This window comes from Clostridioides sp. LIBA-7678 (assembly GCF_056716065.1).
Genome location: NZ_CP196987.1, coordinates 57,672 through 115,342, shown reverse-complemented (window position 1 = coordinate 115,342; position 57,671 = coordinate 57,672). Strand labels below are relative to the sequence as shown.

Sequence of the window (57,671 nt, the reverse complement as noted above, 5' to 3'; positions counted from 1 at the left end):
AACCATATTATCTAATAAAGTTCTAGTTAATCCGTGTAAAGATCTATGTTTTTTATTATCAGTTGGTCTTTCAACCATTATTGTATTTTCTTCTTTTTTTATGTTTAACTCAGCACTTAATTGTTTAGTTAAAGTTCCTTTTGGACCTTTTACTGTAACTAAATTTCCTTCAGCTATAGTAACTTCAACACCTGCTGGTATTATTATTGGCTTAACACCTATTCTTGACATGGTCGCACCTCCTTACATTGTTCATATTAATTACCAAACGTAGCAGATTACTTCTCCACCAACATTTTCTTTTCTAGCTTGCTTGTCAGTTAATATTCCTTTTGAAGTAGATATAACTGATATTCCTAATCCGTTTAATACTTTTGGTATCTCGTGATTAGCAGCGTAAACTCTCATACCAGGCTTAGATATTTTCTTAAGACCTGTTATAACTCTTTCGCCTTCTTGTCCGTACTTTAATTGTATTCTTATGATACCTTGTTTTCCGTCTTCTATAACATCATAACCTCTTATGAAACCTTCTTCTAATAAGATTCTAGCTAACTCTTTCTTAATATTAGAAGCTGGAACATCTACAGTTTCATGCTTAACAACATTAGCATTTCTTATACGAGTAAGCATATCTGCAATTGGATCTGTCATTGTCATTTTGTTGCCCTCCTTCCATTCTAATCAAGCTTCTACCAGCTTGCTTTTCTAACACCAGGTATTTGACCTTTATAAGCTAATTCTCTAAAGCATATACGGCATATACCAAATTTTTTCAAAACTGAATGCGGTCTTCCGCATATAGTACATCTAGTGTATTCTCTAGTAGCGTACTTTTGCTTTCTTTGTTGTTTAACAACCATCGCTTTTCTAGCCACGGGAATCCCTCCTTTGCTTACTTAGAAAATGGCATTCCTAATAATTTTAATAATTCACGAGCTTCTTCGTCAGTTTTCGCTGTAGTAACAAATATTATATCCATTCCTCTTACTTTATCTATTTTATCATATTCTATTTCAGGGAATATTAATTGTTCTTTAACTCCTAAAGCATAGTTTCCTCTACCATCAAAAGCGTTAGGGTTAACTCCTCTAAAGTCTCTAACTCTTGGTAAAGAAACAGAAACTAGTTTGTCCATAAAGTAGAACATTTTGTCAGCTCTTAATGTAACTTTTGTTCCTATTGGCATTCCTTCTCTTAATTTGAAGTTAGCAACAGATTTTCTAGCTTTAGTTATAACAGGCTTTTGTCCTGATATTATTTCTAATTCTTCAACGCCTTTTTCTAATCCTTTTGGATTTTCTCTAGCGTCACCTATACCCATGTTAATAACTATTTTATCTAACTTAGGTATCTCCATTACGTTTTTGTATCCAAATTTCTCCATTAAAGCAGGAGCAACTTCTTTCATGTATTTTTCTTGTAATCTAGAAGCCATTTAAGGTCCCTCCTTTCAAGCAATATTTATTATAATTCTTTTCCGCTCTTTGCTGATACTCTTACTTTGTTCCCATCTTTTACTTCATATCTTACTCTAACGCCTTTTCCTGTTTCAGGATCAAATGGCATTACATTAGATATGTGTATTGGGGCTTCTTTATTTATTATTCCACCTTGTTGGTTCATAGCACTTGGTTTTTGATGTTTAGTTATTACATTTACACCTTCAACTAACACTTTGCTAGCTTTAGGATATACCTTTAAAACTGAACCTTTTTTACCTTTATCTTTACCTGCTATAACTACAACAGTGTCACCTTTTTTAACACGCATCATGTCCTATTGCACCTCCTTAATTATAGTACTTCTGGAGCAAGAGAAACTATTTTCATGAATTCATTGTCTCTTAACTCTCTAGCAACAGGCCCGAATATACGAGTCCCTACTGGAGTTTTATCGTCTTTTATTATAACAGCTGCATTCTCATCAAAAGAAATATAACTTCCATCATTACGTCTCATGCCTTGTTTAGTTCTCACTATAACAGCTTTAACAACTTTACCTTTTTTTACAACTCCACCAGGTGTTGCACTTTTAACAGTAGCAACTATAACGTCACCTATGTTACCATATCTTCTTTTACTTCCGCCTAGAACACGTATACATAAAATTTCTTTAGCTCCTGAGTTATCAGCAACTCTTAGACGTGATTCTTGTTGTATCATATCGTAATCCCTCCTTCTTCAAAAACTATTTCACTTTCTCAACAACTTCAACTAGTCTAAATCTCTTGTCTTTTGATAAAGGTCTAGTTTCCATTATTTTAACTCTATCTCCGATGTTACATATATTCTTTTCATCATGAGCCTTGAATTTTTTAGTTCTCTTAACACGTTTATTATATAGTGGATGACGTACAAACTCTTCAACAGCTACTACTATTGTTTTATCCATCTTATCACTAACAACACGGCCTATTCTAACTTTTCTTCTTCCTCTTTCCATGTTTAAAAAGCCTCCTTTCCAAATTAAGCTCTAGTTTCGTATAACTTTCTTTCAGCAAGAACAGTTTTAACTTTTGCTATATCCTTCTTAACAAACTTTATTCTAGCTGTATTTTCTAATTGACCAGTAGCTAATTGGAATCTTAAGCTAAATAATTCACTTTTGAAGTCGTTTAATTTGTTCATTAGCTCTTCGCTTGTTAAATCTCTTAATTCTTTAGCTTTCATCCTATTCACCACCCTTTACTTCTAAATCTTCTTTTTTCACAAATTTACATTTGATTGGTAATTTATGTGCAGCAAGTCTCATAGCTTCTCTTGCCTTATCTTCAGAAACACCCGCTAATTCAAACATAACTCTTCCTGGCTTAACTACAGCTACCCAATATTCTGGAGAACCTTTCCCTGCACCCATACGAGTTTCTGCTGGTTTTCTTGTTACTGGTTTATGAGGGAATATTTTTATCCAAACCTTTCCCCCTCTTTTTATATATCTAGTCATCGCGATTCTGGCAGCTTCTATTTGATTAGAAGTTATCCAAGAAGCTTCTAAGGCTACTAATCCAAACTCACCATAAGTAACTTTGTTACCTTTATGAGCTTGCCCAGCCATACTTCCTCTATGAACTCTACGACGCTTTACTCTTTTTGGCATTAACATGAGTATTTTTCCTCCTTCCTTGAACCTAACTATTATTAATTTCCTTTGTTTTCAGTTCTTTGAGGTCTTGATCCACCTTGAGGTCTTTGTCCTCTGTAGTTTCCTCTGTTATCATTTCCTCTATTATCATTTCCTCTATAGTTTCTATTGTCATTTCCTCTTCTATCGTTTCTTCTGTTATCTCTCTTATTGTCTCTTCTATCGCTCTTTCTGCTTTCTTCTCTTGGATTTACACCGTCTCTAGTTGGTAAAACTTCACCATTACATATCCAAACTTTTATACCGATTTTTCCATAAGTAGTATCAGCTTCAGCGAAACCATAATCTATATCTGCTCTTAAAGTTTGTAGTGGCACATTTCCTTCACTATAACCTTCAGTTCTAGCCATCTCAGCTCCACCTAATCTTCCAGAAGCAGAAACTTTTATTCCTTTAGCACCAGATTTCATTGCTCTTTGTATAGCTTGTTTCATTGCTCTTCTGAAAGCAACTCTTCTCTCTATAGCTAAAGCTATATTTTCAGCTACTAATTGAGCATTTTTATCTGTACTTCTTACTTCTACTATATTAACTATTATAGTTTTCTTTGTCATTTTTTCTAATTCAACTTTTAATGCTTCGATTCCTGCACCAGCTCTTCCTATAACTACTCCTGGCTTAGCAACGTGTAAGTCCATTTTTATTTTATTAGCTGATCTTTCTATTTCTATCTTAGCAACTCCAGCTGAGTATAATCTTTTCTTTAAGAATTTACGTATATTATGGTCTTCTAATAATAAGTTTCCGAACTCTTTTTTATCAGTAGCGAACCATCTTGAGTCCCAATCTTTTATAACACCGACTCTTAAGCCGTGTGGATTAACCTTTTGACCCATTACTTTCCCTCCTATCTATTAATTATTTTTTCTCTTTAACAACAACCTCTATATGAGAAGTTCTTTTTCTTATTGTAGTTGCACGACCCATAGCTCTAGGCATGAATCTCTTCATTGTTGGCCCTTGATTAGCAACTATTGATGCTATATATAATTTTTCAGTATCCATTTCGTGATTGTTTTCTGCGTTAGCTTTAGCTGATTTTACAACCTTAGCTATTATTGAAGCTGCTCCTCTTGGAGTAAACTTTAATATTGCTAATGCTTCATCAACATTCTTTCCTCTAACAAGGTCACATATTTGGCCTGCTTTTCTTGGTGATACACGTACGTATTTAGCAGTAGCTTTTGCTTCCATTGTTATTCCTCCTTTCTTAGTCATAATTTAATTATTTTCTCTTATTAGATTTTTCGTCATCCTTATGTCCTTTGAAAGTTCTAGTAGGAACGAACTCACCTAATTTATGTCCAACCATATCTTCTGTTATATATACTGGAACATGTTTTCTTCCATCATGAACAGCTATAGTGTTTTCTACCATTTGTGGAAATACAGTTGAAGATCTTGACCAAGTTTTTATAACTTCTTTACTTCCACTAGCATTCATAGCTTCTATCTTCTTTAAAAGTCTTGCATGGACAAAAGGCCCTTTTTTAGTTGATCTTGACATTTATATTCCTCCTTTCCGAGCAAAAATAAATTTACTACTTAGTTCTTCTTGATACTATTAATTTATTTGAAGCTTTATTTTTCTTTCTAGTTTTATATCCAAGAGCTGGTTTACCCCATGGAGTAACAGGAGATGGTCTACCTATTGGAGATCTACCTTCCCCTCCACCGTGTGGATGGTCATTAGGGTTCATTACAGAACCTCTTACAGTAGGTCTTATTCCCATATGTCTTTTTCTTCCTGCTTTACCGATAACTACGTTACCGTGCTCTATATTCCCAACTTGTCCTATAGTAGCTTTACAGTTTATACTTACTAATCTCATCTCACCTGATGGTAATCTTAATAAAGCATTTTTTCCTTCTTTAGCCATTAATTGTGCAGAAACTCCAGCAGATCTAACTAATTGAGCTCCTTTTCCTGGCTTTAATTCTATATTATGAATGATAGTACCAACTGGCATATCTTTTAATGCTAAACAGTTTCCTGGCTTTATATCAGCACCTAATCCTGATAATATAGTATCTCCAACATTAATTCCAACTGGAGCTAATATATATCTTTTTTCACCATCAGCATAGTTTAATAATGCGATATTTGCAGTTCTGTTTGGATCATATTCTATAGTAGCAACCTTAGCAGGTATACCATCTTTATCTCTTTTAAAATCTATTATTCTATATTTTCTTTTTTGTCCTCCACCTCTATGACGAACAGTTATTCTACCATGTACGTTTCTACCAGCATTTTTCTTTAAGTTAACTAAAAGAGATTTCTCTGGTTGATTACATGTTATTTCATCAGAAACTAAAACTGTCATTTGTCTTAAGGCAGGAGAAGTTGGTCTAAACTTTTTTATAGCCATCTGTTTTCCCTCCTTCGTTTGTTATAATACTACATTCCTTGGAAGAATTCTATTTCTTTACTATCAGCAGTTAATTTAACTACTGCTTTCTTAAAGCTTGATGTTCTTCCTTGAGTTCTACCCATTCTTTTAACTTTTCCATCGTAGTTTAAAGTATTTACTTTATCAACACTAACTCCGAATACTTTTTCTACTGCTTTTTTTATTTCAGTTTTGTTCGCATCTTTAGCCACAACAAAAGTGTATTTTTTTTCACCCATTTCAGCCATACTGTGCTCAGTTACAACTGGTCTTATTATTACATCATGTGGATTAGTCATTATGCGTACACCTCCTCCACTTTTTTAACAGCATCTGTAGTTATTATAAATGAATCATATTTTAATATATCATATACGTTCATAGTATTAACTAATGCAGTTTGAACACCTTCTATATTTCTAGCTGATTTTATTACGTTATCGTTTTTGTCAGCTATAACTACTAAAGCTTTTTTAGCAGCATTTATATTATTTAATATTTGAGCGAATTCTTTAGTTTTAGGAACATCCATGTTTAATGCATCTAATACTATAACTTCACTATTTTGTACTTTTGAAGATAAAGCACTCTTCATAGCTAATCTTCTTACCTTCTTAGGTAATGTATATCTGTAGCTTCTTGGCTTAGGTGCAAAAGCAACTCCTCCACCTACCCATTGTACAGATCTTGTAGAACCTTGTCTTGCTCTACCTGTTCCTTTTTGTTTCCAAGGTTTTCTTCCGCCACCTCTAACTTCTGCTCTAGTTTTAGCAGATTGAGTTCCTTGTCTCTTATTTGCTAATTGATTTTTTACAACTTCGTATAAAACATGTCCATTAACTTCTACGCCAAATATAGAATCTGATAATTCTATTTCTCCAACGTTTTGTCCACTAACATTTAGTACATTTAATTTTGGCATTGTTATTCCTCCTTTCTCTAGGTTAGTCATTATTTAGAAACCTTTACAGCTTCTTTTATAGTTACTACTGAACCTTTAGCTCCTGGTATAGCTCCCTTAACTAATATAAGGTTCTTATCAGCATCTACTTTAACAACCTCTAAGTTTTGAACTGTTACCTTTACGCTTCCCATGTGTCCAGCTAATTTTTTGTTTTTAAATACTCTACCAGGGTAAGAACAAGCTCCCATTGAACCTGGTCTTCTGTGGTATCTAGAACCGTGAGTTTCAGGGCCTCTACTTTGTCCATGTCTTTTTATCGGACCTTGGAATCCCTTACCTTTACTTATTCCAGTAACATCTATTTTTGCACCTGCTTCAAATACATCAGCTTTTATTTCTTGTCCTACTGTGTATCCTTCTACAGAATCTACTCTAAATTCTTTTAAATGTTTCTTTAAAACATTAGCAGCAGCTAAATGTCCTTTTTTAGGTTTGTTTAAAGCTTTTTCTTTAGCATCTTCAAAACCTATTTGTATAGCATTGTATCCATCTTTATCAACTGTTTTTATTTGAGTAACGACCATAGGTCCTGCTTCAACAGCTGTTACAGGTATAACTACACCTTTATCAGTGAATATTTGAGTCATACCAACTTTTTTGCCTAATATTCCTTTCATATTAGCACCTCCTATAATTCTTACAGCGGATTACATCTTTTAGAGTAATCATTCTAAGATAATCATCTATAGGATAATATCTTAGGGGTTCTTATAATTTTATTTCTATATCTACACCTGCTGGTAAGTCTAATCTCATTAATGAGTCAACTGTTTTAGGTGTTGGATTAGCTATGTCGATTAGTCTTTTATGAGTTCTTATTTCAAATTGTTCTCTAGAGTCTTTGTACTTATGTACAGCTCTTAATATAGTTACAATTTGTTTTTCTGTTGGTAGAGGCACAGGTCCTGAAACTTGTGATCCAGCCTTTTTAGCAGTTTCAACTATTTTCCCTGCTGAAAAATCTAATAATTTGTGATCATATGATTTTAATCTTATTCTTATTTTTTCATTCTTAGCCATTTTGTTTTCCCTCCTTTATCACGTGTTTAATTTTCAAGTTGCGTACAACCAATACCGATACACTGCTCCGGGTGTGTTGTAACTTTCAAATCGATATTAGTTCATATTTCACTAGGATTTAATTCTTATTTTCTTAATCTCTCAAGCACACTATTATATTTTATATCATATGTTACATTTTTTCAAGTTTTTTTTATATTTTTTTCAATTTTATTTTCTATTACAACAGCATAACCTCAAACTTGATTGTTAATCTATCTCAAGGCACTAGTTTAGTATATATGCTTTAGTGCTACTTGTCAACAAAAAACAAAAAAGAGAGGTGTTATCCCCTCTTTTTCTATATTAAATCCATTAGTTTAGTAAAAGATTACTCTACTATAGTAGCAACAACTCCTGAAGCTACTGTTCTTCCACCTTCTCTTATTGAGAATCTTAATCCCTCTTCTACAACTATTGAGTTTATTAAGTCTACTTCCATTGTTACATTATCTCCAGGCATTACCATTTCTATTCCATCTGGTAACTTACAAGCTCCTGTTACGTCTGTTGTTCTGAAATAGAATTGTGGTCTATATCCATCAAAGAATGGTGTATGTCTTCCACCCTCTTCTTTTTTAAGTACATATACTTCTGCTGTAAACTTTGTGTGTGCCTTTACTGATCCAGTTTTTGCTAGTACTTGTCCTCTTTCTATCTCACTTCTTTGTACTCCTCTTAATAATGCTCCTATATTATCCCCTGCTTGTGCTTGGTCTAATAATTTTCTGAACATCTCTACTCCTGTTACTACTACTTTTCTTGGTGCTTCTGTTAATCCTACTAATTCTACTTCGTCTTGTACTTTTAGTACTCCTCTTTCTACTCTTCCTGTTGCAACTGTTCCTCTTCCTGTGATTGAGAATACGTCCTCTACTGGCATTAAGAATGGCTTATCTGTATCTCTCTCTGGAGCTGGTATATACTCATCTATTTGCTCGAATAATTCTACTATCTTATTTCCCCACTCGCTCTTTGGATCTTCTAATGCCATTAATGCTGACCCTCTTATTATTGGAGTATCATCTCCTGGGAAATCATATTCTGTTAATAAATCTCTTACTTCCATTTCTACTAGTTCTAATAACTCTTCATCATCTACCATGTCACATTTGTTTAAGAATACTACTATATATGGTACACCAACTTGTCTTGATAATAGTATATGCTCTCTTGTTTGTGGCATTGGTCCATCTGTTGCTGAACAAACTAATATTGCTCCGTCCATTTGTGCTGCTCCTGTTATCATGTTCTTAACGTAGTCAGCATGTCCTGGGCAGTCAACGTGTGCGTAGTGTCTGTTTGGAGTTTCATACTCAACGTGTGCTGTTGATATTGTGATTCCTCTTTCTCTTTCTTCTGGAGCTTTATCTATGTTTGCGAAATCTACTGCTTCTCCTAATTGGTATCTGTCATATAATGTTTTTGTTATTGCTGCTGTTAATGTAGTTTTACCGTGGTCAACGTGTCCTATTGTACCTATATTAACATGAGGTTTTGTTCTTTCGTATTTAGCTTTAGCCATTTTGAATTTCCTCCCTTTATCTTGTGCGATATGAGATATATCTCATATCGCTGATTATTTTTTATATTTATATTATTAATTATTTTTAAATTATTTTCCTTCAGCTATTTTCTTAGCAACTGAAGCTGGAACTTGCTCATAGTGATCGAATATCATTGTATAAGTTGCACGACCTTGAGTTGAAGATCTTAGGTCTGTTGAGTATCCAAACATTTCTGAAAGTGGAACGAATGCATTTATAACTTGTGCACCACTTCTAGCTTCCATACCTTGGATTAATCCTCTTCTTGAGTTTAAGTCACCCATAACATCTCCCATGTAATCTTCTGGAGTAACAACTTCTACTTTGAAGTAAGGCTCTAAAAGAACTGCATTACCTTTCTTCATAGCATCTTTGAATGCCATTGAACCAGCCATTTTAAACGCCATCTCAGAAGAGTCAACCTCATGGTAAGAACCATCATATAACTCAACAGCAACGTCTACAACTGGATAACCAGCAACTATACCAGATTGCATAGCTCCTTGTATACCCATGTCAACTGGACCAACATATTCTTTTGGTACAGATCCACCAACAGTTTTGTTTGTGAACTTGTATCCTTCACCTGGCTCTTGAGGAGCAACTCTAATCTTAACGTGACCGTATTGTCCTCTACCACCTGATTGCTTAGAGTACTTGTATTCAACATCAACTGGTTGAGTTATAGTTTCTCTATATGCAACTTGTGGTGCACCAACTTTAGCTTCTACTTTAAATTCTCTTAATAATCTATCTACTATTATCTCTAAGTGTAACTCACCCATACCAGATATTATAGTTTGTCCTGTTTCTTGGTCAGTCTTAACTGTGAAAGTTGGGTCTTCTTCAGCTAATTTTTGAAGAGCTATACCCATTTTTTCTTGAGCTGCTTTAGAGCTTGGCTCTATAGCAACAGATATAACTGGCTCAGGGAATTCCATAGATTCAAGTATTATTGGATTAGCAGGGTCACATAATGTGTCTCCAGTAGTAGTATCTTTTAATCCTACTGCTGCTGCTATATCTCCAGCATAAACTTTAGTTATTTCTTCTCTTGTATTGGCATGCATTTGTAATATACGACCAATTCTTTCTCTCTTATTCTTAGTTGCATTTAAAACATAAGAACCAGATTCTAATGTTCCAGAGTAAACTCTGAAGAACGCTAGTTTTCCAACGAATGGGTCAGTCATTATTTTGAATGCTAGTGCAGAGAATGGCTCTTCATCAGAAGAATGTCTTTCAGCTTCTTCTCCATCTTCTAATATACCTTTTATAGCTGCTATATCTGTTGGTGCTGGTAAGTAATCTAAAACTGCATCTATTACTAACTGAACACCTTTATTTCTATAAGCTGTACCACAGAAAACTGGGTTCATTTCACAAGCTATAGTAGCTTTTCTTATAGCAACTTTTAATTCTTCTATAGTAGGCTCTTCACCTTCAAGATATTTCATCATTAGTTCTTCATCAGTTTCAGCTACTGATTCAACTAATTTCTCTCTCCACTCAGTGGCTAATTCTTTCATGTCTTCTGGTATATCTGTTTCTTCCATTTCAACCCCTAGGTCGTCTTTGTATATAACAGCATCCATTTTTAATAAGTCTATTATACCTATGAATGAATCTTCTTTACCTATTGGTAATTGCATAGGAACTGCATTAGAATTTAATCTAGATTTCATCATGCTTACAACATTGTAGAAATCTGCACCTAATATATCCATTTTATTTACAAAAGCTATTCTAGGTACTCCATAAGTTTCAGCTTGTCTCCATACATTTTCTGATTGAGGCTCAACTCCACCTTTTGCACAGAATACAGCAACTGAACCATCAAGAACTCTTAGAGATCTTTCAACTTCAACTGTGAAGTCCACGTGTCCAGGAGTATCTATTATATTTATTCTATGGTCTTTCCATGAAGCAGTAGTAGCGGCAGAAGTTATTGTTATACCTCTTTCCTTTTCTTGCTCCATCCAGTCCATTTGAGAAGCTCCTTCATGAGTTTCTCCTATTTTATGAGTTTGCCCAGTATAAAACAGAATTCTTTCTGTAGTAGTAGTTTTTCCTGCATCTATATGAGCCATGATTCCTATATTCCTAGTTCTTTCCAAAGGAAACTTTCTAGCCATGGTTATCCTCCTTATGATATCCTCAATTTTATAAGATATCTATATATCCTACCATCTGTAATGAGCAAATGCTTTATTAGCCTCTGCCATTTTATGAGTATCTTCTTTTTTCTTAACTGAAGCTCCAGTGTTGTTAGCTGCATCCATTATTTCTTTAGCAAGCTTATCAACCATTCCTTTTTCTCCACGAGCTCTAGTGTATTTTACTAGCCATCTTAAACCTAATGTTTGTCTTCTTTCAGGTCTAACTTCGATTGGTACTTGGTAGTTTGCTCCACCAACTCTTCTTGCTTTTACTTCTAAAACAGGCATTATATTGTCCATTGCTTTATTAAATACTTCTAAAGCTTCTTCTCCTGTCTTTTCAGCAATAACTGCGAAAGCATCATAAACTATACTTTGAGACTTTCCTTTTTTTCCGTCTACCATTAGATTATTTATTAATTTAGTAACTACCTTACTCCCATACATAGGATCTGGTAAAACTTCTCTTTTTGGAACATTACCTTTTCTTGGCATTTCGCTTCCCTCCTTAATTATTTAACTTAAATCATAGGTACTCGACATAATTCACTTAATGCCGTGATGCCATAAATATATATATTTAAAGCACCGAACTATAATCAATCATTAATTGTTTTTACTTTTTAGCTTCTTTAGGTCTCTTCGCACCGTACTTAGATCTTGATTGTCTTCTCTTATCAACACCTGCTGTATCTAAAGTACCTCTTAGTATATGGTATCTAACCCCTGGAAGGTCTTTTACTCTTCCTCCTCTTATAAGAACAACACTATGCTCTTGTAAGTTGTGTCCTTCTCCTGGTATATAAGCAGAAACTTCTATACCATTAGTTAATCTAACTCTGGCAACTTTTCTTAAAGCTGAGTTAGGTTTCTTAGGAGTAACTGTTTTTACTGAAGTACAAACCCCTCTTTTTTGTGGGGCACTAGCGTCAGTTACTTTCTTGTTTAAAGAGTTGTAACCTTTTTGTAATGCTGGAGCAGTAGATTTCTTCTCTACCGCTTTTCTACTTTTACGAACTAATTGGTTAATTGTTGGCATCATCTGCACCTCCTTCCAAATTTTCGATCTTATCAGTGACCGCCAACTACATCAATATGAATATTCATACTGACTGATTGTAACATACGTTACTTACAATTTAATGTCTATAACACATAAATATGTGATATTAGCATTTTTCTAGCTTGATGCTTTTTAGTTTTTATTTATTGCCATCTAAAAGTCACTAAGAGCTTATTCAAGCCCTTAGTGCACTTTTAAACAACACACTTTACTATTTTAACACCACAAATAATGGTTGTCAAGATTTCTTTACTCTATCTGCCATTAATCTTCAATTTTTTCAACAGCTATATTTCTATATTTCTTCATTCCTGTTCCAGCTGGTATTAATTTACCTAATATAACATTTTCTTTAAGTCCTATTAAGTGGTCTTCTTTACCTTTTATTGCTGCCTCTGTTAATACTCTTGTTGTCTCCTGGAATGAAGCTGCTGATAAGAATGAATCAGTTGCAAGAGACGCTTTAGTTATACCAAGTAAAACTCTTTTAGCAACTGCTGGTCTTAGACCTTTAGCTACAGCATCTTTATTACATTCATTGAATGTTAATACATCTTCATATCCACCTGGTAATAAATCTGTATCTCCTGGGTCTTCAACTTTAACTTTAGATAGCATTTGTCTTACTATAACTTCTATATGCTTATCGTTAACGTCAACCCCTTGAAGTCTATACACTCTTTGAACTTCTTTAACTATATATTCTTGAACTCCCTTAACACCATTTACTCTTACTATATCATGAGGATTTATAAACCCTTGTGTTAATGGGTCTCCAGCTTCTAACATTTGACCTTGTTTAACCTTTAATCTAGAACCATATGGTATCACATATGTTTGAGTTTCGCCTTCTGCTGGTATTACATTTACTTCTTTTCTCTTTCCAGTTTCGTCTATTTCAACTCTACCAGATACTTCAGTTATTACGGCTAATCCTTTTGGCTTTCTAGCCTCAAATAATTCTTCAACCCTTGGAAGACCTTGAGTTATATCAGCTCCTGCAACTCCTCCAGTATGGAATGTACGCATTGTAAGCTGAGTACCCGGCTCACCGATAGATTGAGCTGCTATTATACCAACTGCTTCACCTATATTAACTTCTTTTCCTGTAGCTAAGTTTCTACCATAGCACTTAGAACAAACTCCATGATTAGTTTTACAGTTAAGAACTGTTCTTATCCTAATTTTTTCAATCCCTAAATCTACTATAGTTTCTGCTTCATCTTCTTGTATCATAGCATCAGCTTCAACTATAACCTCACCAGTTTCAGGATTTAATATAGGGTCTATAGTATATCTTCCTACAATTCTATCATATATCTCTTCTATAACTTCATTTCCTTCTTTTATAGCATAAATTTCTGTAGTATCCTCTGTTCCACAATCTATTTCTCTTACGATAACATCTTGACTTACATCAACAAGTCTTCTTGTTAAGTATCCAGATTCAGCTGTACGTATAGCGGTATCAGCAAGACCTTTTCTGGCACCATGTGAAGATGTAAAGTATTCTAGTACTGATAGACCTTCACGGAAATTAGATTTAACTGGTATCTCAACTGTTTTACCAGACGCATTGGCCATAAGACCACGCATTCCTGCCAGCTGTCTAATTTGGTTTTTAGAACCTCTGGCTCCTGAATGTGCCATTATATATATATTATTTAATCTGTCTAGTCCACCCATAAGAGCATCAGTAACTTTATCAGTTGTTTCTGTCCATGTCTCTATGACTTTCTCATATCTCTCTTCATCAGATATTAGACCTCTTCTGTACGCTTTTTCATATTTATCAACTTTTGCTTCTGCTTCAGATATAAATACTTTCTTTTCTTCTGGTACACTCATATCATCAACAGCAACTGTTATTCCACCTAGTGTAGAATATTTAAATCCTAGAGCTTTTATATAATCTAATAATTCAGCTGTTTCTGTATTTCCATGTTTTCTAAAACATTTATCTATTATTTTACCAAGAGATTTTTTATCTGCTAAGAAATCAACTTCAAGTGCAAATGGGTTTTCTTTTCTATCTACAAAACCTAAATCTTGAGGTATATTTTCATTAAATATAAATCTACCAACAGTACTTTCAACTAATGAGCTGCTTCCATCTTCAAGTGTTACCTTTAATTTTACTAAAGCATGTAGATGAACTGATTTATTATAATAAGCAAGTAATAGCTCATTAAAGTCTTTAAATACCATTCCTGTTCCTTTAGCTCCATCTTGTGCTTCTATTGTTAGATAATAGCAACCTAAAACCATATCCTGAGATGGAGTAGTTATAGGTGAACCATCTTTAGGAGCAAGGATATTATTTACAGAAAGCATTAAGAATCTTGCTTCTGCTTGTGCTTCTACTGATAAAGGTACATGGACTGCCATTTGGTCACCATCGAAGTCTGCATTATAAGCTGTACATACAAGAGGATGTAGTTTTATAGCCTTACCTTCAACTAAGATTGGTTCAAATGCTTGTATACCTAATCTATGTAGAGTCGGTGCACGGTTAAGAAGAACTGGATGACTTTTTATAACATCTTCTAAAACATCCCAAACTTCTGGCTTAACTTTTTCTACTATAGATTTCGCACTCTTTATATTATGTGCATAACCTTCTTTAACTAATTTATCCATAACAAACGGCTTGAATAATTCCAACGCCATTTTCTTTGGAAGTCCACATTGATAGAATTTAAGTTCTGGTCCAACAACTATAACAGAACGTCCTGAGTAGTCAACACGCTTACCAAGTAAGTTTTGACGGAAACGACCTTGCTTACCTTTTAGCATATCTGATAAAGATTTAAGTGGTCTATTTCCAGGACCTGTTACAGGTCTACCTCTTCTACCATTATCTATTAATGCATCAACTGCTTCTTGAAGCATTCTTTTTTCATTTCTTACAATTATATCTGGAGCTCCAAGCTCTAATAGTCTTTTAAGTCTATTATTTCTATTTATAACTCTTCTATATAAATCATTTAGGTCTGAAGTCGCAAATCTTCCACCATCAAGTTGTACCATTGGTCTTAAATCTGGTGGGATTACTGGTATTGCATCTAAAATCATCCATTCTGGTTTATTTCCAGACTTTTTAAATGCCTCTACAACTTCTAATCTTCTGATTGTTCTAACTTTCTTTTGTCCTGTACTATCTTTTAATTCCGCTCTTAAGTCTTTACTTTGTTGCTCCAAATTTATATTTTGTAGTAATATCTTTACAGCTTCAGCACCCATTCCTACAGTAAAAGTATATCCATACTTTTCAAGAGCAGTTCTGTACTCTTTTTCTGTAAGTAACTGTTTTTCATTCAATCCAGTTTCTCCAGGGTCTACTACTACATATGAAGCAAAGTATAATATTTTTTCTAATGATCTTGGTGACATATCAAGTAAAAGTCCCATTCTACTTGGTATACCTTTGAAGTACCAGATGTGAGACATAGGAGCTGCTAGCTCTATATGTCCCATTCTCTCTCTTCTTACCTTTGATTTAGTTACTTCTACTCCACATCTATCACAAACTACACCTTTATATCTAACTCTTCTATATTTACCACAATGGCACTCCCAGTCTTTTTGTGGTCCAAATATTCTTTCACAGAAAAGACCATCTTTCTCTGGCTTTAAAGTACGGTAATTTATAGTTTCTGGCTTTTTAACTTCTCCTCTAGACCATTGTCTTATTTTTTCTGGAGAAGCCAATGCTATTTTTATCGACTCGAAATTGTTTAATTCAAACAAGGAGTTCTCTCCCTTCTATTTGAGATTTACATTAATTAAATTTACATATCAAAGTCATCACTTTCAAAATCTATTTCTTCTTCAAATAAATCATCTTCAGTGAATTCTTCTAAATTCTCTATATCCTCATCTTCTGCGTTTTCAGCAAAATCATCTTCAATTTCTTCTATTATGTTACTTTCTTCAACTTCTCCCATATGATTTACAACGTCTAGCTCAAATTCACCTATTGTATCATCTTCATCTACAGATTCTCTCACTTCTATTTCTTGGTCTTCATCTGTCAACACTTTTACATCTAAGCATAAACTTTGAAGTTCCTTTATAAGAACCTTAAATGATTCTGGGATTCCTGGCTCAGGTATGTTTTCACCTTTAACTATAGCTTCATAAGTTCTAACACGTCCTACAACATCATCAGACTTAACAGTAAGTATTTCTTGAAGTATGTGAGCAGCTCCATATGCTTCTAGAGCCCAAACCTCCATCTCTCCAAATCTTTGTCCACCAAATTGTGCTTTACCACCTAGTGGCTGTTGAGTAACTAATGAGTATGGTCCAGTACTTCTTGCATGCAGCTTTTCATCTACTAAGTGATGTAGTTTTAAGTAATACATATATCCAACAGTTATTCTGTTGTCAAAAGTCTCACCTGTTCTACCATCGTATAAAGTTAATTTACCATCTCTAGGATAACCAGCATCTTCAAGAGCATCCATTATATCGTACTCATTAGCACCATCGAATACTGATGTTGCTACATACCATCCTAATGTCTTAGCAGCTAGTCCTAAATGTACTTCTAGAACCTGACCGATGTTCATACGTGATGGTATACCTTGTGGGTTAAGTATTATATCTAGAGGAGTTCCATTTTCCATAAATGGCATATCTTCTTCTGGTAATATTCTTGAGATAACCCCCTTATTACCATGACGACCAGCCATTTTATCTCCAACTTTTATCTTTCTCTTTTTAGCTATATAACATCTTACTAATTCATTTACTCCTGGAGATAAATCATCTCCATTTTCTCTAGTAAATACTTTTACATCAACTATTATACCAGATTCACCATGAGGTACTTTAAGTGAAGTATCTCTAACTTCTCTAGCTTTTTCTCCAAATATTGCACGAAGTAATCTTTCCTCAGCAGTAAGTTCAGTTTCTCCTTTTGGAGTTACCTTACCAACTAGTATATCACCTGAATCTACCTCTGCACCTATTCTTATTATACCTCTATCATCTAAGTTTTTGATTGCACTATCTCCAACATTAGGTATATCTCTAGTTATTTCCTCTGGTCCTAGTTTTGTATCTCTAGCTTCACATTCATATTCTTCTATATGAATTGTTGATAATCTATCTTCTTTAACTAATCTTTCATTTATTAATATGGCATCCTCGTAGTTATAACCTTCCCAAGTCATGAATGCTATAAGACAGTTTCTTCCAAGTGCAACTTCACCTAAATCAGTTGCTGGACCATCTGCTATAACATCGCCTCTCTCTATCTTTTCACCTTTACTTATTATAGGTGTTTGATTTATACAAGTACCTGAGTTTGAACGTTTAAACTTAAGTAGATTATATCTATCTCTGTTTCCATCTTCTCTTTTTATAATTATTTCATCTGCTGTTACTCTTTCTGCCATACCAGAATTTCTAGCAACAACAACTGCTCCAGAGTCTTTTGCAGCTCTATATTCTATACCAGTTCCTATAATTGGCGCTTCTCTTCTAACTAGAGGCACTGCCTGACGCTGCATGTTCGCTCCCATAAGGGCACGGTTGGCATCATCATTTTCTAGGAAAGGTATCATAGCAGTTGCAACAGATACAACTTGCTTAGGAGATATATCCATGTAATCTACTCTACTTTCAGGAACCATTTCAACAGCACCATTTACAGTTCTACAAACAACTCTATGGTTTACGAACTTTCCATCATCTGTTAATGGCTCATTTGCCTGAGCTCTTACGAATAAGTCTTCCTCATCAGCAGTTAAATAATGTATTTCATCAGTAACTGTTGCTGTTTCTTTATCAAATTTTCTATATGGTGATTCTATAAATCCAAATTCATTTATCTTTGCATAAGTTCCTAGAGAGTTTATAAGACCGATATTTGGTCCCTCTGGCGTCTCTATTGGACACATTCTACCATAGTGTGAATGGTGAACGTCACGCACTTCGAATCCAGCTCTTTCTCTTGAAAGACCTCCAGGTCCAAGAGCTGATAATCTTCTCTTATGTGTTAACTCAGATAGAGGATTTGTTTGGTCCATGAACTGAGATAACTGAGAACTACCAAAGAATTCTTTTATTGCAGCAGAAACTGGTCTTATGTTAACTAACGCTTGAGGCGTTATAGCTTCCATATCTTGAACTGTCATTCTCTCTTTTATGACTCTTTCCATTCTTGAAAGACCAATTCTAACTTGATTTTGTAATAATTCACCTACAGATCTTATTCTTCTGTTTCCTAGGTGGTCTATATCATCAATATTTCCTATATTATAGAATATATTGAACTCATAACTTATTGAAGCTATTATGTCATCTAATAATATATGTTTTGGTATAAGTTCTTTAATTCTTGATTTTATAGCTTCTTTTATTTCTTCTTCATCGCTATATCCATCTAAAATTTCTTTTAAAGTTGGATAATGTACTTTTTCTTTTATGTTTAAATCATCTATGTCAAAATTAATGTGAGACTTAATATCTACGAAATTATTTCCTATAACTCTAACTTTCTTATCATCATCCATTAGTAGATTTACTACATTTATACCTGCATTTTGTATATCTTTAGCTAACTCATAACTTATTTTTTCTCCAGCTTTTACAAATACTTCCCCAGTTTCTGGATTTATTATGTCTTGTGCTGAAATTTTATTCATTATTCTATAACATAAAGCAAGTTTCTTATTAAATTTATATCTACCAACTTTTGCTAAGTCATATCTTTTTGGATCAAAGAATAAAGCATTTAATAAAGATGATGCACTTTCTACAGTAGGAGGCTCACCTGGTCTTAATTTTTTGTATATCTCTACAAGACCTTCCTCTACTGATTTAGTATTATCCTTTTCTAATGTAGCAGACAATCTTTCGTCTTCTCCTAAAAGGTCAATTATCTCTGCATCTGTTCCTATCCCTAAAGCTCTAAGTAAAACTGTAACTGGTTGTTTTCTTGTTCTATCAACTCTTACAGAAATTACATCATTAGAATCTGTCTCATATTCTAACCATGCTCCTCTATTAGGAATTACAGTAGATGAAATCAATCTCTTACCTGTTTTATCTCTTTCTTCCGCATAGTAAACACCAGGAGATCTAACTAATTGACTTACTATAACTCTTTCTGCTCCATTTATAACGAAAGTTCCTCTTTCTGTCATTAAAGGGAAGTCACCCATAAATACTTCTTGTTCTTTTATCTCGCCTGTTTCTTTATTTATAAGTCTTACCTTAACTTTTAGAGGTGCACAATATGTAGCATCTCTCTCTTTACACTCTTCTATATCGTACTTTGGTTTATCGTCTAAAGAATAGTCAACAAATTCCAATATAAGATTACCAGTATAATCTTCTATTGGTGAAATATCATCAAACACTTCTTTTAAACCTTCTTTTAAAAACCACTCATAGGAATCTACTTGAATTTCTATAAGATTTGGCACATCAGCTATTTCCTTAATTTTAGAAAAGCTCATTCTAGTTCTTTTACCTATCGTGACAGGATGTGGCATTCACTTTTCACCTCTCAATAATTAAAAATAAAACAATAGTTCATTCTAACGCATCTAATAATTTTAGCATATTGTCAAGTATTTTTCAATATATTTTTTATCTTATATGTAAACTATGCATTATTTTTGATTTTTTATAAATTATTTTTAGCATATATTATGTATTATGTACAATTTCTTAATATAAAATCCATATTTTTCATTTATAGGTCTAATTTTCTATATAAACTTATATACAAATACCCTTCCCCTATTTAATTATAATTCCATAATGAAATAGTTGTAAATAATTAGATTTATACAAATATATACAATTTATTAAATATACAAAATAAAGACCATAGATAAATTTAACTTGGAATTTTTAGTCTTAAACTTTTTCCAATGTAAATTATATCTATGGTCTTTATAAAAATAGAATTTCTAACATAACTAATATATAAATTTTCTTTATATATTAGTGTATTGATTATCCTAATATGTTATCTGCAAATTGTGGAGTAGGTAAACCAAATCCTCCTGCAACTTCAAGTAAATCTCCTGTTATGAATGATGAGTCATCACTAGCATAGAATAGAACGGCTTTTGCTATATCATCTGGTTCTCCTATACGATTTAAAGGAACATGCTTTAAAAACTCTTTTATGAACTCTGGGGACATATTATCTAATGCTGCCTTAGTTGCAATAAGTCCTGGAAGTACAGCATTACATCTAACATGATTCTTTGCATATTGTGTTGCTATATTTTGAGTTAATGAATTGATTGCTGCTTTTGATACACAGTAAGCTATTCTAGATAAATCAGGTAATACTGAACCTATACTTGATATATTTACTATACTGCCTTTTCCATTCTTTATCATATGAGGAATTGCTGCTTTACATGGTAAATACACACTTTTTAAATTAGTATTTACTGTGTCAAAGAAATTATCTGTATCCCCAGTTACAAGGTCTTTGTCAAGAGAAGGGTTTGTTGAACCAAAATTGTTTACAAGTATATCTATCTTACCTTCTTTTTTAACTACGTCTTCTATCATTGAAGTAAAAGTTTCTTCTTCACGAGCATTAAAGTAAACAAACTTAGCACAACCACCTTCTGCACTTATTTTATTTATAACTTCATTAGCTAATTCTTCTGAACGAGCTGCTAAATATACAATTGCTCCATTCTTTGCTAATATCTCTGCTGAAGCTAATCCAATACCTTTTGTCGCAGCAGTAACTACTGCAATTTTTCCTTGTAATTTTTCCATTATTAATTCCTCCTTAAATACATCCTTCAAAGTCTACAAATTTCGATTTTTTTAATACTTAGTTCATTTTAAAATTTATATTTGTTAATTAATTATTTATTACATTTTATTTCTAAATTATTCATGTATTTTTTTAAAATAATATGTAATTTTTTACAGTTCCATTTAATTATATACCCTATATATATACATTACAATAATTGTTTATATATTAATTTAATAATAGTATTAAATTAATATATCATTACATACTATATGATACCCTTAATTTAATACTATTATATATATTTTTTATATTTTATAAAAATATTTTCTTTATAATTCTAGATAAATTCTATAATTTTTTGCAAATAAAAAAGATACCCTATGGGTATCTTTTTAAAGAAACTACTTAACTTCTACTTTAGCTCCAGCAGCTTCTAATTTTTCTTTTATTTGGTCAGCTTCTTCTTTAGAAGCTCCTTCTTTAACTGTCTTAGGAGCGTTATCAACTACTTCTTTAGCTTCTTTTAATCCTAATCCTGTTATTTCTCTAACTGCTTTTATAACTCCAACTTTTGAAGAACCAACTTCAGCTAATACTACATCAAATTCAGTTTTTTCTTCAGCAGCTGGTCCACCAGCAGCTGCACCAGCTACCATTACTGGAGCTGAAGCTGATACACCGAATTTTTCTTCAGCAGCTTTAACTAATTCATTTAATTCTAAAACTTTCATATTTTCTATAGCTTCTAATATTTGTTCTATTGTCATTTTTAGCACCTCCGAATTTTATTTCAAATTAATATTTATAATTTTTTAATTAAGCTATTAAGCTTCTTCTTGACCTTCTGCCTTTTTCGCTATTGCATCTATTAAATATGCAAAGTTTGATACTGGAGCTTTTAAGCTACCAAGTAATTTAGCGATAAGAACTTCTCTTGATGGTATGTTAGCCATTTCAACAATTTTAGACTCGTCGTAGAATGCACCTTCCACAATACCCATCTTTAATTTCATCTTTGGATGAGAATCCATGAATCCTTTTAATATTCTTGCTGGAGCAACTGGATCATCATATCCAAATGCTATAGCATTAGTTCCAACTAATAATTCATCATTGAATTGCTCTATACCAACTTCTTTAGCTGCTCTTCTAACTAAAGTATTTTTATATACTTTGTAATCTACACCAGCTTCTCTCATTTGTTTTCTTAACTCAGTTACCTCTTCAACTGTTAATCCTTTGTAATCTACAACAACAGCAGCAGAAGATTTTTGTAACTTTTCAACTATCTCAGAAACAACTTCTGATTTAATTTCTATAGCTTTTCTCATATAGATGTGCACCTCCTTCACCAAATAGGCTTAGTATTTACCGCAACATTATAAAAAGCTTTTGTTGCCAAAAGTAGACATCAAAAGCTTTAGTAATCTCAATTTATCTAAAACCTCGGCGGGATATTAAGCTCTCGCACCCACTATCTACGGCAAATCTATTCTTTTTTACATTGACAAGTGATATAATAACATTTTTGTCAACCTGTGTCAACAGTTTTATTATTCAGCTGTTCTTGCTGGGTTTATTTTAACTCCAGGTCCCATTGAAGAAGCTACTGTTACACTTCTTAAATATTGTCCTTTAGCAGCAGCTGGTTTAGCTTTTATTATAGCATCCATTAATGCAGCAAAGTTTTCAGCTAATTTTTCTCCACCAAATGATACTTTTCCTACTGGAACGTGTATTATGTTAGTTTTGTCTAATCTGTATTCAACTTTACCAGCTTTTATTTCATCTATAGCTTTAGCTACATCAAATGTAACTGTTCCTGATTTAGGGTTTGGCATTAAACCTTTAGGTCCTAATACTCTACCTAATCTACCTACTACACCCATCATATCTGGAGTAGCAACTACTATATCAAATTCAAACCAGTTTTCACCTTGTATTTTTTGAACTAATTCTTCAGCTCCTACAAAGTCAGCACCAGCTTGTTCAGCTTCTTTAGCTTTCTCACCTTTAGCAAAAACTAAAACTCTTTTAGTTTTACCAGTTCCGTGAGGTAATACAACTGCACCTCTTACTTGTTGGTCAGCATGTCTTGAGTCAACACCTAATTTAATGTGTGCTTCTACTGTCTCATCAAATTTAGCTCCAGCTATATCTGAAACTAATGTTAATGCTTCTGATGCATCATAAAATTTAGTTCTATCTACTTTTTCTAATGCACCTGCATATCTTTTACCTTTTTTAGCCATTTTATTTTCCTCCTCGTGGTTAATTTCGGCTTTTCGCCTCCCACTTTATAAAAAAAAGTGTATCTTTTAATTAGTCTTCTACTACAACACCCATGCTTCTAGCAGTACCAGCTATCATACTCATAGCAGCTTCTACTGATGCAGCATTTAAGTCAGGCATTTTTAACTCAGCTATTTCTCTTACTTGAGCTGAAGTTATTTTAGCAACTTTCTTTTTGTTTGGTTCTCCAGAACCTGATTTTAAGTTTAATGCTTTTTTAATTAAAACTGCAGCTGGTGGAGTTTTTGTTATAAAACTGAATGATCTATCTTGATATACAGTTATAACAACTGGTATTATCATTCCAGCTTGATCTGCAGTTTTAGCATTAAATTCTTTTGTGAATCCCATTATATTAACACCATGTTGTCCTAATGCTGGTCCAACTGGTGGCGCTGGAGTAGCCTTTCCTGCAGGTATTTGTAATTTTATTTGACCTATAACTTTTTTAGCCATTTTGAGCGCACCTCCTCAGATTTTTCTATAATAATAGTATTAGATTTTTTCTATACCTTCAAGCTCTATTACAAATAGAGTCCTTTTACCAAATGCATTTATGCATACTTTGACTTCTCTATTTTCTAAGTCAATTTCTTCTATGTTACCTATTTGTCCACTAAATGGTCCTTGAGATACTTTTACTGTATCTCCTATTTCAAAATCAATATCACTATTTACTACTTTAGGGTCTGTTGTATCTATCCCCATAGCTTTGACTTCATCTTCACTTAATGGTACTGGTTTTGAACCAGGTCCAACGAAACCTGTAACTCCCTTAGTATTTCTTACTACATACCAAGATTCATCAGTTATTATCATTTTAACCAAGACATAACTTGGATAAACTTTACGTTGTCTAGTTTTTTCTTTTCCAGTTTTAGTAGTTTCCACTACCTCTTCTGTTGGAACAACTACTTGTCTTATGCAGTCTTCCATACCTCTTGTTTTAACTGCTTTCTCAATTGTAGCTTTAACTTTATTTTCATGTCCCGAATAGGTATGAACTACATACCAACTTGCTTCTTGTAATTCTGACATTTAACTTACCTCTTTTCGTCTATTTTAGTAATAACGCTAGTGCACCAGATAATATAGTGTCTATACCCCATACTAATATAGTGCATGAAATAACTACAGTTAAAACTATACTTGTGTTTTTAAACAGTTCCTTTTTTGTCGGCCATGTAACTCTTTTTAATTCTTGCTTAGTTTCTTTTAGATATCCAAATAAACTAAACCTTTTTTTAGTTTTTGCACCGTCATTTTTTTGGGCAGCCATTCCATACTCACATCCTTATAAAAAACTATTTTGTTTCTTTATGAGTTGTATGCTTTTTACAGAATCTACAATATTTTTGTAATTCTATTCTGTCTGGATTATTTTTCTTATTCTTAGTAGTGTTGTAGTTTCTTTGCTTACACTCTGTACATGCTAAAGTTACTTTAACTCTCATCTGATACACCTCCAACTTTGTAATACAATAATATATATTGTTAATATATGTGAATATAATACCTTTAAAATATGTATTTATTAAAAATCTACAGTATTCAAGATATTATTAACTTCCTATAATCATTACCTTGTATAAGTTATCACAAAATCCTATGCTGTGTCAATGTTTTTGTATTTCTATGTTAAAAAAAGAGGAGCATAACCCCTCTTTTTATTATTCTTTTTAATCCATCAGTTTAATAAAAGATTACTCTACTATAGTAGCAACAACTCCTGAAGCTACTGTTCTTCCACCTTCTCTTATTGAGAATCTTAATCCCTCTTCTACAACTATTGAGTTTATTAAGTCTACTTCCATTGTTACGTTATCTCCAGGCATTACCATTTCTATTCCATCTGGTAACTTACAAGCTCCTGTTACGTCTGTTGTTCTGAAATAGAATTGTGGTCTATATCCATCAAAGAATGGTGTATGTCTTCCACCCTCTTCTTTTTTAAGTACATATACTTCTGCTGTAAACTTTGTGTGTGCCTTTACTGATCCAGTTTTTGCTAGTACTTGTCCTCTTTCTATCTCGCTTCTTTGTACTCCTCTTAATAATGCTCCTATATTATCCCCTGCTTGTGCTTGGTCTAATAATTTTCTGAACATCTCTACTCCTGTTACTACTACTTTTCTTGGTGCTTCTGTTAATCCTACTAATTCTACTTCGTCTTGTACTTTTAGTACTCCTCTTTCTACTCTTCCTGTTGCAACTGTTCCTCTTCCTGTGATTGAGAATACGTCCTCTACTGGCATTAAGAATGGTTTATCTGTATCTCTCTCTGGAGCTGGTATATACTCATCTATTTGCTCGAATAATTCTACTATCTTATTTCCCCACTCGCTCTTTGGATCTTCTAATGCCATTAATGCTGACCCTCTTATTATTGGAGTATCATCTCCTGGGAAATCATATTCTGTTAATAAATCTCTTACTTCCATTTCTACTAGTTCTAATAACTCTTCGTCATCTACCATGTCACATTTGTTTAAGAATACTACTATATATGGTACACCAACTTGTCTTGATAATAGTATATGCTCTCTTGTTTGTGGCATTGGTCCATCTGTTGCTGAACAAACTAATATTGCTCCGTCCATTTGTGCTGCTCCTGTTATCATGTTCTTAACGTAGTCAGCATGTCCTGGGCAGTCAACGTGTGCGTAGTGTCTGTTTGGAGTTTCATACTCAACGTGTGCTGTTGATATTGTGATTCCTCTTTCTCTTTCTTCTGGAGCTTTATCTATGTTTGCGAAATCTACTGCTTCTCCTAATTGGTATCTGTCATATAATGTTTTTGTTATTGCTGCTGTTAATGTAGTTTTACCGTGGTCAACGTGTCCTATTGTACCTATATTAACATGAGGTTTTGTTCTTTCGTATTTAGCTTTAGCCATTTTGAATTTCCTCCCTTATCTTTCGATATAAATTAATTTTGCTCACAATAAGCTTATGGTAAGTATTTTACTATTAATCATTTCTGTTTTCAAGATGTTTTTCTAATTTTCTCTTAACCCTTTGTAAAGCGTTATCTATTGACTTTACATCTCTTTTAAGCTTGTCCGCTATAAACTGGTATGACTTTCCATTTAAATATAATTCTAGGACTTCTAATTCCAAGTCACTTAATAATTCATTCATCTTTGATTCTATATTTTTTAACTCTTCTTTACTAATTATAAGTTCTTCTGGATCTGTTACTATACTTGTAGCTATAATATCTAAAAGTGTTCTGTCTGACTCTTCATCATATATTGGTTTGTTCAAAGAAACATATGAATTTAAAGGTATATGTTTTTGTCTTGTTGCAGTTTTTATAGCAGTTATTATTTGTCTTGTTATACATATCTCTGCAAAACATTTAAACGAATTTGTCTTACTTCCATCAAAATCTCTAACTGCCTTATAAAGGCCTATCATTCCTTCTTGTATTATATCTTCTTTATCCGCCCCAATTAAAAAATAGGACTTTGCCTTTGCCTTTACAAAATTTCTGTATTTGGTAATAATGTACTCTAGTGCTATTTTATCCCCTTCACTTGCTCTTAATACAATGTTATACTCATCCTGCTGACAATTGTCTATTAACTCATAACTTTTTTCTTTTGCTACCAACATGTAAATCTCCCCCATATATAAAACAAATTTATAGGTATATTATAGTCTAAAGAAGCTAGTAATTTCAACGCTTTCTACGAATGTTCTCAAGTTTCGACAATGTTTCTTTATCTAACCTTTCCTCCAACCAATTTCGCTGAATTTTTTTCCTCAAACCGATATTTTTTTCCTTCATTTTATTCTTGGAACGATCTAACTCTAACTTTAATTCTCTTGCAGACATTCTTGTAGCACCTTTTCCTAAAATCATTTGTTGCTCTGCATAGTCATTAGTAGCTACTTTTACATCATCATACTTTGATAAAGAAGTTATAAATTTCTCTATATAACTATCTGCTGTTTGGTGCTCTCTCGTATAAACTATCGTTATGTGTTTTCTTTTCTCAACTTTTTCTCGTGAATTCTTGACATTATAAGCATCAAAAACTATTATAGTCTTATAACCCATAAACTCAGAAAATTCTATAATATCATCAATAAGCTTTTCTCTAGAATCTTCTAAATCATCTTTAGCCAGTTCTTTCAAATTATCCCACGCATTTATAATATTGTAGCCATCTATTATTAAGTAATGATTTATATTTTTTTTCATGGTTATTTACTTTTATCCAGTCTTTGTCTGAATATCTCATATAAAAGTATTCCACCCGCCACGGATGCATTTAAAGATGTAACATTACCTATCATTGGCATTTTTACTATAAAGTCACAGTTTTGTTTAACCAATCTAGATATCCCAAAACCTTCGCTTCCAATTACCACACCAAGAGGACCTGTAAGATTTTGTTTATAAAAAGTTTCTCCATCCATATCAGCAGCTGCAATCCACAGCCCTTCATCTTTTAATCTTTTTATTGTATTAACTATATTGGTTACCTTACAAACTGGCATATACTCTACTGCTCCTGCAGACGCTTTAGCAACTACAGGTGTTATGTGTACAGACCTTCTTTTAGGAATAATAACTCCATGTGCTCCTACTGCATCTGCTGTCCTTATTATTGAACCTAGATTATGTGGATCTGTTATCTCATCTAATATAATGAAAAATGGGTCTTCATCTTTGTTTTTTGTTAAATCTATTAGCTCATCCAATTCGTAATACTTATATTCACTTGCATAAGCTATTACGCCTTGATGTGAATGGCTTGTACTTACCTCATCTAATTTATGTTTATCAACATATTGTATAATTATGTTCTTCTCTTTAGCTATTCCTATTATTTTTTTAATTGAACCTTCTTTAGCTGAATTTGAAATTAATATTTTATCTATTTCTCTATCACTTTTTATAGCTTCTATTACTGGATTTCTTCCTTCTATACTTGCCAAATGATTCACCTCCTACAAGGCCTTAAATTTTTCTCTAACTTGAACTATATCTCCACAAGTCATAGTTCCTTCTGGACAACTACCATTTACACAACTTGGTCCAGTCTTTTTAAATAGTATTGGAGCAACCTTTTTAACTTCTCTTAACATTTCTACAGCTAGATTTCTTATTTCCCACTGTGCTCTTTCACAACATCTATGTTCAAAGAAATTAAATAAACTTCTAGCATTTATAGTAAATACCATTTTTGTTTCGCATGCATTTGGAAATACATATCTAGCATCTTCTATTGCTTTCTTTTCAGCTTGTCTTTTTGCTGCTTTCTCATTTTTACCATCTTTTATTAATTCATTATAATGATTTTCAAATAATATCTCTACTAAGTTATCATAAGCCTCTTGGTCTTTTTTCATTGACTTTATAAATAACTCTTTTGCTTTTTCTATTTTTTCTATTTCTGGAGGAATTATGTACTCAAATTGCTCTAATTTAACATATCTTTGACTCTGTTGTGAAAAACTAGCTATACGATGTCTAACAATTTGATGTGAGCAAGCTCTTGATATCCCTTCTATTGAAAATGTAAATGAAGCATGTTCTAATATTGACCCATGACCTATACTTAATAACATATTTAAAAACTTCTCTATACTTTCATCTGTTAAGTCTTTTTCTATTTCGTCTGTCCCAACTGGTGAATAACATAGCTTAGCTGCCATAGCTATTACTTTTTCTGGTTCAGGTGTATGTGATATTAATTTTACTTTCATAAATTTTTATCCTTTCTCTTGACTAATTTCTATATATTTATTATACATTAGTTATAAAAAAAGTGTTGCCTTATTGATTATTATTAAGACAACACTCTCTAATATTTACATATCTCTTTCAATAATTTTGATTCCTTTATTGATAATATATTGAAGTCTCTCTATTTCATTATTTAAATACAAATATCCAACCAAGGCCTCAAATCCAGTTGCATGTTTATAGTCTATAATATCTGCATTTTTAGGAGAAGTATTTGATTTTTGATTTCTTCCCCTCTTGTATATTTTGCTCTCTTCCTCAGTTAATTCAGTTTCAATTTCATGAATTATAGTTGCCTGAGCTTTAGCTTTTACATACTTTATAGCTAATTTATGCAAATCATTAACTTTTCTTTGTGTATTCTGTCTAATTAAATGTTCTCTTATATATGTCTCATACACTGTATCACCTAAGTATGCTAAAACTAGTGGTGACATAGTAACTAATTCAGTTTTTTCCATTTTTTATACCCTTTTCCACTTAACACCTTGTCTTGTGTCTTCTAATACAATTCCCATATCTAATAATTGTTGTCTTATATCATCTGCTAATTGGAACTCTTTATTTTTCTTTGCATCCGTTCTTTTTTGTATTAGTTCTTCAATGTCTTTATCTAATACAGTATCTTTCTTCTTATTTACAATATTTAATACCTTTGTAAGCTCATTAAATTCATCTAAGCACTTTTTAGCAAATTCTAGAGAAGAGTTTTCATCTACATTAGAATTTATTAACTTAGCTAACTCAAATATTACACTCACTGCATCTGCTGTATTGACATCATCGTCCATAGCATCGATAAACTTTTGTCTGAAGTTATCCAATTCTTTAACAAGTTCTACTTCTTTTTCTGTTAAAGTAGACTCCTTTAGATTACTTAATGTAAATTCTAATTTTTCTTTAGTATTATATAGTCTTTCAAGACCAGCTTTAGCTTGATTTAGCATCTCATCACTAAAGTTCACTGGATTTCTGTAATGTGCTGATAACATGAAAAATCTTACTATTTCTAAATCATATAATTTTGATATATCTCTTACTGTAAAGAAATTACCTTTAGATTTACTCATTTTTTCATCATTTATATTTATATATCCATTATGCATCCAATATTTTGAGAATGTTTTTCCACTTCTAGCTTCACTTTGAGCTATCTCGTTTTCATGGTGTGGGAATGTTAAATCTTGACCACCTGCATGTATATCAATTGTCTCACCCAAATATCTCTTAGACATAACAGAACATTCTATATGCCATCCAGGTCTACCTTCTCCCCAAGGACTATCCCATCCTGGTTCACCTTCTTTTTTAGCTTTCCAAAGAACAAAATCCATAGGATGTCTTTTTTGGTCATTAACTTCAATTCTAGCTCCAGCTTCTAAGTCTTCTTGCTTTTGACCTGAAAGTTTCCCATATCCTTCAAACTTGTTTGTATCAAAATACACATCACCATTTACTGCATAAGCATATCCCTTATCTTCTAATTCTTTTATAAAATCTATAATTTGTTGTATATTATCTGTAACTTGAGGATGAACAGTAGCTCTTTTAATTCCTAGTCCATCACAATCTACAAAATATTCTTTTATATACTTAGTAGCAACTTCTTCTGGAGATATTCCTTCTTCATGGCTTCTATTTATAATTTTGTCATCAACATCTGTAAAGTTTTGTACATAAGTTACATCATATCCTCTATACTCTAGATACCTTCTTAGAGTATCAAATATTATAAATGGTCTTGCATTACCTATATGTATATAGTTATAGACTGTTGGACCACACACATACATTTTTACCTTTCCTTCTTCTAATGGAACAAATTCTTCTTTTGTTCTAGTTAATGTATTATAAACTTTCACACTCATCACCTCACCATATTTTTATAAATTATTTTCTTAACATTATATATTATATTATAGTTGAAAATTGCAATAAATAATAGTACTACTATCATTTTTAGTACTATCCTTATAAACTACATAATAACAATACCCCTGTTATTATCTATTGCTCTTCTAAAAATATCTTTTTTTGAGAAGAACATTTTTCAAAAGTTTCTTCTGTAATCATTTTTTCATCTTTTAATTTTTCTAAAATTGTAACATATTCTAAGCATAGCTCCTTTAATTCCTTTTTAACATCATCCATATTACTATACATAGTAATTACCCCCTTAATAATTAAATCAAACTAAAATAATAGATTTCCTTCTTCTATGCTTAATATTTTTATTAGTTTATTATTAATATTTTATTTATATTTTTGCTTTGCTTTTTATATATTAAATTTATTGCCCTAAATACCTTCATTTTCTTAACTAGATATTTTCACCAAATACTAACACAAAAAAAGTCCGCTTCTAAATTAGCGGACTTTTATGACTATAATATATTATTTTTTACATAAGCTATTCTATTTAAGCAAGTTTCTTTTCCTAAAACCTCCATTACTTTTGGTAAATCTGGTCCATGCATTTGCCCTGTCAAAATTATTCTTGAGCCCATAAATAAATTTTTTCCTTTTATTTTATACTCTTTTTGAATTTCTTTAAGCATCGCTTGAACAAATTCAGCATTTAATAAGTCTGCTTTTTCTATTTTTTCTTGTAGAGCATCTATTAAAGTAGGTATGTGTTCTAGCTTTAAGAATTCACTTCCTTCTTCAGTCTCTACTTCTATTTTATCTCCAAAGAATATACTTGCATGATCAGTAACTTCTTTTACATATTGTAATTTCTCTTTAAGTACTGATATCATACTCTTTAAAAACTCATACTTACTAGTAGCTTCTTCTTCTGTTATAAATCCATCTTCTATCAAGAATGGTATTGCTAAATCTGTTAAGTAAGTATCATCACCATCTTTTATATAGTGTTGATTAACCCAATTTAGCTTTTCAGTATCAAATACTCCACCACTTTTAGATACTCTTTCTACAGAAAATGCTTTTTCCAATTCTTCCATTGTAAACAATTCTTGATTATCTTCTGGAGACCATCCAACTAATGCTACATAGTTTACTAAACCTTCTGGTAAATATCCTTTTTTCTTAAAGTCTTCAACTGCCACATCACCTTGTCTCTTACTTAATTTTTTCTTTTCTTTATTAAGTATATTTGGTAAATGTACAAATACAGGTGCTTCCCATCCAAAAGCTTCATATAAATAGACATGTTTTGGAGTAGAGGATACCCACTCTTCACCTCTTATTACATGTGTGATTTTCATTAAATAATCATCTACAACTACAGCAAAGTGATAAGTTGGGAATCCATCTGTTTTCATTAGTACCTGGTCATCTAAATCATTGGTATTAAATTCCATATCTCCTCTAACTAAATCTGTAAACTTAATTGTATGATTCTCTGGTAATCTTAATCTTATAACGTATGGTATTCCTGCTTTTATATTTGCTTCTACTTCTTCTTTAGAAAGATTCTTACAATGGCCATCATATTTAGCTGTTTCTCCTGCTGCCCTTTGAGCATCTCTTACTTCATCTAGTCTTTCCTTTGTACAGAAACAATAATAAGCCTTTCCACTATCTAAAAGTTGTTTTATATATTCTTGGTATATATCTAATCTCTGAGATTGAATATATGGACCATATTCTCCTTTTTGTACTACTTTTCCAGTATCATCTAATATAACACCTTCATCATGATTGACACCAGCCCATTTCATAGCATTAAGCATATTCTCTATAGCACCTTCTACTAATCTACTTTGGTCCGTGTCCTCTACTCTTAATATATATTCTCCGCCCATTTTTTTTGCAAATAAATAGTTATATAAAGCAGTTCTTAAACTACCTATATGTACAAATCCTGTTGGACTTGGTGCAAATCTTACTCTTACATTCATTTTTACTTCCTCCTGATATTTTATTCAATATAACTATAATATTAAACTAGTACATTGTTTTGCAAGTTTATTTTTACTGAACTTCCCATGACTAAAGTCACAGGGTTCCTGTTTCATAGAATTTTGCATACTAAAATATGTCTTACAAACTCTCCACAGGCTATCCCCGTAGTTCCTACGGTTCTTACATAAGTTATCTATTTTAAACTGTTATTAGTCTTAATCCTTCTTTTAGTATATTTATACTCGCATTTATGTCTCTATCGTGAGTTACATTACAACAAGGACAAATCCATTCTCTTATATTTAAATTCTTAACTTCCTCGTTTTTGTACCCACATTTATTGCATATTTGTGAACTTGCAAAGAATTTACCTACCTTTACAATTTGTCTACCATACCAATTAGCCTTGTATTCTAATTGATTTATTATATACAAATCTACAACATCCAAAAGTTTTGTTAATTAGCTCTTGCTGTTTTTTATTTGGATATATTCTAAACTTATATGCTTTTTCTTCTACTATCACCTCACTTTACTTGGTTTTCTGATTTTTCCACCCATCCTAATATTAACAAGTGTAATTTTTTTAAACAAGTATTTTAAAGGTTTTTATATCTATTTTTAAATAACATATGTAAGAATTGTAATTCCTAACTTTTATCAAATCTAATAATAATATCCTTATTTATTTAAAAATACACATGTTTATTATAGCAGAAAATCCTAGTTTTAATTTCATAAATCTTTCTTTTAATCCATTTATTTGGTGAAAATTAAAAGCATTCCCTATTGCTATATTTGTATTTATTAGTTACTTTATGGAATACTTATATAGTAATTGTTCTACAAAGTAAGTATGTACACTAATAATAAATATATATAAGGAAATAAAACTTAAAATAAAATTGGGATGAAAAGTATAAAATACTCATCACCCCAGTTTTTATTTAAACATCTTATTTTAGTAAGCTTTTGCCATTACTACCATATTATCTGCTTCTTTTCCACAATATACACACTTGTGACCTAAGTTTTCTTGTTCAAAAGGTAAGCATCTTATAGTTGCTCCTGTTTCTTCCTTAATCTTAGCTTCACATTCTGCATCTCCACACCACATAGTCTTTATGAATCCTGGCTTTTCTTCTAAAGCCTTTTTAAACTCATCCATATTTTCAACTATAGATGTATTGTCTTCTCTATGTTTTTTTGCTTTTTCGAACATATCGTTGTGTATAACATCAAATAAATCACATATAGCATCAGCTAATCCTTCTAAAGGCATAGAACTCTTTTCTAAAGTATCTCTTCTAAATATCATAGCTTGATTATTTTCTATATCTTTTGGTCCAATCTCAATTCTTACTGGAACACCTTTCATTTCCCACTCATTAAACTTCCATCCAGTTGTATAGTTATCTCTATCATCAACTTCAACAGTTACTCCTTTAGCTTTTAAATCAGCATATATTTTATCAACTGTTTCCATTACATTTCCTTTTTTAGCAGCTATAGGAACTATAACAGCTTGTATTGGAGCTACTCTTGGTGGTAATACTAGACCTCTGTTATCACTATGAGTCATTATAAGTCCACCTATAAGTCTTGTAGATGCTCCCCAAGATGTATGGTATGGATTAGCTAAATTTCCTTCTCTATCTGCAAAAGTAATATCAAAAGCTTTTGTAAAGTGTTGACCTAAGAAGTGACTTGTACCTGATTGTAATGCTTTACCATCATGCATCATAGCCTCTATAGTATATGTTCTTTCACCACCTGCAAACTTCTCACTTTCACTTTTTTGACCAGATACAACTGGCATTGCAAGTAATTCTTCACATAAAGCTTTATATATTTCTAATTGTTGTATTGTTTCTTCTTGGGCTTCTTCTGCTGTCTCATGTAATGTATGACCTTCTTGCCATAAAAACTCAGATGTTCTTAAGAAAGGTCTAGTTGATTTTTCCCATCTAACAACTGAGCACCATTGATTATAAAGATATGGTAATTCTCTATATGATTTTAACCATTTAGCATACATTGTACATATTATAGTCTCAGAAGTAGGTCTTACACATAATCTCTCTTCTAATTTTTTATTTCCACCATGTGTTACCCATGCAACTTCTGGAGCAAAACCTTCTACATGTTCTGCTTCTTTATTTAATAAACTTTCTGGTATCAATAATGGGAAATAACAGTTTTTATGTCCAGTTTCTTTAAATCTTTTATCCATAAATTCTTGCATCTTTTCCCATAATGCATATCCATATGGCTTTACAACCATAAAACCTTTGACTGGTGCATAATCAACTAAGTCAGTCTTAGTTATTACATCTGTATACCATTGTGGGAAATCATCTTCCATCTTTGTTATTTCTTCAACAAATTGTTTTTCATTTTTTGCCATTTCAACTACCTCCTCAATTTATTATGTTTTTATAAAAAAACACCACTTTATCTCCTTATATATAGATAAAATGGTGTTTATAAAGTACAACTCTGATTATCTATACAATAGCTTTTTAAGTTACTATCCTAATCTAACATTATTTTTGATAAACTCTGCCTTTACTTTTTCATTTATTTCTTCTATGTCAATTATTTCTTTATCTTCTTTATGTCTAAATTTAAACTCTACTTTACCTTCACTAATATTTTTACCTACTGTAATTCTCATAGGTATTCCTATTAATTCTGAATCATTGAATTTAACACCTATTCTTTCATCTCTATCATCTAATAAAACTTCTACACCCATAGCTTGTAAATCATTATATATCTTTTCAGCTATTGATACTTGTTCCTCATTTTTCATGTTTGCAGGAACTATCACAACATGGTATGGAGCTACTGATAAAGGCCATATTATGCCTTTTTCGTCATTATGCTGTTCAATTATAGCTGCTGCTGTTCTTTCAACACCTATTCCATAACATCCCATTACTATAGGTTTTGATTTCCCATCTTTATCTATAAAATTCGCATTCATAGATTCTGAATACTTAGTTCCTAGTTTGAATATGTGACCTACTTCAACACCTCTAGCTATTTCAAGTGGTTTCCCACATACTATACACTTGTCACCTTCTTGAACATTTCTAAAATCTCCAACTATTCCTTCAAAATCTCTTCCATAGTTAGCATTTTTTATATGATATTCAGTTTTATTAGCCCCTACAACTATGTTTCTTTGTTCAACAATTTCTTTATCTATAAATACATAGTCAGCATTTATACCTATTGGTCCAGCAAATCCTACTTCTGCATTAGTTACTTTTCTAACTACATCATCTGTAGCAAGTGCAAATTCTATAACAGAGCCTATAGCATTAGATACTTTAACTTCATTAACTTCTCTATCTCCCCTTACAACAACTACAACTGTTTTCCCATCTGCCTCATATACTAAAGTTTTAGCAAATTTATCTGGAGAAATCTTTAAAAATTCCTCTAGTTCTTTTATTGTAGCTGCTCCTGGTGTGTGAACCTCTTCCAGGTCTTTCATATCTTCTTTTTCTGATGCTACATTACAAGATTCTGCTCTTTCTACATTGGCTGCATAATCACATCCACTACAGAATACAACTTCATCTTCACCAACTTCTGACTTAACCATAAACTCAGCTGATGTAGAGCCTCCTATAGCTCCTGAATCTGCTTGCACTGGACTATTCTCTAGTCCACATCTGTCAAATATACTTACATATGCATCAAACATATCTTGATATGATTTATCTAGACCTTCATTATCTACATCAAAACTGTATGCATCCTTCATTGTAAAAGTCTTAGTTCTCATAACACCAAATCTTGGTCTTCTTTCATCTCTATATTTTACTTGTATCTGATATAGGTTTAATGGCAATTGTTTGTATGAAGTAATTTCTTGTCTTATTATATCAGTGAATGCTTCTTCATGTGTTGGTCCAAGACAGTATTCTCTTTCTGTTCTGTCTTTAAGCCTAAACATTTCTTCACCCATAGCAGTCCATCTTCCAGACTCTTTCCATAATTCAGAAGGAAGTAAAGCCGCACAAAGTATTTCTTGACAATCTTTTTTATTTAGTTCTTCTCTAATTATTTGTTCAATCTTTTTGAACACTCTTAATCCCATCGGTAATTGATTATAAACCCCTGAAGTCATTTTTTTTATCATTCCTGACCTAACCATTAATTGATGGCTTGTAATCTCAGCATCTGCTGGGATTTCTTTTAATGTCGGCATAAACATTTTAGACATTTTCATTAATAAATTCCTCCTGAATATTAATTTCTTGAAAATATAAAAAACCTCTCATCTCTATACAAGTATAGAGACGAAAGGTTTAATTTCCGCGGTACCACTCTAGTTAGCTATGTAAATAGCTCTCTTTTGGGAATGTAACGGTTCCTACCGTAAAGATTTTTATACCTTTAAGCTAAAAGACAGGTTCAAACATTTCCTCTTGAAAACTCTCACCAACGTTTTCTCTCTGTAAAGATTTCATAGTTTTACTATTTCTTTATCATAGCTAGTTTTATATTTATATTAATTTCACTTAAATTCACATATTATAGATATTCTATTTAGGCCTATTCTTTGATATCCAATAAACTTATTACTAATAATATATTAATTATTCTGACTTGTCAACAATAATAAACAAATACTTTGTGATGCTATACCCTGTTTTGCTCCTGTAAAGCCAAGACCTTCTTCAGTAGTTGCCTTTATGTTTATATTATCAATATCTGTATTTAAGACTTTTGATATATTTTTTCTCATGCTTTCAATATGTGGAGCCATCTTAGGGCTTTGAGCAATTATAGTACTATCTATGTTCCCAATCTTATACCCTTTGCTTGTTATTAGATTATGTACATATTCTAATAATTTCATACTATTTGCTCCCTTATATTTTTCATCTGTATCTGGGAAATGCTTACCTATATCACCTAGAGCTAAGGCTCCTAAAATAGAGTCCATTATTGCATGTATTAATACATCAGCATCTGAATGACCTAATAAACCTTTATCATGTGGTATCTCTACCCCACCGATTATGAGTTTTCTATCCTCTGTTAATTTGTGTACATCATATCCTAATCCTATTCTCATATAATTCTCCTTCTGCTATTAACTTCATCTCTTTTTTCCATATTTAATATCTGTTCTGCTATATTTAAATCTTCTGGACTAGTTATCTTTATATTTTCATAAGAGCCCATCACCATAGTAACGCTTTGCCCTATATTTTCAACCAACATTGAATCATCAGTACCATAATAATTATTCTTATAAGCTTGTTCATAAGCATTTATTATGAGATTATACTCAAAAGTTTGAGGAGTTTGAGCTGCCCACAATAAACTTCTCTCTGGAGTTTCTTGTACTGTTCCATCCGACACTATCTTTATAGTATCACTTACTGGCACACCTACAACTACAGCTTTTTTTTCTTTAGCCACCTTTATGGATTCATTAATTATTCTATGGTCTACAAATGGTCTTGCCCCATCATGAATGAGTACTATATCACAATTTTCATCTAATTTTTTTAAGCCATTATATATTGAATCCTGTCTTTCTTTTCCACCATATGCTATTTTTATATTTTTAAAATTATACTTATTTATTATGTTTTCCTTAAAAAAATCTTCTTCCTCTTTTTTTATACATACCACAATTTCATCTATATTTATATTTTCATAAAAAACTTGAATTGTATGAGCAATAATTTCTTTTTCTCTTAATTTTATGAACTGTTTATTTATGTCTAGGTTCATTCTCCTTCCGCTTCCTGCAGCAACAATTATAACACTATACATGGTATCACCTCGTATTTTATTTTTAACCATAATTTATTAAAACTCTTAATATTCTTTTATTTTAACCATCTGATTAATTATATATTAAATTTTAAGTTGTATAAACAGTTAATATCTATTTTTCAGTTAAAAACATGTATATTTAATTCTATATATATTGATTTTTCAATAGCGATGTTTTTAATTTTACAACTTTGTAACAGTTTCTAAACTTGCAAAAAATATTCAAGGCCTCTAATTTGATATAATAAGATTTTATCAAACAAGAGGCCTTATATTAAAATATTAAATTAATTAAATCTATGTAATGTGGGTAATTTTCTAAAATATTATCTCTTATTTCTTGTTTAAAAAAGTCCACATTTAATAACTTATCCATATTAATTACACCTTCTTTATAAGATATAAAAAACTTTGATACCTTCCACTTACTTACATGTATATTGACTTCACTTTCATCATTAAATGGAAGTACTATTTGAAATTTAGGTGTTTTACTATATGTCCACTCCATCTTTTTATATTTATCTTCTACTAGATTGTATACATTTTTGATATCATCACTGTCTAATTTAAGTTCTTTTATATCCTTTATCTTGGATTCTAAATACTTAACACAATAGTCCAAAAAGTAATCTATATCTTTTTCAAATAAGAATTTAATATTGGTTACTTTACTTGAGACAGACTTCGTAGCCTTTGACTCAGTTGACTTATTTGAATTTAGATATTTAGTTAATTTATTTAAATCCGAATCATAAAGAAGAGTTCCATGATAAAGAGAATTTTTTCTTTTTATAGACTGGGCAGAGCCTGAAATTTTTTTCCCTTTCAAAAATAAATCTTTTCTTTCAGTTATAGATATATCTAGACCTAAGCTTAATAGCATATCTTTCATAAACTTAGTATGTTCCAAAAAATCTATTTCATGAAGTTGTCTATCTTTTTGTATGAATGACATATTGATATTTCCTAAATCATGATAAACAGTACCTCCTCCAGATATTCTTCTTAAAATAGGAATTTCTCCCTTTTCAATAACATCATGATGTATTTCCTGATATGGGTTTTGATTTTTACCTATAAAAATAGATTCCTCATTCCTCCATATGATTATAATATCATCATTATATTTCTCATTTAAAAACATATATTCTTCTAATGCTAAATTAAAGTAAGGATTTGTGCTTTTGTTTAATAAGTAATACATAGAAATACAGACTCCTTTTTTATTTTATCTTATTGCTTATTTTAGACTCAGACAATTTTATATACTATTAGATTTTCTATTTTCATTTCTTAACTATTAAACTTATTATATCATTATAAAACGCCCTAATATTATAGAATATCTATATTTCTACATTAATTTAAAAGTTTTGTTTAATTTATTTATCCTGACCATATACATTAAAAAATACATCTCTAGCTCTTTTAATTTCTTCGTTTGGTAATAATACTGGTGTGCCAATTGATTTTGCTAAGTAATATACTTTTGCTGAATCCTCTAACATTACAGCAGCTGTAAGAGCATGCCCTACAGAAGGACCAACTGCTATTACACCATGGTTTGCTAAAAGACATGCTCTTTTATCTCCGATTGCTTCAATAACACATTTACCCATTTTGTTAGATGTTGGTGGTGAAAACTTTGCAACAGGTACTTCACCTCCTACTTCATTTGCAAGAGTTGTACTTGCACATGCTATAGGTTCATTCAAAATAGCAAAACAGCTTGAGTATGTAGAATGTGTATGTATTATGCTATTTATATCTTCTCTATGTTTATATATATATAAATGGTCTGGTAAATCCACAGATGCTTTCCATTTGCCATCTATAACATTTCCATCTATATCTACTATAACAATATCACTTGGTATAAGGTCTCTATAGTCCATTCCACTTGGGGTAATTGCTATATATCCTGTTTCTTCATCTCTCCCACTCACATTCCCACCTGTTAATGTCACCAAGTTATAATTTAAAAGGTTTAGAGATGCTTGTAATACTTCTTTTCTCAATTTTTCCAATAACATTAGTTAAATCCTCCTATCTATTATAGATATAATCTTATATATATTAGCAGTACCATATCTTCTAAACACTATCTTTAATATTAATTTGAAAATTCAAAAAATTTAGTGTAAAGCGTATATCTCCATTTTATCAATAGAAATTATTCTACTTCTATTTTAAGTTTTTTATCTTTAATATGCCTTTATTTTCTAATCTTTTATTTCTAAATTTTAATGATTCTGGATATAAAGATTCCTCTAACTCAATAAGATAATCATATAATTCTAAATCATTATTAAACATATTTGTTCTTATCCAATATCTACCTTTAAGAAGGCTTCCGTCATTAATTTTTAGATAAAGATTTTTATTATAAAACTCTCGTATTCTTACTTTTTCGATATCTTTAATTTCATAATTATGTGTAGTAATAAATGAGATAAAATGTATACATTTGTTATCAATAATAATTTCTTTAGGATTACTTGATGATATAAAAGTATTGAATATCCCATATATACAGATAATTATCAACAAACTATATATGTTTACACTAAAATTTTCATAGTTATTAAACAGAGCGTAAAGCAATATTAAAATCATAAAAAATCCTGGTATTATCACATTAATTGAGTATCTTATAGAATCGTATTTATATTTTTTCATAATTCATATACTCCTCAATAAAATCATTTTTAGATTTCTTCTTCAAGAGATAATTTTTTATTTTCCTTTATTATTCTATTTCTATTGTAAATAGCCATTCCTAAAGCTATAACTCCAAAAAACACTCCTCCAATAACTTTATAATTCATAATCTTTACAAATATCCAACTTAATGGATTTGCACCATCACAAATACTTGAAATCATAGTTGCTCCCTCTGGCATTTTGAAGCTAGCATTTAAAGCCATTTGAGTAAATAGAGGAGCTAAATTAGTTGCAATTAATAATCCAGAAGTAATTATGAATATTCCTATTATTAATGTCCTAAACACATTCCCTTTTGTAATTGGTACAATTAAAACAAGTGCAAATGGAATTACTGCTAAATCTGCAAATGGCAAAACTTTATTTCCTGGCAATATAGCTGCTATAACTATAGTTAAAGGTACCAATACTAATGCAACTGATAATGTGACAGGATGACCTATACCTACTGCTGAGTCTAAACCTATATAAATCTTTCCTCTATTTTTAAATCTCTTCTCAATAAATTCCTGCGCTGCTTCTGATACTGGTAATAACCCTTCCATCAATAATGCTGCCATCTTTGGAATTAATATCAATACAGCTCCCATAGTTACACCTAACTGTAATATACCTTTTATATCATATTTAGCTGCAATACCAATTATTATACCTATTATAGACCCCATTATTAAAGGTTCTCCAAATAATCCAAATTTTTTCTGTAATGTGTCAGCATTTATCTCAATCTTATTTATACCTGGTATTAAATCTAATAGTTTATTTACAACTATAGCAATTGGAACAAATGCCTGTGTAAATCCATGAGGAAGAGATATTCCTGGCATACCCAAATATTTCTCTATACCTGGAGCAGTTAAATCTGCCATTACCAATACAATTACCATATTTGCTACTGCCGCAAACACTCCCCATACCACACTTTGTGTAGCCCCTGCTACTAAAGCGCCTGTAAACGCAAAATGCCAGTAATCCCATATATCTACATCAACAGTTTGGGTAGTATTAGTAATTAGCATAACTATATTTACTACAAGACCTATTGGAATAATTAAAGCTCCTACTGTTGATGCGAAGGCTATAGCTGATGCTGCTGGCCATCCTACATCTATTATAGATAAGTTTAATCCTAAGTTCTTAACCATTTGTTGCGTTGCTGGTCCTAAGTTATCTGTCAGTAAAGCTATAATAGTATTAAGACCTATAAATCCAACTCCCACTGTTAAACCAGCTCTTAATGATTTTCCAAGTTTTGTACCTAATATCAAGCCAAAAATACATATTATTATTGGCATCATTACTTGTGCTCCTAAACTAACAATGAAATTTAATATCTCCATTTAAAGACCCTCCATTATTTAATTTTCAGTCTCTAAAACTTATAATTTTAGAGACTATATTTTTTAAAAGTTCAAATTATAATTCTAATTTTTCCAATACATCTTCAATTAATTTGCCCATTCCCACACCAGTTAAAAAAGGTAATCCATTTATTACAGGTGTTTTTATGCTACTAGACACTTGTGTAGTACAAATTATCAAATCATAATCAGGTGCTTTTGATGCAACTTCCACTACTTTACATTGTGTAATGTTGACCATATCCAATTTACCAAGGTCTTGAAGTGCTTTCTTTAATTTGTTTATAGCAATTGTTGAAGTACATACTCCTGTTCCACATGCAACTAATATTTTTTTAGCCACATTATTCACCCCCGTTAAAATTATTTTATTTTAAAGATATCTATAGTTAGAAATCTTCAATGGCATTTTTATATTTTTAATTCCTTTCACAACTTTAATTTTTCAGTTTAGAGTTTAATAAGTCACTCATGCTTTCTTCATTTAAGTTGACAATATTATTTAACATACTCTTATCTTGAAATACAGTCATAAGCTTTTCTAATAATTGTAATTGCTCCTTTGGCTCTTTTACTGCTAACATAAATACAACTTTTACATCAATTTCAGTATCTTCTGTACCCATCATTATAAATTTTACAGGTTTATTCAGTATACCAATCGCTATACCTGGCTCATTTACATGTACTATGTCTGTATGTGGTATAGCCACTCCATAGATTTCTGTTGGTAATCCTGTAGCATACTTTTTTTCTCTTGCTATAACAGCTTCTATGTAACTTTCTTTTACATACTGTTTATCAAATAAACGTTGTCCTAAAAATTTTAATGCATCTTCATTGTTTGATACCTCAATATCTTTAAAAATCAAATTGCTACTAATTATTTGCATTGACTCCATCTAATATCATCTCCCTAATAAAATCTCTATCTTTAATGTTTTTTATCTCTTTAAATTCATCTGTTTCTATAAATGTAAGTAGAGTATTTAATGGATTAAAACATTTTTGGTCTACAGCTAATAAAAGTATTATTTTTACTCTATTTTTACTCCATATAATAGGATTTTTTAAAATAGCTATACTTATAACTGGTCTAATCACATCAATTCCATCTGTATGAGGTATTGCTATTCCATCTGACAATTCAGTTGGAAACAGGTTATCTCTTTCCACTACTTTTTTATAGAAATTTTTCGTCACATAACCTTTCTCTCTAAGTTTTTTACTCATGTACTTTAAAGCTTCTTCTTTTGATTTAACTTGTAAATCTATAAATATATCTTCTTTATGTATTAAATCTGATAACTCATATTTTTTATTTGTTTCAATAATTTGGCTAGTATCAATTAAATTATTTACTTGATTTAATTTCGTTTTATCATTTATGTCTACTAGGCTAAAGAAAGGGATATTTGCTATCTGTGGGTCAATTGTTCCAACTATAGCAATTACATTCTTATCATTACTTATTTGCTTTATCTCCAAATCAAGACTTGGATATTCAATCATACCTATAGGTCTTATATCAATCTTTTCGTCTATGCCTTTAATATTTTCTTCTAAGATTTCTTTTATCTTACAAGCTCCCCCTAATCCAGTGATACATAATGTTAAAATAATAGGTTTTCTAGAATCCAATTTCGTGTTGTTATAATTATTAGCTCTTTCCTTTACTTGTGGTTCTATACTTTTAACTTCATCTACTATTTCATCTATTGTTAAATCTGGCAAAACTGCTCTTCGTATAACTTCTATTGATAGTAAAGTATCAAATCTACATATTGTCCTTATATTAATCCCTGTATTCCCAGAGATGATATCCCCAAAGTATGAAAGCGAACCCATATCAACTAATATAATCACTCCTCTACCTTCATCGATATCTTTTACTATTGTAGTAGCTTCTTCAATCATTTCTTCTGGTTTCTTTTCAAATGGCATATCTAAATATCTTGCATGGTTAATTCCTAATAATTTATTTGTAACTTCACATATAGATGAGGCCACTCTTCCATGAGCCATAAGAAGTACACCTATCTTTTTTTGTTCAGATATATCTCTTCTACTACTCATTTTAAAATATATTGCTATTATACCTATTTCTTCTTTTGGCAAATTTATATTATATCTTTCCTTTAGATATTGAGCTACCTTTTCTGCTACAGAATACTCTAATGGATAATTTCCTATTATTTCTTTTAAATGAGCATTTGATATTACTTTACCTTCTTTTAATCTCTCAAAAGCTGCTTTTAAGTGAACTGCTAAGCATAAGTGTAGATTTGGTTCTAATGAAGTAAGATATTGTGATGCTATTTTGATTACTTCATAAGTAAGTTCTACAATATATTTTCCAACAATCGGACTTATATCTGGAATATTATCATTAATAGAAACTTTTTTAACTTGCTTTATATATTTTTGAATACAACTTTCTAATTCTCCTCCAACAATTCTATTTATAACATCGAAGTCTAAACCTTGCTCCAACAAATCAATATGTCTTCTTTCTGTAAGCTTATATATTTCATCAGGAAAAGTATATATATCTTCATTTTTCTTTTCTATCTCTCCCTGAAAATTTGAGTCTATAATTAAGTCTCCATCTACATAATTTTCTATTTTATCTCTACAATTTCTGATTTTCATAAGACCTTGTTTAACATATCCAGGTACATCTGATATATTTATATTTACTTCTTTCTGTTTGCTAGTAAGTTGATTTAATAATCCCCTAGCACAAGCTACTTGAATATCACTTCTAAGCTGACCAACATTTCCTATGCAATCATAAAGCATAAGAGCTTTTAATACGTCAGATTTTATATGTATGCTTGTTCCCATTCTTTGAGCTTCTATCAAGAAGAAGTTATTTATAATATCAAACCTTTCATTTAATGGTCTTGCAACTAATTCTGGTATTTCAATTGTTACAGGTATACGCCTTTTAAATGTATTAAGTAGATGAGAATCTATTGGTTCAGAAGTTGCTGAAATAATCATTACATCTATTTTATTTGTTAATCTAGTCTCTCCTAATTTTCTTACCATACCTTTATCAATCAGTTGGAATAGTATCTCTTGACCTTCATGAGGTAATCTATGTATTTCATCTATAAACAATATTCCTCCATCTGCTTTTGATACTAATCCTTCTTTAGTCTCATCAGCTCCTGTAAAAGCACCTTTGACATGACCAAATAATTGAGATAATAAAAGCTGTGGATTTTCTGAATAGTCTGCTGCATTAAAAATTATAAATGGTGCATTCTTAGGGAATCTAGATGATTCTACTGCAAATTTATACATACATTCTGCCAGCTCACTTTTTCCAACACCGGTTGGGCCCATAATAATAGTATGAAGACCATGAGGTGGATAGAGTATTGCTGCTTTAGATAGTTTTATAATTGTACTTAAGCTACCACTACTACCTATTAATTTATCAAATGCTATATCTGTATTTTCCCCATTATTGTTTATCTCTTCTTTTTTATCATCACCTTCTTTATCATCCTTTAACTCATCAGAATCTTGAATCTCTTTTAAATATTGTATAACTGTAAATCTTGATACTGTAAATCCAATGCTATTTAATCTTCTTGTTATATCATTTTTATTTATGCTTTTTTCTTCTTTTAAAATATCTTTTATAGCTTTAATCAAAACAATTTTTCTTCTTTGCCTTGAATCCTCTATTTTTAACTCATTTCTTAAAAAGGTAACATCTTCTCTTCGAACATTTAACATGTTTGAAATAGCTTCATCTGTTAAAGGATTTTTCTTATCCTCATTTTCAATTAGTGTTTTTATTCTTTGCCTCATTTATAGTTGTTCCCTCCTTATTATTTATATAGCAACTTATATGCCATATATTGTTTTTTTTGTGTTTATTATTAGTGCATAAAACCACAACATTTAAATTAAGCTATTCTTTTATTAAAATATTAAGAAAATTTTTTTAGGTATTTTACAAATAATACTTTAAAAAAAACAAAAAAGTCTTTTTTTCTAATTTCAAGTAAAATCAATCTGAAATGACATTGTTATTTTATATTACTATCTTTTTTGTACAACAAAAACTACAAATACTCCGATTCTGTATTTTTCCATAAAAAATACTCCTTCTTGTACAAATACATACATTTATACAAGAAAGAGTATGGCTAAATAAGCATTTTAATATTTTATAAAATAAATTTATATTAATAATAGACTTACTTTAATATTTTATTCTTCTAATTTATTTTTTAGGTAAATGTAAACATTCTCCACTTACATCTGCCAAAGCTTCCATCAAAGCTTCTGAAGTACATGGATGACCAAATATCAACTCACTAGCTTCATCAGCAGGTATTTCTAATGCCTTAAATGATGCTGCATGATTTATAAGTTCTGCTACACCACAACCAAACATATGCACACCTAAAATTTCTCCATATTTAGCATCTGCTATCACTTTTACATATCCTTGCTCTTGTCCAGAAGCTAAAGCTCTTCCATTCCCAGCAAAGTTAAATTTACCCACATTTACATTGTGTTTCTTTCTAGCATCTTCCTCTGTAAGCCCAACTGATGCTACTTCTGGAATTGTATAAACACAACTAGGTAATGCACTTAAATCAACTTCTTCATTCATACCTAAAGCATTTGAAGCTGCTACTTCTCCCATTTTAAATGCTGCATGAGCTAACATTACACCTCCAGTAACATCACCTACTGCATATATACTTGGTATACTTGTTTCCATTTTGCTATTTACAGATATAGAACCTTTATCTATTTTAATGTCTAAATCTTCTATACCAGAAAGATTAGCTTGTCTTCCTATAGCATATAGACATAAATCTGCTTTTATTGTCTCCTCACCTTCAATACAAACTAATATTTTATTGCCTTCTTCTTTAAACTCAGAAACTTTCTTTTTAGTTAATACATTTATGCCTTTTTTATTAAGAGAATAATTCAAAGATTCACTTAATTCCTTGTCCATTCTTGGGATTATTCTATCTTCCATTTCTACAATAGTTACCTTAGAGCCTCTTGAATTGAATATCTCTGCAAATTCGCAACCTATCACTCCACCACCGATTATTACTAATTCTTCTGGTACTGTCTCTAAGTCTAAAGCCTCTGTACTAGTTATTATCAAATTCGATTCTATTCCTTTTATAGGCAATACCCTTACTTTAGAGCCTGTTGCAATTATTATATTTTCTGTATCTAGAACTTTTCCATCAGATAATATTACTTTATGCTCTTCTTTAACACTAGCTTTAAGATTAAATACTTCTACATTTCTGCTTTTTAATAGACCACCAACACCAGCAGTAAGTTTTTTAACTACTCTATTTTTATATTTTATTGCCTTCTTGATGTCTTGCTCTTTATCTACAGTTACTTTTACACCTCTTTTTGATAACTGGTCAATCTCCTCTAATATTTCTGCTGTTTTTATATAAGTTTTTGTAGGAATGCAACCTCTGTTTAAACAAGTTCCTCCTAATACATTTTCTTCAACTAATGCAACTTTTCCTCCTAACAGGGCTGCTTTTAATGCTGCTAAGTACCCCCCAGGTCCTCCACCTATTACCACTACATCATAGTCATGATTACACTCTTTTTTATTTACTTTTTCTTCTTTATCCTCCACGCTTTGCTTTTCTTCAATAGCATCTTCTTTTGGCACATCTCCAGATAAATATTTAGCTTTTATTTCTTCTTGATTTTCACCTTTTTCTGCTATTACACCTATTACTGTAAATACTGGTAATACTTCACCTTCTTCTTTATGTATGATTACAGCCAGTGTACCTTCTCCCTCTGATTCTATTTCCATATTTACTTTATCTGTTGTTATTTCTAATATAGGTTCTCCAATTTTTACTTCTTCGCCTTCTTGTTTTAGCCAAGATACTATGGTACCTTCTTCCATAGCTACTCCTGCTTTTGGCATTATAACTTCTACTGACATAGGCTCTCCTCCTATTTATTTTCATATATTTTCATTAATCAATTTATATTCATATAGTTCACTTTAAAAATAATGCTAAATATATAAAGGTTTTAAATTCACCTAAATAATTATAACTATGTAACCTATTCAAACTATTATATCAATAAAGAAACATCAAAACCTATACAAGCATTGATAAAGGATTTTCTAACAATTCTTTTAACTCTTTTAAGAATTTTGCTGCTACTGTTCCATCTATCACTCTATGGTCTGATGTCAATGATAAGTTCATTATAGGTTTTATTTTAGCCTCTCCATTTACTGGAACAAACTTATCTTGTGTAGCACCTACCCCTAATATTGCACTTGAAGGCATATTTATTATAGGTGTAAATGTAGTTATACCATACATTCCGACATTACTTATAGTAAATGTATTCCCTTCTTGGTCTGCTGGTAGAAGTTTCCCTGTTTTTACTTTTTCAGCAAGCTCTTTACTTTCTTTTGCTATTTCTTTTAAAGATTTTTTATTTACGTTTTTTACTACTGGGACATATAGACCTTCATCTAGGCCAACTGCAATAGCTATATTTATATCTTTGTATCTAAATATTCCCTCATCTGTCCATGCAGAATTTAATGCTTGATGCTTTGGAAGTATTCTAGACACTGCCATTACTATTAAATCTGTCATAGTCAATTTTACTCCAACTGATTCTTTTACTGTATCTATTAATTTTGCTCTGAGTGACTTCAATTCTGTAGCATCTACCTCTATGTTGAATGTAAATACAGGAGCACTAAAGTAACTTTCTGACATTCGTTTTGCTACAGTAGCTCTCATTGGATTTGGTTTTTCAAACTCTCCTTCTACTGTATTAAACACACTTGAATTTTCACTTTTCGTATTTATCTCCTCTGTATCATTAGTTTTAGATATGTTAGTTGACACAACAGCCTCTTGTGTATTTACTCTTTCCACATCATACTTTCTTATTTTTCCATTATATCCAGTACCTACAATAGTTTCTAAATCTATATTTAAATCTTCTGCTATTCTTTTAGCTAAAGGTGTAGCATTTACCTTACTATCTTTTAAGTAATTTAACACATCAACTAAATGAATTCTTCCATTTTCTCCACTTCCAATCAGCTTATCTAGTTTTATGTTGTCTTTTCTAGCTTGGTTTCTAGCTGCTGGTGTGGCCTTTACTTTATTTGCCACCATATCTATCCCTCCTTATCTAACAATCAAAGATTTTATTGCTTCTTCTATTTCATCAACTCTTGGGACAACTGCTTTTTCTAACTCTGGATTATATGGTATTGGCACATCTTTTCCGCATATTCTTTTTACTGGTGCATCTAAATAATCGAATGATTCACTTTCTGTTATTAAGGCTGATATTTCTCCACCTAGTCCACCAGTCTTAGCTGCTTCATGACAAATTAGAACTCTTCCAGTTTTACATACACTTTTAACTATAGTCTCCTTATCCAATGGATATAAGGTTCTTAAATCTATAATTTCTACATTTATATTTTCTTTTGATAATGTCTCTGCTGCTTCCTCAACACTTTGTAACATCCTTCCATAAGTGATTACTGTAACATCTGTTCCTTCTCTTTTTATGTCTGCCTTTCCAATTTCAATTACATAATCACCTTCTGGTACAATACCTTTTTTTCTATATAACAATTTATTTTCAACAAATATAACTGGATTATTATCTCTTATAGCTGCTTTTAATAAACCTTTAGCATCTGCTGGTGTAGAAGGTGCAACTACTTTTACTCCTGGAACATGGCAAAACCAAGCTTCTAAACTCTGTGAATGTTGTTCTGCTGAACCAGTCCCAGAGCCACCAGGACATCTAACAACCATTGGAACTTGTGCTTTTCCACCAAACATATATCTCATTTTTGCTGCTTGATTTACAATTGCATCCATAGAGATTGTCACAAAGTCCATAAACATTACTTCCATAATAGGTCTTAGACCAGTTGCTGCTGCTCCTGCTGCTGCTCCTGCTATAGCTGCTTCTGATATAGGAGTATCCCTTACTCTTTCTGGTCCAAATTCATCTATCATTCCAACTGATACACCAAATGCTCCTCCATATATTCCTATATCTTCTCCCATAAATATTACATTTTCATCTCTTCTCATTTCTTCTGACATTGCTTCCTTTATCGCTTGTGCATATGTTAATTCTCTTGTACTCATTTTTTTCTTCCTCCTTTACCATTTTTAGTCTGCATATACATCCTCTAATAAAGATTCTATTTTTGGATTTGGACTATTTTGAGCAAATTCCACTGCCTCTTCTATTGATTGTTTGGCAAACTCTTGAATTTTATCTAATTCATTTTCATTAGAGATATTCTTTTCGATAAGATAATTTCTTAAAAATTCAATAGGGTCCTTTGCTTTCCATGATTCTATTTCTTCTTTTGTTCTATATACATTTGCATCTGACTTTGAGTGACCTAACCATCTATAAGTTCTACTTTCAATCAATACAGGACCTTCTCCTCTTCTACATTTTTCAGCAGCTTTTTGTACTGTCTCATATACTTCTATCGGATTATACCCATCTATTGATATTCCCTCTATTCCATAAGAAGCTGCTCTAGTAGCAATACTTTCTATATTCATATGGCGTTTTATGCTTGTTGACATTCCGTATAAGTTATTCTCACAGTAGAATATTATTGGCAACTTCCATATTGAAGATAAATTTATTCCTTCATGAAAAGTACCTTCATTTGATGCTCCATCACCAAAACTACATAAAACTATTTTGCCTGTTTTTTTATATTGTTGTGTAAGTGCAGCTCCTGGAGCTATTGTAAGACCTCCACCTACAACTCCATTTGCTCCTAAATTACCTGACTCAATATCTGCTATATGCATTGAGCCTCCTTTTCCTTTACAAAATCCAGTTTCTTTGCCCATAAGTTCAGCCATCATTTTGTTTAGGTCTATCCCCATTCCTATAAATTGACTATGTCCTCTATGAGTCAATGATACCAAGTCTCCCTTTTCTAAAGCCATTACAGCTGCCACACTTGATGCCTCTTGACCTACAGATAAATGAGTTGTTCCGTGAACCATACCTCTTGCAAAAAACCAACTAACTTTCTCTTCAAATTTTCTAGCCTGATTCATTCTCTTATACATTTCAAGTAATGTTTCTTTTGATATTGACATATACATTCCCTCCTGTTAACTTTTATCTATCTTTCTATTAGTCACAATCTTCTAATAATTCAATTGCTAAACTGTGATTAATTGCTAAACTATTTATAAACTTTGCCTTTAATGATGCCTTTATTGCTTCTATTTTTTCATCTCCTGAAGCTACACCTATAGTCCTTTTTATCTTTTTTAAATCTTCTAGCTTTACTCCTAGTACTCTTTGATTAAATTCAAGTATAGAAGTTTTTCCTTCTTTATCAAAGGCTTGCAAACAAATCGCACCTATTGAATTATATTTTTTCAAATCTTCTATATCTGCCTCATTCATATACCCAGAAGCCATTATTGTTGAGTTTAAGCTCATTGGATTTCCTATACCTACGATTGCTATAGTCGTTTTATCTATTAAATCTAGCACTTCTTTAATTTTTTCGTCTTTGCAAAGTTTTTCTTTTGTAGATAAATCAGACATAACAGCTGGAGCATGTAATAGTTTAAAATCTCCTCCAAAAGCCCTTGCTAAACTTACTGCTATTTGATTTGCGTGAATATCTATTTCATTGTCTCCAATCCCACCTAATAGAGGTATAAATGTAACATTCTTACAGTTATTTTTTTCCACATATCTAGGTATTTCTTTTAGTGTAGTTCCTATTGAAACTCCTATTATATCATTTTCCTTTACTACTCTGGTTAAATATTCAGATACAGCTCTTGCTAATTCTTGTTTTTGTGTTAGTGAATCCTGTTTATCATCTACTACTATTACTTCTTTTAATTTATATTTTCTTTCTAAACTTCTCTCTATTTTTTGGTAGTCATTTTTCAAAACATCAACTATTTGTATTTTTACTATGCCTTGCTCAAAAGCTTCTTTTAATATTCTTGATATTGTTGGTCTTGATATTCCCAATTGATTTGCTATTTCTTGCTGATTTAAATTATCTTCATAATAAAGTGAACAACACTTCATCATTAACCTTAGGTCTCCAATTTTTTTCATTTGCTTTCCTCCAAAATCAAGCTTTTTTAATTATCTTTACATTTGTTCAATCATTTTACTTAATTTCAGTAACATTATAGAAGGGGTTCATATAAAAAGTCAACTGTTTTTTTGTATAATGAGAAAACTTTTACAATAAACACTCGTAAAAATATAGTTTTAGCTTTTACTACTGTATCTAATTCTGTTATAACTCAGCTAGAAACTTGAACAACTAATAGTATCTCTGTAATTAGATGAACTATAATACTATTACTCTTAACATATTTATAAACAAGTTATCTATTACATTTTACTTATAAAATATTTTTGGATATAAAAAACACAGAGATACTTTCCTTGTACCTCTGTGTCTTTAAAGAAGTGAAACTTAATCATGCAATTTGTGTTATATGCTATTTCTATTTGCTAAATGTCATCTTCCTAGAATCGAAATCAATTGACCATTTATACTTATTAAAATAATGATGACTTATCAATCCATCACTAACAAATCCAACTTCCTCATCATAATCCAAAACTCCACCTGTAAAATAATATCCTATACCATTTTTCAATTGTAAATTACCCAGTCCATATGATGAAATGTCAAAATGGCCTTCCTTATAATCACTTCCTCCCATTCCACCTTGTCCTTCAGGAGCTTTATTTAGCTCTGGCATAGGAATCTTCAAAGAGTCTATTGTTTCTTTAGGTAATATAATTCCAGCACCTTTTTCGTCACCAAGCCCTGAATCAATGAAGTAGTTAAGTCCACTTTTCTGATTGGCTGATCCTTTTCCATACATAAAATGAATGGCTGCAAGCGTAAATGGCATTTCTTCCAATATTTTATCATCTGCAAGCATTTTATTAAGATTCTCTCTACCTACTTCATTTCGAGGTCTTAATATTAATTGGCCACTAAGGTAATCCATCGTAGGTACAAATTCCTTCAATACACCTGTACCAATAATACCATGAACATCATAATCCTTAAGCCCCTCTTCAAACCCATCAAATGGTCCCAACATTACAGGTACATTTTTAATATTTACATCTCCTATAGTAAGTGAATCAGCTTGACCAAAACTAGTTTCAACAGTATTACCTCCAGCAAATTCATTTTCGTTTTTTGAAGCTGTTTTTATACCAAGTTCTTTTGCAAGTTTCTGATCAATAGTAAACATTGGGCCACCAGTATCAATAACAGCATTTATCCTTTTTCCATTTATCTCTACTGGCACAACTGGCAGAGGTTCAGTTGTGATAAAAGGAATCACTGTTTCGCTTTTTCCATTCCAGTCAATTTGATTTGGTTGTTTATCCTTAAAAGCTTTCATCATTTCCAATACACTATTTATACTATTGTTTTTATCTTCTGATGCTTTGGATAATTTTTCAGCTTTTTGATATTGATTTGTTTGATAATATGTTAGTGTCAATCCTTTTTCAGCTTTTGCTTTGAATTTATCAGGATATTGCTCTATAAGAGTATTATATAGTTTTTCAGCCTGCTCATAATTACCATTCAGATATTCTATTCGTGCAGAAAGATAAATCACATCTGGGGAAGGCTTCTTCGAATTCATCAAGGGACTCAGCATCTCTTGTGCTTTTGTAATGTCACCTAATTTAAATAGTATTTGAGCATATTCTAATCTTAGAACTTCGTCATTTGGATTTTTCTCATACTTTCCTTTTATTTCTGTTAGTTGTTTTTCGCAACTTGCACGAGTAACTTTTTTTGTTGTTTTAGTTATTGACTTAGGCGTTGAGCTTTTCGATGATGTAGCCTGAGATGTACATCCTGTCATTACACCAACAATTAAAGCTCCACATAATATAATACTTATTCCTCTTGATTTCAGTGATTTTATCATTTTTTACCTCCTATTTTTGTTCTTATCTATAAGATACAATATGAAAGTAAAATAAAAGTAAAGCAAAAGTAAAATTAAAAAGATATCTCTTGTTCACAATTTAGATTATATATTCTTCTTCTCATTAAATGTCATCGTCATTGAATCAAAATTAATTGTCCATTTGTAATTCTTCAGATAGTTATGGCTTATTAAAGCATCTTGGAAAAATCCATGTACTTGATACATTCTTTCTTGTCCTGTCACAAAATACCCAATACCTTTTCTCTGTTGTACATTACCTAGCCCATATGATGAAATATCAAATTGTGCCACTTCAAAATCATTTCCTGTCATTCCGCCTTCATCTTTAGTAGCTGGTCTTAGATTTGGCATAGTAATACCTAATAAATCTATTGTTTGTTTAGGCAACATAACTCCAGCACCCTTTCCACCATTAAATCCTGAATCAATAAAGAAATTAAGATTATTTTTATTATTAATTGAACCTTTACCAAACATATAATGAGTAGAAGAAAGTGTGAATGGAATTTGTTGTATTATTTCACCTTTACCTTCTTTGATATCTTCATCCGTTATAACTATTTCATTCCTTACTACTTCACTTCGTGGTCTTAATACCAACTCACCATTTGGATAATCCATTGTTGGTACAAATTGTTTTAATACATTTGTACCAAGAACAGCACGAACATCTAATCCAGTACTCTTAAATAGTTCTGCAAGTCCGCCAAGCTCTCCTATCATTACAGGGATATTTTTCATATTTATATCTCCTACCTTAAATGAATCAGCTCTACTAAAGCCAATCTCAGAAGTACCACCTCCAGCAAAATTCCCATCTGCATTTGAAACTGGTTTAATTCCAAGTTCTTTTGCAAATTTTTTGTCAAGAACAAATGTAGGAGCACCAGTATCAATAAAAGCGTTCATTCTTTTTCCATTTATCTCTACTGGTACAACAGGCAGAGGGTCAGTTGTAAGAAATGGAATAACACTTTCATTTTTTCCATTCCATTCAATTTGATTAGGTTGCCTATCACCAAAATCTTTCATCATGTTGTTCAATAAGCTACTTGCATTTTCTTGCCCAATAGATAGCTGTTTTGCTTTCTGATATTGATTTGTTTGATAATAGACCATTGATAGTCCAGCTTCTGCCTTTTCTTTAAATTTATCTGGGTATTTCTCCACAAGAGTATTGTATAGCTTTTCCGCTTGTGTATAATTACCATTCATATATTCTATTTGTCCTGAAAGGTAAATAGTATCTGGTAGAGGTTTATCTCCATTTAAAAAAGGCTTTAATACTTCTTGTAATTCTGTAAAATCTCCCAATTCAAATAAGTTTTGGGCATATTTTAATGCTAAAGCTTCATCATTTGGGTTTTTCTCATATTTTTCTTTTGCTTTCTTCAACTGCTTTTCAGAACTTACACGGGTAACTTTTTCCATTGTTTTAGGTGTTGACTTAGATGTTGAGCTTTTTGTTGATGTAGCCTGAGATGTACATCCTGTCATTACACCAACAATCAAAGCTCCACATAACAGAACACTTATTCCTCTTGATTTTAGCGATTTTGTCATTTTTTACCTCCTGTTTTATTTTTATCTCTCTTATTATCTATAGGATATAGTATGAAAATAAAATAAAAATAAAGAGAGGGTAAAAACAAAAGAATAATTTATTGCTTACACTTTGCATGTATGGTATTATAATGATACTATTTTTGTATACTGGGAGATGAAATATTATGGATGACAAATTGGAAAACCCTGAAAAGATACTTATTGTTGATGATGAAGAAGGGCTGTTAACGCTAGTGAAAATAACCTTAAATAAAGAACACTATAATAATGTTACCTGTGTATCAACAGGAACCAAAGCCCTTGAGTGTATTGAAAACAGGCAATATGACCTTATCATTCTTGATGTAATGCTACCAGATTATTGTGGATTTGACCTATGCACGAAAATACGCAGGAAAACTATAGCCCCTATCATATTTCTGACTGCCAAAACTGGTGATTACGATAAATTATCAGGACTTGCCATTGGTGGTGATGATTATATAACAAAACCTTTTAATACAATGGAGCTTGTCGCCAGAATCAAAGCTATTTTTAGGCGTCAACAACTTGAACGTTCAGTATTACATACTCATTCAGAAAATTCCCTAATTTATCATTATGGCTATATTATTCTTGATATGACTTGTGCAATACTTACTGTAAATGGTCAAGACGTAGAATGTACAGCCAAAGAACTCGAGCTAATGGAATTTTTTTGCCAAAATCCTAACAAGGTCTTTACTACATCACATCTGTACGATACAATTTGGGGATTAGCAGGATATGGAGATGAAAAGACTGTTACAATACATATATCCAAGCTTAGAAAAAAGATACTGGATGATAATAAACCATACAAAGTTATTACAAACCTTCGTGGAATTGGGTATAAGTTCATACCACCAGAGGGGAGCTGATATATTGAAAAAATTATACTTTCGTTTTATTGCTTACTTTACAACAGGTCTCTTTATATTTCTAGTATACTTCGTTACATTATTCATATTACTTAATCAATTAATATATCCTGAAAGATCACATGAATTTTTATATGTGGCTGATTCATCTATTGGATATTTCCCAAGCATACTTATAATTTCTTTCTGCTTTATTACAGGAGGGATACTTTTTTGCTTATTTCTTGTTCGACCACTTTACTTGATAATTTGT

General features: G+C 31.5%; 60 protein-coding genes, 2 pseudogenes and 2 other annotated features (2 of these 64 cut by a window edge). Of the genes and pseudogenes, 2 read left to right on the top strand and 60 right to left on the bottom strand.

Going from position 1 to position 57,671, the window contains the following annotated elements:
* The 60 genes and pseudogenes from rplF to ACTG46_RS00455 form a co-directional block, all read right to left on the bottom strand.
* Positions 1 to 231, bottom strand: partial view of a 50S ribosomal protein L6 gene (gene rplF, locus ACTG46_RS00750; RefSeq protein WP_054268682.1) — the beginning only. It extends 312 nt beyond the left edge of the window; 231 of the gene's 543 nt are visible here — the first part of the coding sequence; it begins with the start codon at positions 229 to 231; its stop codon lies off the left edge, out of view.
* A 30-nt stretch (positions 232 to 261) separates the two neighbouring features.
* The gene (rpsH, locus tag ACTG46_RS00745; RefSeq protein WP_021382525.1) at positions 262 to 660 is read right to left on the bottom strand and encodes a 30S ribosomal protein S8; all 399 of its coding nucleotides are present in this window, start codon (positions 658 to 660) and stop codon (positions 262 to 264) included.
* 32 nt (positions 661 to 692) lie between these two features.
* Complete coding sequence (locus ACTG46_RS00740; RefSeq protein ID WP_003421149.1) at positions 693 to 878, bottom strand: type Z 30S ribosomal protein S14; 186 nt, start codon at positions 876 to 878, stop codon at positions 693 to 695.
* A gap of 17 nt (positions 879 to 895) precedes the next feature.
* Entirely contained in the window at positions 896 to 1,438 is a 543-nt protein-coding gene (gene rplE, locus ACTG46_RS00735; protein WP_021382514.1) for a 50S ribosomal protein L5, read from the bottom strand.
* A 29-nt stretch (positions 1,439 to 1,467) separates the two neighbouring features.
* Complete coding sequence (gene rplX, locus ACTG46_RS00730; RefSeq protein ID WP_021382513.1) at positions 1,468 to 1,773, bottom strand: 50S ribosomal protein L24; 306 nt, start codon at positions 1,771 to 1,773, stop codon at positions 1,468 to 1,470.
* A 23-nt stretch (positions 1,774 to 1,796) separates the two neighbouring features.
* Positions 1,797 to 2,165, bottom strand: coding sequence for a 50S ribosomal protein L14 (gene rplN / locus ACTG46_RS00725; RefSeq protein WP_021382511.1), 369 nt, complete (start codon positions 2,163 to 2,165; stop codon positions 1,797 to 1,799).
* Positions 2,166 to 2,190: 25 nt separating this feature from the next.
* Positions 2,191 to 2,445, bottom strand: a complete 255-nt coding sequence (gene rpsQ / locus ACTG46_RS00720) for a 30S ribosomal protein S17 (RefSeq protein ID WP_003421156.1) — start codon at positions 2,443 to 2,445, stop codon at positions 2,191 to 2,193.
* Positions 2,446 to 2,468: 23 nt separating this feature from the next.
* Entirely contained in the window at positions 2,469 to 2,672 is a 204-nt protein-coding gene (gene rpmC / locus ACTG46_RS00715; RefSeq protein ID WP_003421158.1) for a 50S ribosomal protein L29, read from the bottom strand.
* A 1-nt stretch (position 2,673) separates the two neighbouring features.
* The gene (gene rplP / locus ACTG46_RS00710; RefSeq protein ID WP_003421160.1) at positions 2,674 to 3,105 is read right to left on the bottom strand and encodes a 50S ribosomal protein L16; all 432 of its coding nucleotides are present in this window, start codon (positions 3,103 to 3,105) and stop codon (positions 2,674 to 2,676) included.
* Between the two features lie 35 nt (positions 3,106 to 3,140).
* Positions 3,141 to 3,980: a 30S ribosomal protein S3 gene (rpsC, locus tag ACTG46_RS00705; protein ID WP_054268681.1), complete on the bottom strand. Its 840-nt coding sequence runs from the start codon at positions 3,978 to 3,980 to the stop codon at positions 3,141 to 3,143.
* Between the two features lie 22 nt (positions 3,981 to 4,002).
* Positions 4,003 to 4,338 (bottom strand): 50S ribosomal protein L22, encoded by a 336-nt coding sequence (gene rplV, locus ACTG46_RS00700; RefSeq protein WP_009887891.1) that lies wholly within the window; start codon positions 4,336 to 4,338, stop codon positions 4,003 to 4,005.
* A gap of 31 nt (positions 4,339 to 4,369) precedes the next feature.
* Positions 4,370 to 4,651: a 30S ribosomal protein S19 gene (gene rpsS, locus ACTG46_RS00695; protein ID WP_021386634.1), complete on the bottom strand. Its 282-nt coding sequence runs from the start codon at positions 4,649 to 4,651 to the stop codon at positions 4,370 to 4,372.
* Between the two features lie 34 nt (positions 4,652 to 4,685).
* Positions 4,686 to 5,516 (bottom strand): 50S ribosomal protein L2, encoded by an 831-nt coding sequence (rplB, locus tag ACTG46_RS00690; protein ID WP_003421168.1) that lies wholly within the window; start codon positions 5,514 to 5,516, stop codon positions 4,686 to 4,688.
* Between the two features lie 29 nt (positions 5,517 to 5,545).
* Positions 5,546 to 5,836, bottom strand: coding sequence for a 50S ribosomal protein L23 (rplW, locus tag ACTG46_RS00685; protein ID WP_003435681.1), 291 nt, complete (start codon positions 5,834 to 5,836; stop codon positions 5,546 to 5,548).
* A complete protein-coding gene (rplD, locus tag ACTG46_RS00680; protein WP_479923431.1) occupies positions 5,836 to 6,459 on the bottom strand; it encodes a 50S ribosomal protein L4 in 624 nt (207 codons plus the stop codon). Before rplD ends, rplW begins: the two co-directional genes overlap by 1 nt.
* 29 nt (positions 6,460 to 6,488) lie before the next feature.
* Positions 6,489 to 7,118, bottom strand: a complete 630-nt coding sequence (gene rplC / locus ACTG46_RS00675; protein ID WP_021386632.1) for a 50S ribosomal protein L3 — start codon at positions 7,116 to 7,118, stop codon at positions 6,489 to 6,491.
* 91 nt (positions 7,119 to 7,209) lie between these two features.
* Positions 7,210 to 7,521 (bottom strand): 30S ribosomal protein S10, encoded by a 312-nt coding sequence (rpsJ, locus tag ACTG46_RS00670; RefSeq protein ID WP_054268679.1) that lies wholly within the window; start codon positions 7,519 to 7,521, stop codon positions 7,210 to 7,212.
* A gap of 370 nt (positions 7,522 to 7,891) precedes the next feature.
* Complete coding sequence (gene tuf, locus ACTG46_RS00665) at positions 7,892 to 9,085, bottom strand: elongation factor Tu (RefSeq protein ID WP_074179359.1); 1,194 nt, start codon at positions 9,083 to 9,085, stop codon at positions 7,892 to 7,894.
* Between the two features lie 90 nt (positions 9,086 to 9,175).
* Positions 9,176 to 11,242: an elongation factor G gene (gene fusA / locus ACTG46_RS00660; RefSeq protein ID WP_021382502.1), complete on the bottom strand. Its 2,067-nt coding sequence runs from the start codon at positions 11,240 to 11,242 to the stop codon at positions 9,176 to 9,178.
* A gap of 48 nt (positions 11,243 to 11,290) precedes the next feature.
* Positions 11,291 to 11,761, bottom strand: a complete 471-nt coding sequence (rpsG, locus tag ACTG46_RS00655; protein ID WP_021382504.1) for a 30S ribosomal protein S7 — start codon at positions 11,759 to 11,761, stop codon at positions 11,291 to 11,293.
* A 121-nt stretch (positions 11,762 to 11,882) separates the two neighbouring features.
* Positions 11,883 to 12,305 carry a 30S ribosomal protein S12 gene (rpsL, locus tag ACTG46_RS00650; protein WP_021382501.1) on the bottom strand — a complete coding sequence of 141 codons (423 nt, stop codon included), beginning with the start codon at positions 12,303 to 12,305 and terminating at the stop codon, positions 11,883 to 11,885.
* Positions 12,306 to 12,593: 288 nt separating this feature from the next.
* Positions 12,594 to 16,079: a DNA-directed RNA polymerase subunit beta' gene (gene rpoC / locus ACTG46_RS00645; protein ID WP_054268678.1), complete on the bottom strand. Its 3,486-nt coding sequence runs from the start codon at positions 16,077 to 16,079 to the stop codon at positions 12,594 to 12,596.
* Between the two features lie 41 nt (positions 16,080 to 16,120).
* Positions 16,121 to 19,837, bottom strand: coding sequence for a DNA-directed RNA polymerase subunit beta (rpoB, locus tag ACTG46_RS00640; protein ID WP_479923430.1), 3,717 nt, complete (start codon positions 19,835 to 19,837; stop codon positions 16,121 to 16,123).
* A gap of 469 nt (positions 19,838 to 20,306) precedes the next feature.
* Positions 20,307 to 21,095: a 7alpha-hydroxysteroid dehydrogenase gene (gene hdhA, locus ACTG46_RS00635; protein WP_054268676.1), complete on the bottom strand. Its 789-nt coding sequence runs from the start codon at positions 21,093 to 21,095 to the stop codon at positions 20,307 to 20,309.
* Between the two features lie 387 nt (positions 21,096 to 21,482).
* On the bottom strand, positions 21,483 to 21,848 hold the full coding sequence (gene rplL / locus ACTG46_RS00630) for a 50S ribosomal protein L7/L12 (protein WP_021382505.1): 366 nt from the start codon (positions 21,846 to 21,848) through the stop codon (positions 21,483 to 21,485).
* A 57-nt stretch (positions 21,849 to 21,905) separates the two neighbouring features.
* Entirely contained in the window at positions 21,906 to 22,412 is a 507-nt protein-coding gene (rplJ, locus tag ACTG46_RS00625; RefSeq protein ID WP_003421187.1) for a 50S ribosomal protein L10, read from the bottom strand.
* A 42-nt stretch (positions 22,413 to 22,454) separates the two neighbouring features.
* Positions 22,455 to 22,583 (bottom strand) — a sequence feature (ribosomal protein L10 leader region).
* A gap of 51 nt (positions 22,584 to 22,634) precedes the next feature.
* The gene (rplA, locus tag ACTG46_RS00620) at positions 22,635 to 23,333 is read right to left on the bottom strand and encodes a 50S ribosomal protein L1 (RefSeq protein ID WP_054268675.1); all 699 of its coding nucleotides are present in this window, start codon (positions 23,331 to 23,333) and stop codon (positions 22,635 to 22,637) included.
* Between the two features lie 70 nt (positions 23,334 to 23,403).
* Positions 23,404 to 23,829 (bottom strand): 50S ribosomal protein L11, encoded by a 426-nt coding sequence (gene rplK / locus ACTG46_RS00615; protein WP_054268674.1) that lies wholly within the window; start codon positions 23,827 to 23,829, stop codon positions 23,404 to 23,406.
* Between the two features lie 39 nt (positions 23,830 to 23,868).
* Positions 23,869 to 24,411, bottom strand: a complete 543-nt coding sequence (gene nusG / locus ACTG46_RS00610; RefSeq protein ID WP_003421190.1) for a transcription termination/antitermination protein NusG — start codon at positions 24,409 to 24,411, stop codon at positions 23,869 to 23,871.
* A 19-nt stretch (positions 24,412 to 24,430) separates the two neighbouring features.
* Entirely contained in the window at positions 24,431 to 24,652 is a 222-nt protein-coding gene (gene secE, locus ACTG46_RS00605) for a preprotein translocase subunit SecE (RefSeq protein WP_003429494.1), read from the bottom strand.
* A gap of 25 nt (positions 24,653 to 24,677) precedes the next feature.
* Entirely contained in the window at positions 24,678 to 24,827 is a 150-nt protein-coding gene (gene rpmG / locus ACTG46_RS00600) for a 50S ribosomal protein L33 (protein WP_003421192.1), read from the bottom strand.
* Positions 24,828 to 25,076: 249 nt separating this feature from the next.
* The gene (gene tuf / locus ACTG46_RS00595) at positions 25,077 to 26,270 is read right to left on the bottom strand and encodes an elongation factor Tu (protein WP_074179359.1); all 1,194 of its coding nucleotides are present in this window, start codon (positions 26,268 to 26,270) and stop codon (positions 25,077 to 25,079) included.
* Between the two features lie 73 nt (positions 26,271 to 26,343).
* On the bottom strand, positions 26,344 to 26,991 hold the full coding sequence (gene sigH, locus ACTG46_RS00590) for an RNA polymerase sporulation sigma factor SigH (protein WP_021382468.1): 648 nt from the start codon (positions 26,989 to 26,991) through the stop codon (positions 26,344 to 26,346).
* Positions 26,992 to 27,055: 64 nt separating this feature from the next.
* On the bottom strand, positions 27,056 to 27,583 hold the full coding sequence (locus ACTG46_RS00585) for an NYN domain-containing protein (protein ID WP_054268672.1): 528 nt from the start codon (positions 27,581 to 27,583) through the stop codon (positions 27,056 to 27,058).
* Between the two features lie 2 nt (positions 27,584 to 27,585).
* Entirely contained in the window at positions 27,586 to 28,323 is a 738-nt protein-coding gene (rlmB, locus tag ACTG46_RS00580) for a 23S rRNA (guanosine(2251)-2'-O)-methyltransferase RlmB (protein WP_479923429.1), read from the bottom strand.
* A gap of 12 nt (positions 28,324 to 28,335) precedes the next feature.
* Positions 28,336 to 29,094, bottom strand: a complete 759-nt coding sequence (thyX, locus tag ACTG46_RS00575) for an FAD-dependent thymidylate synthase (RefSeq protein WP_223195502.1) — start codon at positions 29,092 to 29,094, stop codon at positions 28,336 to 28,338.
* A gap of 105 nt (positions 29,095 to 29,199) precedes the next feature.
* Positions 29,200 to 29,595, bottom strand: coding sequence for a Mini-ribonuclease 3 (locus ACTG46_RS00570; RefSeq protein ID WP_054268669.1), 396 nt, complete (start codon positions 29,593 to 29,595; stop codon positions 29,200 to 29,202).
* Positions 29,596 to 29,598: 3 nt separating this feature from the next.
* Positions 29,599 to 30,996, bottom strand: coding sequence for a cysteine--tRNA ligase (cysS, locus tag ACTG46_RS00565; protein ID WP_021382482.1), 1,398 nt, complete (start codon positions 30,994 to 30,996; stop codon positions 29,599 to 29,601).
* Positions 30,997 to 31,141: 145 nt separating this feature from the next.
* A complete protein-coding gene (locus ACTG46_RS00560) occupies positions 31,142 to 31,297 on the bottom strand; it encodes a hypothetical protein (protein ID WP_021382499.1) in 156 nt (51 codons plus the stop codon).
* A 221-nt stretch (positions 31,298 to 31,518) separates the two neighbouring features.
* On the bottom strand, positions 31,519 to 33,000 hold the full coding sequence (gltX, locus tag ACTG46_RS00555; protein WP_054268668.1) for a glutamate--tRNA ligase: 1,482 nt from the start codon (positions 32,998 to 33,000) through the stop codon (positions 31,519 to 31,521).
* A 202-nt stretch (positions 33,001 to 33,202) separates the two neighbouring features.
* A pseudogene (locus tag ACTG46_RS00550) lies at positions 33,203 to 33,466 on the bottom strand (zinc ribbon domain-containing protein); the annotation flags it as partial.
* Positions 33,459 to 33,530 (bottom strand): annotated as a pseudogene (locus tag ACTG46_RS00545) (helix-turn-helix domain-containing protein); the annotation flags it as partial. The pseudogenes ACTG46_RS00550 and ACTG46_RS00545, both read right to left, overlap by 8 nt.
* Before the next feature lie 435 nt (positions 33,531 to 33,965).
* Complete coding sequence (proS, locus tag ACTG46_RS00540; RefSeq protein ID WP_054268667.1) at positions 33,966 to 35,411, bottom strand: proline--tRNA ligase; 1,446 nt, start codon at positions 35,409 to 35,411, stop codon at positions 33,966 to 33,968.
* Positions 35,412 to 35,534: 123 nt separating this feature from the next.
* Positions 35,535 to 37,250 (bottom strand): proline--tRNA ligase, encoded by a 1,716-nt coding sequence (locus tag ACTG46_RS00535; RefSeq protein WP_227832539.1) that lies wholly within the window; start codon positions 37,248 to 37,250, stop codon positions 35,535 to 35,537.
* Positions 37,251 to 37,313: 63 nt separating this feature from the next.
* Positions 37,314 to 37,522, bottom strand: a binding site (T-box leader).
* Between the two features lie 94 nt (positions 37,523 to 37,616).
* A complete protein-coding gene (ispF, locus tag ACTG46_RS00530; protein ID WP_054268665.1) occupies positions 37,617 to 38,102 on the bottom strand; it encodes a 2-C-methyl-D-erythritol 2,4-cyclodiphosphate synthase in 486 nt (161 codons plus the stop codon).
* Positions 38,099 to 38,812, bottom strand: a complete 714-nt coding sequence (gene ispD / locus ACTG46_RS00525) for a 2-C-methyl-D-erythritol 4-phosphate cytidylyltransferase (protein WP_054268664.1) — start codon at positions 38,810 to 38,812, stop codon at positions 38,099 to 38,101. Before ispD ends, ispF begins: the two co-directional genes overlap by 4 nt.
* Before the next feature lie 277 nt (positions 38,813 to 39,089).
* Positions 39,090 to 40,022, bottom strand: a complete 933-nt coding sequence (locus ACTG46_RS00520; RefSeq protein WP_479923428.1) for a lipoate--protein ligase family protein — start codon at positions 40,020 to 40,022, stop codon at positions 39,090 to 39,092.
* 178 nt (positions 40,023 to 40,200) lie between these two features.
* Complete coding sequence (locus ACTG46_RS00515; RefSeq protein WP_054268662.1) at positions 40,201 to 40,851, bottom strand: class II aldolase/adducin family protein; 651 nt, start codon at positions 40,849 to 40,851, stop codon at positions 40,201 to 40,203.
* 151 nt (positions 40,852 to 41,002) lie between these two features.
* On the bottom strand, positions 41,003 to 41,497 hold the full coding sequence (locus ACTG46_RS00510; RefSeq protein ID WP_074179364.1) for a hypothetical protein: 495 nt from the start codon (positions 41,495 to 41,497) through the stop codon (positions 41,003 to 41,005).
* 29 nt (positions 41,498 to 41,526) lie between these two features.
* Entirely contained in the window at positions 41,527 to 42,882 is a 1,356-nt protein-coding gene (locus ACTG46_RS00505; RefSeq protein WP_074179365.1) for a PTS galactitol transporter subunit IIC, read from the bottom strand.
* 76 nt (positions 42,883 to 42,958) lie between these two features.
* The gene (locus tag ACTG46_RS00500) at positions 42,959 to 43,246 is read right to left on the bottom strand and encodes a PTS sugar transporter subunit IIB (protein WP_176702504.1); all 288 of its coding nucleotides are present in this window, start codon (positions 43,244 to 43,246) and stop codon (positions 42,959 to 42,961) included.
* Positions 43,247 to 43,340: 94 nt separating this feature from the next.
* Positions 43,341 to 43,805, bottom strand: a complete 465-nt coding sequence (locus ACTG46_RS00495; protein WP_054268658.1) for a PTS sugar transporter subunit IIA — start codon at positions 43,803 to 43,805, stop codon at positions 43,341 to 43,343.
* Complete coding sequence (locus ACTG46_RS00490) at positions 43,783 to 46,731, bottom strand: sigma 54-interacting transcriptional regulator (RefSeq protein ID WP_479923427.1); 2,949 nt, start codon at positions 46,729 to 46,731, stop codon at positions 43,783 to 43,785. Before ACTG46_RS00490 ends, ACTG46_RS00495 begins: the two co-directional genes overlap by 23 nt.
* 418 nt (positions 46,732 to 47,149) lie before the next feature.
* Positions 47,150 to 48,880, bottom strand: coding sequence for a dihydrolipoyl dehydrogenase (lpdA, locus tag ACTG46_RS00485; RefSeq protein ID WP_479923426.1), 1,731 nt, complete (start codon positions 48,878 to 48,880; stop codon positions 47,150 to 47,152).
* Positions 48,881 to 49,043: 163 nt separating this feature from the next.
* Positions 49,044 to 50,090, bottom strand: coding sequence for a 2-oxo acid dehydrogenase subunit E2 (locus ACTG46_RS00480; protein ID WP_054268655.1), 1,047 nt, complete (start codon positions 50,088 to 50,090; stop codon positions 49,044 to 49,046).
* 12 nt (positions 50,091 to 50,102) lie between these two features.
* Entirely contained in the window at positions 50,103 to 51,089 is a 987-nt protein-coding gene (locus tag ACTG46_RS00475) for an alpha-ketoacid dehydrogenase subunit beta (protein ID WP_074179369.1), read from the bottom strand.
* Positions 51,090 to 51,113: 24 nt separating this feature from the next.
* On the bottom strand, positions 51,114 to 52,076 hold the full coding sequence (locus ACTG46_RS00470; RefSeq protein ID WP_054268653.1) for a thiamine pyrophosphate-dependent dehydrogenase E1 component subunit alpha: 963 nt from the start codon (positions 52,074 to 52,076) through the stop codon (positions 51,114 to 51,116).
* Positions 52,077 to 52,113: 37 nt separating this feature from the next.
* Positions 52,114 to 53,067, bottom strand: coding sequence for a sugar-binding transcriptional regulator (locus ACTG46_RS00465; RefSeq protein WP_054268652.1), 954 nt, complete (start codon positions 53,065 to 53,067; stop codon positions 52,114 to 52,116).
* Between the two features lie 401 nt (positions 53,068 to 53,468).
* Positions 53,469 to 54,929 carry an aspartyl protease family protein gene (locus ACTG46_RS00460; RefSeq protein WP_479923425.1) on the bottom strand — a complete coding sequence of 487 codons (1,461 nt, stop codon included), beginning with the start codon at positions 54,927 to 54,929 and terminating at the stop codon, positions 53,469 to 53,471.
* 105 nt (positions 54,930 to 55,034) lie between these two features.
* Complete coding sequence (locus ACTG46_RS00455; protein ID WP_479923424.1) at positions 55,035 to 56,516, bottom strand: aspartyl protease family protein; 1,482 nt, start codon at positions 56,514 to 56,516, stop codon at positions 55,035 to 55,037.
* Between the two features lie 167 nt (positions 56,517 to 56,683).
* Here ACTG46_RS00455 and ACTG46_RS00450 point away from each other — a divergent pair, with 167 nt between their 5' ends.
* Entirely contained in the window at positions 56,684 to 57,418 is a 735-nt protein-coding gene (locus ACTG46_RS00450) for a response regulator transcription factor (RefSeq protein ID WP_479923423.1), read from the top strand.
* A gap of 4 nt (positions 57,419 to 57,422) precedes the next feature.
* A protein-coding gene (locus tag ACTG46_RS00445) for a sensor histidine kinase (RefSeq protein WP_223195512.1) crosses the window boundary here: on the top strand, positions 57,423 to 57,671 show its 5' portion. The gene runs 849 nt beyond the window's last position; the window shows 249 of its 1,098 coding nt (coding positions 1-249); it begins with the start codon at positions 57,423 to 57,425; the stop codon falls past the right edge of the window.

Coding starts and splice junctions, on each gene's coding strand:
- rpsH (WP_021382525.1), bottom strand. CDS start 660: ATGACAATGACAGATCCAATTGCAGATATGCTTACTCGTATAAGAAAT.
- rplE (WP_021382514.1), bottom strand. CDS start 1,438: ATGGCTTCTAGATTACAAGAAAAATACATGAAAGAAGTTGCTCCTGCT.
- rplX (WP_021382513.1), bottom strand. CDS start 1,773: ATGCGTGTTAAAAAAGGTGACACTGTTGTAGTTATAGCAGGTAAAGAT.
- rplN (WP_021382511.1), bottom strand. CDS start 2,165: ATGATACAACAAGAATCACGTCTAAGAGTTGCTGATAACTCAGGAGCT.
- rpsQ (WP_003421156.1), bottom strand. CDS start 2,445: ATGGAAAGAGGAAGAAGAAAAGTTAGAATAGGCCGTGTTGTTAGTGAT.
- rpmC (WP_003421158.1), bottom strand. CDS start 2,672: ATGAAAGCTAAAGAATTAAGAGATTTAACAAGCGAAGAGCTAATGAAC.
- rplP (WP_003421160.1), bottom strand. CDS start 3,105: ATGTTAATGCCAAAAAGAGTAAAGCGTCGTAGAGTTCATAGAGGAAGT.
- rpsC (WP_054268681.1), bottom strand. CDS start 3,980: ATGGGTCAAAAGGTTAATCCACACGGCTTAAGAGTCGGTGTTATAAAA.
- rplV (WP_009887891.1), bottom strand. CDS start 4,338: ATGGAAGCAAAAGCTACTGCTAAATACGTACGTGTATCACCAAGAAAA.
- rpsS (WP_021386634.1), bottom strand. CDS start 4,651: ATGTCAAGATCAACTAAAAAAGGGCCTTTTGTCCATGCAAGACTTTTA.
- rplB (WP_003421168.1), bottom strand. CDS start 5,516: ATGGCTATAAAAAAGTTTAGACCAACTTCTCCTGCCTTAAGACAAATG.
- rplW (WP_003435681.1), bottom strand. CDS start 5,836: ATGACTAATCCACATGATGTAATAATAAGACCAGTTGTAACTGAGCAC.
- rplD (WP_479923431.1), bottom strand. CDS start 6,459: ATGCCAAAATTAAATGTACTAAATGTTAGTGGACAAAACGTTGGAGAA.
- rplC (WP_021386632.1), bottom strand. CDS start 7,118: ATGAAAGGAATATTAGGCAAAAAAGTTGGTATGACTCAAATATTCACT.
- rpsJ (WP_054268679.1), bottom strand. CDS start 7,521: ATGGCTAAGAATGAAAAAATAAGAATAAGATTAAAATCATATGATCAC.
- tuf (WP_074179359.1), bottom strand. CDS start 9,085: ATGGCTAAAGCTAAATACGAAAGAACAAAACCTCATGTTAATATAGGT.
- fusA (WP_021382502.1), bottom strand. CDS start 11,242: ATGGCTAGAAAGTTTCCTTTGGAAAGAACTAGGAATATAGGAATCATG.
- rpsG (WP_021382504.1), bottom strand. CDS start 11,761: ATGCCAAGAAAAGGTAATGTTCCAAAAAGAGAAGTTTTACCAGATCCT.
- rpsL (WP_021382501.1), bottom strand. CDS start 12,305: ATGCCAACAATTAACCAATTAGTTCGTAAAAGTAGAAAAGCGGTAGAG.
- rpoB (WP_479923430.1), bottom strand. CDS start 19,837: ATGCCACATCCTGTCACGATAGGTAAAAGAACTAGAATGAGCTTTTCT.
- hdhA (WP_054268676.1), bottom strand. CDS start 21,095: ATGGAAAAATTACAAGGAAAAATTGCAGTAGTTACTGCTGCGACAAAA.
- rplL (WP_021382505.1), bottom strand. CDS start 21,848: ATGACAATAGAACAAATATTAGAAGCTATAGAAAATATGAAAGTTTTA.
- rplJ (WP_003421187.1), bottom strand. CDS start 22,412: ATGAGAAAAGCTATAGAAATTAAATCAGAAGTTGTTTCTGAGATAGTT.
- rplA (WP_054268675.1), bottom strand. CDS start 23,333: ATGGCTAAAAAAGGTAAAAGATATGCAGGTGCATTAGAAAAAGTAGAT.
- rplK (WP_054268674.1), bottom strand. CDS start 23,829: ATGGCTAAAAAAGTTATAGGTCAAATAAAATTACAAATACCTGCAGGA.
- nusG (WP_003421190.1), bottom strand. CDS start 24,411: ATGTCAGAATTACAAGAAGCAAGTTGGTATGTAGTTCATACCTATTCG.
- secE (WP_003429494.1), bottom strand. CDS start 24,652: ATGGCTGCCCAAAAAAATGACGGTGCAAAAACTAAAAAAAGGTTTAGT.
- rpmG (WP_003421192.1), bottom strand. CDS start 24,827: ATGAGAGTTAAAGTAACTTTAGCATGTACAGAGTGTAAGCAAAGAAAC.
- tuf (WP_074179359.1), bottom strand. CDS start 26,270: ATGGCTAAAGCTAAATACGAAAGAACAAAACCTCATGTTAATATAGGT.
- sigH (WP_021382468.1), bottom strand. CDS start 26,991: ATGTTGGTAGCAAAAGAAAAAAGTTATGAGTTAATAGACAATTGTCAG.
- ACTG46_RS00585 (WP_054268672.1), bottom strand. CDS start 27,583: ATGAAAAAAAATATAAATCATTACTTAATAATAGATGGCTACAATATT.
- thyX (WP_223195502.1), bottom strand. CDS start 29,094: ATGAAAGTAAAATTAATATCACATACACCTGAACCAGAAAAAGTAATA.
- ACTG46_RS00570 (WP_054268669.1), bottom strand. CDS start 29,595: ATGGAAAAAACTGAATTAGTTACTATGTCACCACTAGTTTTAGCATAC.
- ACTG46_RS00560 (WP_021382499.1), bottom strand. CDS start 31,297: ATGTATAGTAATATGGATGATGTTAAAAAGGAATTAAAGGAGCTATGC.
- gltX (WP_054268668.1), bottom strand. CDS start 33,000: ATGAATGTAAGAGTAAGATTTGCACCAAGTCCAACAGGATTTGTACAT.
- proS (WP_054268667.1), bottom strand. CDS start 35,411: ATGGCAAAAAATGAAAAACAATTTGTTGAAGAAATAACAAAGATGGAA.
- ACTG46_RS00535 (WP_227832539.1), bottom strand. CDS start 37,250: ATGAAAATGTCTAAAATGTTTATGCCGACATTAAAAGAAATCCCAGCA.
- ispF (WP_054268665.1), bottom strand. CDS start 38,102: ATGAGAATAGGATTAGGATATGATGTACACAAATTAACAGAGGATAGA.
- ispD (WP_054268664.1), bottom strand. CDS start 38,812: ATGTATAGTGTTATAATTGTTGCTGCAGGAAGCGGAAGGAGAATGAAC.
- ACTG46_RS00520 (WP_479923428.1), bottom strand. CDS start 40,022: ATGTATTACTTATTAAACAAAAGCACAAATCCTTACTTTAATTTAGCA.
- ACTG46_RS00515 (WP_054268662.1), bottom strand. CDS start 40,851: ATGTTATTGGAAAAATTGAGAAAAGAAGTATTACAAGCATCTCTAAAC.
- ACTG46_RS00510 (WP_074179364.1), bottom strand. CDS start 41,497: ATGAAAAAATATAAATACGATTCTATAAGATACTCAATTAATGTGATA.
- ACTG46_RS00505 (WP_074179365.1), bottom strand. CDS start 42,882: ATGGAGATATTAAATTTCATTGTTAGTTTAGGAGCACAAGTAATGATG.
- ACTG46_RS00495 (WP_054268658.1), bottom strand. CDS start 43,805: ATGGAGTCAATGCAAATAATTAGTAGCAATTTGATTTTTAAAGATATT.
- ACTG46_RS00490 (WP_479923427.1), bottom strand. CDS start 46,731: ATGAGGCAAAGAATAAAAACACTAATTGAAAATGAGGATAAGAAAAAT.
- lpdA (WP_479923426.1), bottom strand. CDS start 48,880: ATGTCAGTAGAAGTTATAATGCCAAAAGCAGGAGTAGCTATGGAAGAA.
- ACTG46_RS00480 (WP_054268655.1), bottom strand. CDS start 50,090: ATGGTGGCAAATAAAGTAAAGGCCACACCAGCAGCTAGAAACCAAGCT.
- ACTG46_RS00475 (WP_074179369.1), bottom strand. CDS start 51,089: ATGAGTACAAGAGAATTAACATATGCACAAGCGATAAAGGAAGCAATG.
- ACTG46_RS00470 (WP_054268653.1), bottom strand. CDS start 52,076: ATGTCAATATCAAAAGAAACATTACTTGAAATGTATAAGAGAATGAAT.
- ACTG46_RS00465 (WP_054268652.1), bottom strand. CDS start 53,067: ATGAAAAAAATTGGAGACCTAAGGTTAATGATGAAGTGTTGTTCACTT.
- ACTG46_RS00460 (WP_479923425.1), bottom strand. CDS start 54,929: ATGATAAAATCACTGAAATCAAGAGGAATAAGTATTATATTATGTGGA.
- ACTG46_RS00455 (WP_479923424.1), bottom strand. CDS start 56,516: ATGACAAAATCGCTAAAATCAAGAGGAATAAGTGTTCTGTTATGTGGA.
- ACTG46_RS00450 (WP_479923423.1), top strand. CDS start 56,684: ATGGATGACAAATTGGAAAACCCTGAAAAGATACTTATTGTTGATGAT.